Source organism: Ensifer sp. GW821-FHT05G01 (genome assembly GCF_059419585.1).
Genome location: NZ_JBWKSC010000018.1, coordinates 1 through 55,113, shown reverse-complemented (window position 1 = coordinate 55,113; position 55,113 = coordinate 1). Strand labels below are relative to the sequence as shown.

The window sequence follows — 55,113 nt, the reverse complement described above, 5'->3', positions numbered from 1 at the left end:
ATCCTGTTCGCAAATGCGGGGGTGGCGCTGGGGACGCCTTTGGCGACCGCGGATGAGAGCAGCTACAACAAGATCATGGACACGAACGTGAAGGGCGTCTTCTTCACCGTCCAGTCGTTGCTTCCACTGATACGGGACGGCGGCTCCATCATTCTCAACACGTCCTGGCTGAACCAGGTGGGAACCCCCGGACGCGCAGTGCTTTCGGCCTCCAAGGCAGCTGTGCGCTCGTTCGCGCGGACGATGTCCGCGGAGCTTCTGGATCGCAGGATAAGGGTCAACGCAGTCAGTCCCGGTTCCATCGAGACGCCGATCCATCGCGGCAACAACCAGACGGAAGAAGAGTTCCGTGCCTATGCCGAACGCGTCGGCGACCAGGTGCCTATCGGGCGCATGGGCAAACCCGAGGAGATCGCGGCCGCCGTCCTTTTCCTCGCAAGCGATGCGTCGAGCTACATGCTCGGAGCGGAGATCGTCATCGACGGCGGAAGATCGGAGCTATGACCATGCTAATAAACGAAGACCTCTCCAAACGCGCACTCGTCCACGCCGACCGGATCGATTGGCTACCCAGCCCCGCCAAGGGCGTGGATCGTCGCATGCTGTTCAGGATCGGCGGAGAAAAAGCCCGCGCGACATCGATCGTCCGCTACGCCTCCGGAAGCCGCTTCCCGCATCACGAACATCCTGGCGGGGAGGAGTTCCTCGTCCTCGACGGCGTATTTGAGGACGAGAGCGGCCATTTTCCGGCAGGAAGCTATGTCCGCAACCCGCCAGGTACAGGACACGCTCCGGGCAGTGACGATGGATGCGTAATCCTCGTCAAGCTCTGGCAGTTCAAGTCGGGCGATCGGGAGAGGATTGTCCGGTGTCCGGGTGAAGGCGCTCCAGCGGACCCTCGACCCGGTGTTTCGTCGTCTCGTATTCTGTTCGACGGCGAAGACGAGCGTGTGATGCTGGAGGATTGGCAGCCCGGCGCTGAGATCGAAGTCGCCAATCCTCACGGGCTCGAACTTCTGGTCCTGAGGGGAGAATTCACCGACGACGGCGATGTCCTCGGCCACTGGTCTTGGCTCCGGCTACCTGCGGGACGCCAGCTCCGCGCCAAGGTCGGTACGGGCGGCGCCAGGGTGTGGCTGAAATCCGGCGCGCTTCTCCACGATGATGTCGTTAAGTTCGAAGACTGCGCGACGTCAAAGGGAAGATAACATGAAGTCATGCGAAGTTGCAGTCATCGGCGCGGGCCTTGCCGGGCTGTATGCTGCCTGGACTCTGACGAGATCGGGTGTGGATGTCCTTGTGATCGAGGCGCGGGATCGTTGCGGCGGTCGCATCCTTACTGTGGACAGCTGCGGCGCACCGTCAGAAGACGGGTTCGACCTCGGCCCATCCTGGTACTGGCCGCAGATGCAACCCGCGATCGCCGACCTGATATCGCAATTAGGACTTCGGGCGTTCGCCCAACACAGTGCAGGCGAGGTCGTCTTCGAGCGGCCGTACCACCGACCTCAGCGCTTCCAACCCCTGTCGCAGGAGCCGCCGTCTATGCGGTTGGAGGGCGGAACAGGAGCTGTCGTGCGAGCCCTTGCCCATGAGCTCCCCGCCGACAGCGTCCTTCTCCGGACTAGGCTGAAGACACTGGCGCTCGCCGATGAGGCCGTCCGCTTGACAGTCGAGAATGGGAGCGGCGAGGAGGAGTTCATTTCGGCCGGCCATGTCATCGCAGCGCTTCCGCCCCGGCTCCTCGAGGCGTCTGTCGCTTTCATTCCGTCCCAGGATAGGAGAACGTCGTGGCGTTGGCGAAGTACTCCGACCTGGATGGCGCCGCACGCCAAATTCTTCGCGATTTATGATGAGCCGTTCTGGAGGACTGCGGGGCTTTCGGGTACCGCCCAGAGCATTGTGGGGCCGATGGGTGAAATCCATGATGCGAAGACGGCATCCGGAATGGCGGCCCTCTTCGGCTTCATCGGCGTAAGCGCGGAGCAGCGTGCCTCGGTCGGAGAGGACACGTTGAAGACCGCCTGTCTGGCACAGCTCGAACGACTGTTCGGTTCCGCCGCCCGCAACCCCGTGGCCACGCTGTTGAAGGACTGGGCGGCCGATCCCCTGACCGCCACTGCGACTGACCAAAGCGCCGCCGGACATCCGGTCGCAGGCGACGAAGTCTGGGTCACTGGCGAATGGCAGGAGCGTTTGAGCCTCGCAGGAAGCGAGACGAGTCCCGCAGAATCCGGATATCTGTCAGGAGCGGTCACTGCCGCGAAACATGCTGTCTCCCGGCACCTTGAGTTCCATCGCCACTTCCGGTGACAGGGGCGATCTGGTTCAGGACCCGGTAACTTTCCACCTTCAGTACTCGCATCCCCGTGATCTGTATCTCTCTTCTCCAAAAGGAGGACTGTCCGAGATACGCCTGACTTTTCCCGCCAGAGCAGGTTAGACACCGCTTTATGGCGCACCGACGGCAACTTGCGATTTTGTATCAATTGATCTAAAACTCGTCACGATGCGATCACTGGCGCAACCTCGTCAGCAGGAGCACTCAAGAGCGATGGGAAGACCAAGGGAATTCGATCAGTCGGCAGCCGTCGCGGCTGCGACGCAGGAGTTCTGGCGGCGCGGCTACGGTGCGACGTCCGTGCGCGATCTTGCAGACGCCATGTCAATAACCGGGGCTAGCCTCTATAACGCCTTCGGAGACAAGCGCTCCCTGTTCCAGCTTTGCCTGTCAGACTATTTGAACAATTACGCGCGGCGGCGCGTCGCGGAACTCGACTCCAGCGACGATCCGGTGGATGGGATAAGAGTGTTCTTCGACAATCTCGTCGAAACGTCGCTGTCGGACCCGCGTGGCTGCCTTCTTGTAAATTCCGCCATTGAGGTCGCGCCGACGGACCGGGAACTCGGCAAATCCATTCAGTCCTGCCTCATGGAAATCGAAGACGGCTTCCATCGTGCCTTCGTACGCCTCGGTCGCGGCGAAGCTATCCAGGTACGCGACCCACGCTCTGACGCCGGTTTGATGCTGTCGGCAATAATCGCCCTTCGGGTGCTGGCGCGCGCTGGCGGCGACGAGGCCCGTATCCGCGGCATCGCCCGTTCGGCGATTGCGGTCGCAGAGAGTTGGCGATCACCCTAGTGTGACCCCCAAGTCGAGTCCATCTCATCATGCGCACGCTGCGATGCGCCGCTCGTACAGTGCTAGACCCGTTCCGCGCCTCAACTTTGACGATTATCAAAGCCATGATCGCCAATTTTGGGATGATTTGGATTTAGCCAAATTTTCCATCGACTTCCCGGCTTTGTCGTGCATGCTTGCGGTTGCAAAAACCGAGGAGAACTCATACGCTTTTTACGAACTATTCTGGCGTTCGCATTTCTTGCGACGGCGACCACCGGCCTCTTTGCCCATGGCGGAGGGCTCGATAAAAACGGCTGTTATCACAATAGGAAGACAGGAGACTACCACGCGGGCGATGTTCCCGCGCCCAGGACTTGCCAGCGACACTTCCCGGAAGATGGAGGCTCCAGCGCGCAAGAAGCAGAAGCTTTGTCACCTTACACAAGGTTGACTGCTTATTGCGCGCGATGGCTCAGCTTTCTCGTTCCAACATCGGGGTCGTAGCTGCAGCACATCAAAAACACCGCAACGGGGGGCATTTCCGGCCATATCGACTGAAATCTTTAGGGAGGGCTTCAAGTCCATTGCAGCCTGTGGCAGGGTAACCATTGGCATCAACTTCCGATATACTCAGCAAAGACGGCGTCGAGATCGCGTTGAAGCAGCAGCAGTCGGTATACGGTCTCAAGACCTTCCGATGGAAGCTTGACGAGGACATCAACGTGGTGGTCGGTTACTGGAATCCCGAAAGCCCCACAAAACTCCTCGATGCACTGCAAATACGCTTCGGTCCTCCCCTCACATTCACCTTTTCGAAAGGCGCTGCAAACGAGCTCCGACTGATCACTATCTTTTGCGGCGGCCATTTCTTCCAATCTCTTCTCCCGTCTTTACTCCGCAGCTCCTTGAAGAGGTGCGACCAGGCGGCGGACATAGTAATCGCAGCAACGCGGATCAGTTAAGCATCGTGCCTCCCACGGAGAGGGGTCCCATGGGAGGCACGGTTTCCGTTAGGCCGCTTTCGCTTGCCGTTCCATGAAGCTCTCGACGATTGCCGCAAGGTATGCCGGGGTTTCGTACATCGGCAGATGTCCCGCATCGGTAATCGACGTGATTTCGTTCCGCAGGTACCACTGACCAAAGGTCGCTTGGTAGACGTCGGCCTGGAAGCCAGGCAGATCCTGATGCCCGGAGATGACCAATATCGGCGTCTCGATTTTCGCTGCTATGACTTCAGCTGAGAAATCCTCGCTGACCCACATTCTGTAATAGCCCAGCATTGCGTCAGCCGAAGATGTCGCGATGTTCTTCGATACGACTGCCCCGGAGAACGTCTCGCTTAGTCGCCCACCCGTCAAGCCGGAGACCAGTTGCGCTCCTATTTCTCGGTTGTGAACCGACGCCTTCAGAAAAGCCTTCGTGTCCTCGTCCGCGGGGAAGCCATTGGCGGTAACAGGCGTGATCGCGACCACGCTCTTGATCCGGCAATTGCCACTCGTCCAGTCGAGCAGAGCTGCACGCTGCGAAATCATCCCGCTCATGGAATGGCCCATCAGGTGGAATCTGTCCCATCCGAGAAAGTCAGCCAGGCGGAAAACGTCACCGGCGGCTTCAGTCGAGGTGTACTCCCCTTGGATCGAGATCGAACTGCCGTAACCGCGAAGGTCGGCGAATACATAGGTGAACTTGTCCGGATCGAGGTATGGTGTGACTTGATCGAAACTCGAGGAATCGTCGATCCAGCTGTGGATCATCAAAACCTTTTCGGGACCGTGCCCAAACTCGAAGTGAGCAAGAATCTTTTGATTCTGTATGTTGGCTTTCATGTTCAAAAGTACTCTTCTTGTGAGAGCCGCGGTGTACCGCACAGCTCGGTTGGATCGGAGTAGGCGAACGAAATCTCCGCCATCATTGCGATTGATTGGGCATATCCGGCGCAACCAGTCAGTTACGCCCTGCCATCACGCCGCCATCGACGTCCCAGATCGCCCCGGTCACCCAGGATGCCTCTGTCGACAGGAGAAATTCGATCGCTGTCGCCACGTCATTGGGTTGACCGATACGCCCGATGGGGTGGAACGCATCGAATCCTGAATGGAGTGTCGAGCTGACCTCTTCAGCCGGGATGAATGCTTCATATATCGTGGTCTCGACCACCGCTGGAGAGACGGCGTTTACCCGAATGCCGCTGTCGGCGAGTTCCATTGCGGCGTGTTGGGTGAACGCGTGCAGCCCCGCCTTCGCCATTGAGTAGGCGGATGATGGCGTGGCTTTGATAGCTTGGCGCGCCCACATCGACCCTACATTCACGATCGCACCGCCACCCTCCGCCTGCATACGCTTCGCGATAGCTTGCGTGATGAAGAAGAACGCTCGGTTGAACGCATGGTAGCGGTCGAAATCATCGCCCGTATGCTCCAGGAATGACTTCGGGAAGAAGTATCCTGCCGCGTTGACCAACCCACAGATTCGCGCTTCGGCCCTCAGAGCGGACATCAGCTTATCCAGGGCATCTCCCGCGGCAAGGTCGATCGGGATACCACGAACAAGATCGCTCCCGTAAGCCTCGCCAAGTTCGACGACAGCGGCTTCTATCCGCTTCCCCGGCCGAGCGACGATGTTGACGCGCCGCCCCTTCCTAAGCTGCCGGTGCGCAACCGCTAAGCCAATCCCCGCTGAACCGCCCACAATGACGGTTGCGCCACTATCACTCATGTTTTTCCTCCACTACTCTATCGATAGATAGATGAACCGGATACAGCTTGCTTCACCTGTCGTCAACCTCTATCTATCTATAGATCGAAAGGACGGTGAGACATGGGCGAAGCGTCATCCAGCGAAGACAAAATCCTCGACGTAACCGAGCGGATGATCCGTTCCCGCGGTTACAACGGCTTCAGCTTCCGCGAAATCGCGGCCGAAATCGGAGTTAAGAGCTCGACGGTCCACTACTACTTTCCAACGAAGGAAGCGCTTGGGGCAAGGATAGCCCAAAGGTACACGGCGGACTTTCTCCGGGCCCTCGGCCCGCCGGACGATCAGTCGCGCAGCGCCGAGGAGATTGCTGGGGCGATCAGACGCCTGGCCCGAAACTCGCTCGTCAATGACAGATTGATGTGTCTTTGCGGGATGCTCGGAGCCGAGGTCGCGGACCTTCCACCCGAGGTAGCCAAGCAGTCGCGGGCCTTTTTCGTTGAGGTCTCCGCATGGCTCCAGACCGCTCTGCGCGGGTCCGAATGGGGACGACATAAGTCCGAAGAGGACCTAAGAAAGGTATCCCTCACGATCCTCGCAACGATCGAGGGAGCATTGATCGTCGCCCGCGCTCTCGGTGATCCCGACGTTTTCGATGAGATCAGTCTGCCGGACTTGGCCAATTGACAGCTAAACTCGTCCCCGCCGCCATGTTGGTAGGCGCGCGCGTTCAGCGTTTGCTTGACGGGATTTCCCGCAAACCCTCAATAGTGGTCGCATGAATGGGCAGGGCACCAAGTGTCGTTTTGCAGTTAATCGTAGGACTGTGTCTGCAACGATTTCAACGGGATAGATCGGCACATTATTTGATGAGCAGTTAATTTGAGATTGGGGCTTGCGATTTTGCACTTAATTCGAGATTCACGCGACGAGGAAAGCGTCGTTCGTTGGGACGCGGATGGTGCGGATATTGCAACGCTTACAATATATTACGCCAAAATTGACCATCGAAATTTTGGATTACAATCTCAAATTAACTGCCATAAGTTGCCGCAAAGAGCGCATTCTCACGTTTAACTGCAAAACGACAGTTGACCTGATTAAAGCGCTGGCAAGAGAGGCTTCGCAGTAAGGCCGGAATCTTTTTGGGCACTCGACGTATCACGACGTCGATCGTCTCGTAGTTTTCCTAGCGGTTGGCGCTCGACTGTCGAGACATATTGGGAGCGGTCAGTTTCTATCGCCGGCCGTTGGTAAGAGGTCGGCATGTTCAATGCCGACCCAGAGACTTGAGCGCGTGATGTTTAGAACGGCCAAAAGCTTGCCAGGTACGTCGCTGCCTCGCTTACCCAAGCTATCGTCTCACGATACCAGGACATGACCGCTTCATAGGCAAATTGAACCGCAGCCAGGAAAATGACGAACAACACGATTGCGCCCATTGCCTTGCCAACCCCCTCTTCGCCTTTCGCGTCATTGGTCTGGACGACGTATTGCTGCCGGTTATTGTTCAACATTTTGCCTTAACGGTCCCGATCGTCGCGGTCGCGTTCCCTCTTTTCGATCTGTTCCTGCTCAAGCTCCTCGAGGCGAGGGATATGCTGTTGCGCGGGATCAGTCCGTGTCGTTTCGCCACTACGCTGTGCGGCTTCCCGATCCTTATTTAGCCGATCTTGCAGGCGATTTGTAGCATCGATGGTGGAGACGAGTTCGTGAGCTTCCCGCGTATCGTCATCGGGCGTCCGTTCTGCTTCCTCGGCATGCAAATCCCGCTGCTGTTCATCGACGGTCTCGGCAGACGAAATCCCCGCCTTGTCCTTTTCCTCGGACGGACGATCGACATTATTCTCCGCCTCATCGATCGCCCGTTGTAGATCGGGATCCTGTTCGGCTACTTCTCTCGCGGCTCGCTCCATCGCCTGGTCACGCCCGGCCTGCATTGGCTCCTTGCTATCGGCCGAAAACTCGCCGGCCTCGACGACAGCCTCGCCGTGTTTGGCGACCGCAGCATCCCATGCCTCGTTGACCGGATCGCGGGGCTCGTCGCGCGCCTCTTGACCGCCCTGCTCCGCCAACGCTTCCTTGCGTTGTTCGTAGAGTTCGACCAGCTCCCGCTTCTGATTGACGAAGTCTCGCGCCAGGCCCGCGACCTCATCAAAGTCGGCCCGGTCATCCGGAGCTACGGTGCGCTCCAGTTTGAACAACGCCGTTTCGACCTTCTTCTCATAGGCCTCAAACTCTGCTCGTGACGTTTCACGCAATTCTTGGCCCTCCAAAACCATTTCCTGCAATGTAACCAAATTGGCGCGGAAATTCGATCCGAAATCTGCATGAATGACGCTGGGACTTGCCTCCGCCGTTGCCGCTGAAAGCCCGGTTTCCAAGTATTCTCGGTGCTGTGTAGCATAGGCAACGGTCTGACGATCACCACTCGCCAGCGCAACCTTCTGCCACGATTCCTGCGCCTTTATGATGTACTGCCGGCTCCGGTCGCTCTTCGCAGTCGTGCGCCGGCCGCTGCGCTTGGCGTCGTACCGCGCCTGCGCCGGTTCGCTCGTTCCGACATGCTCCGTGCGACCCTCGCGGCTCACCGGCCGAACCTGCGTGCGTGTGAATGCCGGCGGACTGGCGAACTCGCGCCGATCGGTCATTTCCATCTCAATGCCGTGTTGCCGCGCCTTCTCGGCCATGACCGATCGCCATTCGCGGAACACGGCCGGCGTCGTCTCTATGCGATCGCCGGAATCCGATTTCATGGCGATGATCGCATGCGCATGGACATGCGGTCGCTTACCCCCTTCCCCCGCCTCTTTCGGGTCGCTGGCGGGATCGTGCATGGCGAAGACGTAGCGATGGCCCGCAAACTGATGGGCCAAGAAGTCGCGTGCAGCCCCCTCGAATGCCGCCACGTCCGTCCCGGCCCGCGCCGACATGATGACGTGCATCACGTCGCGGCTCTTTCGGCTGTGCAGCTCGCCGCGCCATTCCTTCTGCACCAGATCGCCGGCCGCCTTCTCGTCCGAGACCGGCCGGCCGCGGTCGTCGCGAACGTCCTGATGCTGCTCGACCAGGCCGCGCACACGGCTGGCGCCGAACTCGACGCCATTCCCGTACCCATGAAACGAGAACGTCGCGCCGGCCACGCTGGCGGCCGCACTGGCGTCATGCCGGCCCTGGACGATGCCGGCTGCTTTGGCGTCTCCTGTCAGCCGCTCCCCCTGCCCGCTTCTGAGGACCACGAGCCCCGAAACGGATATTGAACCGTCCTCTACCTTCTCTACGACATAGGCATAGCGGCGATCGCCAAAGCCGCTCGATAACGTGCTGCGCACCAACTCATGCAAGCCGTCGTCGGACGTAAGGCCAGAAACCGCTATCTCGACGCTGAAGCTCCCGATGTCGCGGCTTTCGGCGCGATTCTGGAAAAGATGTTCCCAATCACCGCGCACCCGGGCCAATTCCTCGCGGCCCTCAAGGATCCTGCCGTTTTCGTCCTCAACCTTCAGCTCCCCGGATCGGGACACGTAGTTCAGCATCGCCCCAACGCGCGCTCCGCCCCCGTAAGATGCCATTTTGACAACGGCGGGCTGGCTTCCCTTGGCGACGGCGGCAAGCCTCGCCTCCATCGGCCGGCCTGCCGCCGTCGCCGGTATGGTCTGCGTTCGAGGAGCCCCACGGCTTTTCGATCCAGCGCCCCCTCCGAGAGAAGCGCCACCAGAACCTCCTCCACCGCCAGCGCCGAGTTGCGCCAATTGTCTGAGGCGCTTGCGCATTTCTTCCTCGGCCGCGGCACTACGTCCACCCGACGCCAACTCATGCAACAGCGCTGCGCGCCGCTGCTCCCATTCGTTGGTGAATGCGCCGAAGAAGATTTCCAAGGGCTACTTCTCCCCCCGGCGCTGATATCCAGCCCGTCGAGACAAAGAGCGAAGCTCGCTCATCACCGCCGCCTGAATCCGTTGCACGTTCTCAAGGTTGATATTCAGCTCGCTTGGATGGACGCCCCGGCCACTGTTGAGCGCCCTTGCGACCTGGTTGAGGTTGATACCGATCATCCGCATGTCTTCGAGTAGCGCCGCCATCACCAGGCGGTCATCCCCCGTCAAGATCGGCCGAACGCCCGCGCCCTCCAAGAGCAAAGACCGGAAAAAGCTGGATACGGTCATTCTCGCTTCCTCGGCCGCCTTCTCGATCGCCGCGTGTTCGTCGCCCGTCACGCGAACATGCACGGTTCGATCTTTCTTCACTGGCTCCAAGGGAGCGTTGAAATTCCCATCATCCATATGGCCTTTGGCCCCCTACTGGCGCTTGCGACAGTCGATCGAGGGCTCGTCCCTCGATTGTGGAAAATGGCGTAGCACATTTTTCCGTATCCTGCCAATCTCAATAGAGGGAAATGCAACCAAATCACTTCGAGGGGACCTTCGCTCCGCTCGGCAGTTTTGTTTTTCGAACCGCGCCTGCGGCCCGGTCGTTTAACTTGGGAACGCTCACCAGGCTTCACCTCCGAAATCCGCTTCTGAAGGCCTTTGTCCGCCCCTCGTACTCAGCCTCAAGGGACGCTTCGCTCTTCGCCCTTGCGGCTTCGGTGCGAGCGTCGGTGACGGGCCTTGCGCGGCTCCGGGGTTCACTCTTCCACCGGCGGGGCTTGATTGACGCCGCACCGATCGCCGCGTCCTGTTCCAATATGGGCGTCTCGTGTTGACTATTCACACGAGTTAGCGACATGAAAAGTGCCACACGATGTGAACGTGGTTTAACATGCTAGATTGACCACATCGTATGGTGGTGACATGTTGTCCCTTCGTGTGAGCGATTGTTCGCATCGTGCTGAAATGTCATTTGAACGAGCCGCTCAAACACACGTGCTCTGGGTCAGCAAAAGGAGTTAGCACGCATGCCTTTATGTCTCTCTGCCGTAAGCGGCAAAGGCGGAGCGGGGAAGACTACTGCGGTAATATTGATTGCCGGAGAATATGCGCTTCAGGGAAAGCGCGTCCTTCTCATTGACGCGGACGGACGCCAAAACCTGCAGGAATGGTGGAAGCGCTGTGAGGCAAAGGACAACCTGCCCGACAATATCGACCTTATTACCGCAGCCCGCCAGACGACCGTTCAGCAGCTCCTGGAAAACGATGCGACCAAGTACGACGTCGTCGTGATGGACTCGCCCGGCCAGGACACTGTTCTACGGGACACCATCATTGCCGGCTCTCATCTTGTGCTGACACCGATTCAGCCGAACCAGGACGAAATCAAGGCAGCAGGCCAAGCGGCGACCGATACGGCCGACATCTCCGACAAGGTCGGGCGGGTGATACCCCACGCCAACTTTGTCACGAGGATCACCATGCCGTCGAGACTGCTGGAAGCATATCGCTTGATCAGGCCATTCGTGCAAAACCTACAAGAAGGCGGCTACGACTCCTATCTGCTCCAGACGGAGCTAATGGAGCGCAATTGTTATCGCGAAATTCGAAACGGATACGGCACGCTGCAGATGCTTGATCTCACGGACTCTGTAAAAAAGGCAAGGGCGGAAGTCGTCAGCCTCGTTCGTGACATCGAAACGCTTTTGGTGGGCGAGAAAGGGGTAGCAGCGAATGGCCAAGGGTCAAACCACAGTATCTGATTTTGCAGTCGCACCGCGTCGAAGCCGTGTGGGCCAGGCCGGCACAAAGGACGATGCCGCTACCTTGGCGGCTGAGGCCTCGGCAGAGGAACCAGGGACCGAAGATCAAAGTCAAGGGTTCGCCTCCATCGGTGTCGAGGCAGATCAGCCCGTGAGTCGGCTGATTGCGCCGACAGAAGAAGCGCGGCGCGAACGGGCTACTACCAAAGCGCTGCAGCGCGAGGAATCGAGAGTTCGGTTGCGTGACCTGAAGAGGGCACGCGACCGTGAATCCAAGCACTACGTCAACTGCCCATTGGACTACGACACGAAGAAGCGGTTGGAAAAAGCGGCTCTCGAGAACGACGTCAAAATGACGGTGATCATGAAGGCGGCAATCGATCAATTCCTCAAAGACAACGGCTATTGATCGATGATAGGCGGCGGCTTCCTGCTCGGCGTAGCTTTCGGCTGCGTCCTCGGCGTCTACATTGCGCCTCATCTAGGCCGCCCGTCGGCCGCCAGAGGAGACATTTCAGGAACCATTTTGCCTCAGGTGAACATTGCGCAGGCGGTACCCGAAAAGGGTATGTGGCCGACTGACGATGAAGCAAAGGCCCAGCTATTCGACTTATCCAAATGGGACCTAAAAAAGCATGGCATTGGTTCAAAGGTGAGCGCTAACCGCTGTATCCGGATTTCCCAGAGCGAGATGGCCTGCGAGCTGATGGCGCGGCTCACCTGGATCGAAGGTGAAATGCAAATTGAAGCGGTTTTTCAAGCGAAACCGGACGGTTGGAAGATGGTGGCCGCGAAGAATCGCTAATTGCTTTTTTTCGTTTTAGGGACAATGTTACTGGTCCGCATTGTGGGCATGACTTGAAGCATTTCGGTTCACTGCCTCTGGGAAAATCGTTTTTTAAAAATCCCCCCAAATAGGTAGGAAAAACCGCTGTGATTCAGAGGAGGGGGATGTGCCAAATTGCTTCAATTTGGTGCATAGTGGCCGCCGAGGGCGGCTTTCATAATAAAGGTAAGGATCGTGATTGATCTAAGCAGCTACAAAAGCGCACGGGGTTTAATTGAAACAAACGATCCGGAGCTGGAGAGGCCGGTCTACCGGAAGCCCGGCTTCGAAGGCATCCAAACCGTAAAAGAGATGGATGAACGGATCTCGAATTTTCTCAAGGACATTCGTGAATCCAAAAATCTCTCCCGGGCGGAGTTGGCTCAATTGCTCGGGCTTTCTGTGTCCGTTTATGGGCGGTACGAGCGCGCGGAATCGCGCATGACCGTTCCTCGCCTGATTCATCTCTGCGAGCTGATGGGCTTTATGCCCATAGACATGATCTTTGAAGCTGCTCCGCACCTTTGGGGCAAAACGCCGGAAGAGGCCGAAGAACGTCGAACGCTGACGAGGCTGATTGAACTGCTACCACCAGACACCACGCGTGACTTGATCCGGCTCCTGAAACGCATGACGCCTGGGGAACAAGCAGCAGATGCCGTTGCCACGAGCAAGAGTGAAAGCAGCTAACGCGTACAGCCAGCGGCATTACAGAGATGCAGGAAAACGCCGCGATCGCGTACGAAACTGAAACTCTATGGTACTGACGAGCGACCGGCCATCTTGCCTTTCCGAGACTAAGTCGGATTTCAGCCACGTCCTGGATAGGTTCACTGACAAGATGTAGAGCCCGCATGTCTGTGTTCTTGATCGCGAGAACATGACAATAGATTTCCCGAAGCACTTTTGTAATTCTGAGAGCGGAGATTCTCGGGGGAATCATGTATCTGCAGCGGGTCACGATTGAAAATTTCAGGATTTATGACCGCCTCCAGGTCGAGTTAAACAAGACGCTGAATGTCATCGTGGGGGAGAACAATTCCGGAAAGACGGCGCTTGTCGACGCCATCCGGTACGCACTGTCGTCGCGGTCAGGCGAATGGCTGCGGATACTAGAGAGCGACTTCCGGCGCGGAACGACGAAATTTTCGATCCAGCTTCGGTTCGCGGATCTTTCTTCCCAGCAGGCTGCGGCCTTCCTCGAGCATTTGACATTCGAAGATGTCGACGGCGGGCGACTGCCTTTCCTCTATATCAATATGGGGTCAGAACAAGAGCTGCTCGAAATCGTACGCTAAGACCGAACGGAGCGGGAACGTCATGCAGCGCGGAGGATTCTTCCAGGAAGTCGCAATGGCCTGAAGCCTTCGGGCATCTGCTGCTCGGTGTCCCAGGAATAGATGCCGGTGAGATTTATGTGCTCCCAGCTGAGTGGCGAGACATGCTTGAGCAATATGTCGGGGATAGTTCGACCACTTTGACGCAGATGGGCTACGGCACGGCTGAGATAAACGGTATTCCAGTGGACGATGGCGCTGACGACAAGGTTGAGGCCCGAGGCACGGAATGCCTGACTTTCGAACGATCGGTCGCGGATTTCGCCGCGCTCATGGAAGAAAACGGCCCGCTTGAGCTTGTGGGCGGATTCTCCTTTGTTAAGACCGGCTTGACATCGCCGGCGAAGTGCCGGGTTGGAATACCATTCGATCATAAACAGGGATCGCTCGATGCGCCCGAGCTCACGCAGGGCTTTCGCCAACTGACTCGGTTTCGAGGATGCCGCCAGCTTTTTGAGGATCATTGAGGGCGCAACAGAGCGTGTCGTGATTGATGCCGCCAGATGGAGAAGGTCATCCCAGTGTTCCAGAATGAGGGCGGTATTGATCGGCGCGCCGATATGGTTGGCCAGTGCTGGATATGAGTCGGCCTTTTCGAAAGTATGGAACTTCCGGTCCTTGAGATTGCGCAGCCGAGGCGCAAAACGCTTTCCGATCAGAGTGAAGAGGGCAAATACATGATCGCTCGCACCTCCGGTATCGGTAAAGTGCTCCTCGATCTCCAGGATGGTGTCGTGGTCGAACAGGCCGTCGAGAACATAGGCTGCCTCGCTCTCGGTCGGGCTGATCGGCAGAATGCTGAAATAGCCGTACTGATCGGAAAGGTGGCTGTAAAATTTCGAGCCTGGCTCGCTGCCATAATGCAGGTTGATATCACCGCGTTTGGCGGCACGATCACTGGCCCGGAAGAACTGACCATCAGATGATGCGGTCGTCCCTGTTCCCCAGAGCTGGGCGTGGGGATGACGCGCATGGGCGTCGGTCACACATGCCTGCGCTGCGCGATAGGTTTCCGTGCGGGCATGGAACATGCGCATCCATCCGATCTGATGGGCGCTGATCCCCTTGGAGGCTCCGGCCATACGTTTCGGGCCAAGATTGGTGGCGTCCGCGAGCGTGCCGGCGAGCATGGCCGGAATGTTTTGCGGTGAATCGCCCGTTCGAACATGGGTGAACTGGTCGGCAAAGCCGGTCCACTCATGCACGTCTCTTAAGAGATCCGGCACTTCGACAAGCGGATACATTTCGCTGAGTTCGATATTTAGTTCATCGGCTGCAGCGGGCACTTCGCTCGCCAGCGGTGTTACAATCAGGGTTCCGGCATCGAGACGGACGCCTTCAAGTTTGCCGTTGCGGGCGCGATGGGCGAGACGTTTCAGATTGAAGTCCAGCAATTGTTGCATTTCGGTGAGCCAAGCCACCCCGTCGCGCTGCACACCGAGCCCAAGCTGGTCAGTTTCCTTCAGCTTGGTAAAAGTAGGGCGGGGCATGAAATTTTCATTTATCGGCCGGAACGCCCTGCTGCCTTCGACCCAGATGTCGGCCGAACGAAGCCGCTCGCGCAACGCTGCCAGTGTTGCAATCTCATAGAGACGGCGATCGGCCTTTGCCTGCCCGAAGATCAGTTTACGCTCCGCCGCGCCGAGATGAGCGATCGGGACACGTTCGGGAAGCACGCGCCTTCCTTCCGCGTAAAGGGATCTGAGTGTTTCGATCGCTGCCAGCAAAGGATCATACCGACGACTTGAATGGAATGTGAAGGTCAGGAGGAACCGGCCTGCATAATTGCGAACATTGGCATATTGCTCAGCTGCAATAAGCAAGGGTGAGGCGTCATTGTCTTCCACCATCGCCGCAAGCGTCGGCTTTGCCTGCACCAAGCGATGCCAGCCGACGTGGCGGTCGAGCGTTTCAATTGCATCTTCATCATTGTCATTGGCGCACTGAAGAGCCGATATCGTGTCGAGAAACAGCCGTAGTGCCTTAGCCGTCTCCATCCGGGTGTTCACATGGCGCTGCTTCTTGCGGTTATTCGCCTGCGAAAACAGCCTGCCGATCAGCTTGATGAACATGGTGACTGCGGCGTCGGTGAGCTTTTGCCCAAGCTTGATGATCTGCGCGATGATCGTCGCGCGCCGCCGACTGGCGTTGAAGTCGGCGGCAAGCCATGCCGGTGTCACATCGCCCTCCCGGACCATCTGCTCCCAGCGACCGGAGTGGATGCGGGCTTGTAGTCGGGGATCGATATCGAGCGCGCGGATGAAAGCGATCCTGTCGGTCAGCGTGACCAGGTTGGTTGCTCCCGGAGCATCTGGCGCAGATCGCAGCCAATGGAATCGCGTCTGTCGTATCTCGGGATCAACCGTCAAAAGATCATCGAGGGATTGGAGCTTTTCGGCTGAAAGGCCCGATATCAGGGCAGCCTCGGCGCGACGGCGGGCTATTACGCGGCCGGCAAAGCCGATCCGCTCTATTGTGTCAGGTGCGGGAAGTAACACCTTCCGCTCCCGCAGCGTGGTGACAATAGCTTGGGCAATAGAATGGCCCTTGTCCGTTGCGGTCGCCGTTTCGACGGCGGATAGTAAGGCGGCGCGCCGGTCCTGTGCTGTTGCTGTTCGTTTTCCAAAATAGGAAAGCAAATGCGCGATATGCTCGCGGCGAGTTTCCTCCCGCCTGGCATAGGAACGGAAACTCTCCGGATCAGCATCCAATTGTTCGGCTATATAATTGAGCATCGCCCTCGGCGGAATTTCGTGCACCATGAGAGCCCGGCCCGGATGCCGCATCATGCAAAGCTGGACAGCAAAGCCGAGCTGGTTATGTTTTCGCCTGCGGACTTCGATCTCCAGCCGGTCCGATGGAGATAGAGTGTAGTGACGGATCAGACTATCCTCATCGGTCGGTACGCCGAACAGCTCCTGTTGATCCTGAATTTTGAGAAACTTCCGCCGCGCCATTTTTTACTCCATACAAACTTGCGTCGATGGTTCCGGGCATGTCCGGAAACGGTCGTTTGCGTACAGGCCTAAATCACCCTGTCCACAAATTATCTTGACTTATTTGTGGACAGGCATCACCTTTCGGACAACCTATTCGGACGAAATTGAACCTTATGCCACGCACCTTTGCCTATGTCCGTGTCTCCACGACCGGACAGACCACCGAAAACCAGATTCAGGAAATCGAAGCGGCCGGCTTCCACGTCGAGCCACGCCGTATAGTCACCGAGACCATCTCGGGCAGCGTCGCCATTGCGCAGCGCCGGGGTTTCTCGCGACTGATGGATAAACTCGAAGCCGGGGACGTGCTCATCGTCACCAAGCTCGATCGGCTCGGCCGAGATGCGATCGATGTCAGTACGACGGTCAGGAAACTGGAGGAGCTGGGCGTGCGGGTCCATTGTCTGGCCCTCGGCGGCGTCGATCTGGCGAGTTCCGCCGGGAAGATGACGATGAGCGTCATCAATGCCGTCGCTCAGTTCGAGCGTGATCTGCTGATCGAACGCACGCAGTCGGGCCTCAAACGAGCCAAGTCGGAAGGCAAGACCCTCGGCCGTCCCGCTCGGCTCAATGAGAAGCAGAAATTGGATGTTCTCTCGGATTTGGCGGGCGGGATGAGCGTTTCCGCACTCGCCAGAAAATTTGACACCAGCCGCCAGACCATCATGCGTGTCAGGATCGAGGGCGACCGCTCCGTTTAAGCCGTGACTTGAGTAGGCACCCGTTTCCCTTTCGCCTCACCCCGCGCAGCAGGACAGTTTTTTCACATCCCTGTCGAAGGTCTGAGCCGCAAGCTTCAAACCTTCGACAGTCGTCAGATATGGAAAGATCGTCTCCGAGAGATCATCGATCGTCAGGCCGCAGCGGATGGCCAAGGCTGCCGTCTGAATGCTGTCAGCACCCTCTGGTGCAAGGATGTGAGCGCCAAGGAGTTTCCGGGTTGACCCGTCGGCGACCAGCTTGATCAGGCCGCGCGTGTCGCGCGCCGCCAGCGCCCGCGGCACATTGTCGAGGGAAAGGACGGAGGTGCGAACCGAATGTCCGGCAGCCCGCGCCTGCGCTTCGGTCATGCCGACGCTCGCCACCTGCGGATCGGTAAAGACCACGGCGGGCATTGCGGTGTTGTCGTAACTCAGGCTGTTGCCGTTCAATGCGTTCTTGGCGGCGAGCTTTGCGCCATAGGCGGCCATGTAGACGAACTGATCTTTTCCGGTTACATCGCCGGCGGCATAGACGCCCGCCTTCGAGGTGCGCATGCGATCATCAACGATGATGGCCCCGGCCGGTGTCAGGTCTATACCGGTTTCAGCAAGCCCAAGGGCTTCAGTGTTCGAGCGGCGTCCCGTCGCCACAAGAATCCGCTCGGCAGTCAAGATTTCCGGACGTCCGTCCCGCGCGATGGCGAGGGCAACACCACCATCATCGGTCTTGCGGGCGGACTCGTAGGTAATGCCGCTGACGATTTTAATCCCCTCATCGGCCAGATAGGTGGCAAGCGCAGCGCCGATTTCGGGTTCAGCCTCCGGCAGAAGCCGGCTGCGGAACACGAGTGTCACTTCGACACCGGCCCGTGCGAAAGTCTGGGCAAGCTCCACGCCGATGTAGCCGCCGCCAAGCACTATCATCGAGCGTGGCAGCTCGGTCAGGGCGAGCGCTGTCGTGCTGTCGAGCGGCGATACGTCAGCGATCCCCGGAATCCCCGGCAACGCCGGACGCGCACCGGTGGTGATGATAATTCGCTCGGAGCCGATGTGCTGGCCCGCGACCTGGACACCGCCGTCAACGAGGCGGGCCGGACCTTCGTGGTAGACCACATTGTTGTACTCCGGCAGCAGATCAGCGTATTTCGCCTGTCGCAGACCGGCAACCAAAGCGTCTTTCTGGGCGATCTGAGCGGCCCAATCAACCACGCGCGCGCCGCTTTCGATCCCATCAAACCGGGCAGCCGCATCGTTGGCGTGACGTACAGCCTCCGTGGCCCGGATCAGGGCTTTCGAGGGCACGCAGCCGATGTTGACGCATGTACCGCCGATCGTGCCATGCCCGACAAGAGCCACTTGGGCGCCTAGTTCGGCGGCCGTGATCGCGGCGGAGAAACCGGCCGAGCCAGCTCCGACGACCACAAGATCATAACGGCCGTTGCCTTTGTTGGAAGTTGGAACGTCGCAAGCTTCACACATTCAATTCACCTTTGTTGTCTTGTTATTCATCGAGCAGCAATTGGCATCCGCTGATGAGGCGGAACGCCGACGCCGGTAAAGATAAAGTGCGGACGCCCCAATCGCGGCGAGAGCGATCGGGATCAGCACATAGCCGGCCGCTGCGAACCATGCGGAAAAGCCAAAAGAGCCAGCGGCGACCAAAAGAAATGGCGCGGCGCAACAGATGACGGCGAGAAACCCGACTTCGCCAAGGCCGATGAACTTTCCATCTGTCATGCTGAACCTCCTTACTGCGAAACGCCGGACGGATAGCCAGCATTGGTGGTTGCGGTGATCAGCGCGGCGACATTCGTCTGGCTGTCGTCAAAGCGCACCTTCGCGATCGCCGCGCCGGTCGCCTCCGATACATCAACATCGAGCACGCCTGGAACGTTGCTGAGCGCCCGCTTCACAATCGGGCCGCAGAGTTCGCAGGTGGCATTGGCAACATTCAAGGTTACGGTCTGCTCGGCGGCAAAAGCGTGACCACCCGTCAGCAGGGACGCAGTAAGGGCAATGAGGGGCAGGATTTTCATGAGATTCTCCTTGGGATTAAGCATCGAGGACAAGGCGGGCGGCGTAGGGAAAGCCCACGGCGATAATGATCAAGACAGTTGCGACCCAAAGGCCGATCTTGGCGTTCCGATGGGATGATGGACGCGCGCAGTAGGAACCCTCGGCGCATTCAGCCGCCTTCGGCCTGCGATAGACGAGATAGAAACCGTAGCCGAGGCAGGCGAGCGCGATCGTGATAAACACAGGCTGGTAGGGTTCGAACGCGGTCAAATTGCCGATCCACGCGCCGCTGATGCCAGCGAAGAACAAGGCAAAGGGCAGCACGCAACAGGTTGCTGCGCCCAGTGCCGCAACGATGCCGCCGACCGACAGCAATGCTGCCCGATCAAAACCCTTTTCGGCTGGCTCTGTGACTGTATTTGCCAGCGTCCGTGTTTCATCCTGCATCATCGTTCACATGCTCCCGCAATTGATCTATCGTGACCCTAGTGCCTGTAGCGACTACAGGGTCAAGCGAGAAATTTTCACGGATTTGTGCGAGCTATGTGATGACACAGAATGATGAATTTTCGATCGGCGTGCTGTCCGAGCGCAGCGGCGTCAACATAGAGACGATCCGCTATTACGAGAAAATCGGCGTCATGCCGAAGCCCGCCCGCAGCGCAGCGGGTTATCGTATCTACACAACTGAACACGCAAGGCGGCTGCATTTCGTGCGGCGCGGCCGTGAACTCGGCTTCAGCCTGGACGAGTTGCGCGGCCTGCTTCGCCTGGTCGATGGGCATACCTACACCTGCCGGGAGGTCCATGCGCTCACCATCGAACATTTGAAAGATATCCGTCAGAAAATCGCCGATCTGCGGCGTCTGGAGCGGGCCATGTCGAATATGGCGGCGCAATGCACCGGCGATCAGGTTCCAGAATGTCCGGTCATAGATGCCCTTTTTGAAATGCGGTCAATCAAGCGTTCCCGCTCCGTTCAAGCTTAGCGTACGATTTCGAGCAGCTCTTGTTCTGACCCCAATATGAATGCGGAGCTTACCGAACAGCTTGTCAGAGGCACGCGGCAAATCCGCAGCGACCTCCGGTCTGGGGCAACCGGCGATGGACCTTCGATCGAGCGGGAAGCGCGGGATTATCTATCGGCAACCTATCTTCGGCCATTGCGCGATGCCGAGGCCGAACTAAGCGGAGGGCGGGGATCGCGTCTAGCTCAGGTCCTCAATGCGGCCGAAAGCTTTCGCAACACCGTCCATGTCGACAACCTCCTGAGCGCCGTCATCGGGGCCAATGTCGCCATTCTCACAAATCCCGGCGTTGCAGACAGTCTGACGCGCATCACAGCCCAGCTCAAGGGCCTTGACTTCGCTAATAGGCCGCTCAGTCCGATCATCGAGATTGTCGGAGGCGTCGAACTCGATGCTCTCGGACCGGTCGAACGCAAGCAGATGTTGCGGGCAGTGCTTGAACGGCTCCAGCTGTTGATCGATCAGAATGATCGCATGCAAGGCCTCGGTTACAGCAACCTTCTGTTCATGGCGACGGAACTTCTCCTGCTTGAACAGGAGCAAGACGACTTCCCTATGCTGCTGATCGAAGAACCGGAAGCGCATCTGCATCCGCAGTTGCAGATGAAGTTCCTGAAGGCGATCCGCGAGGATTTCGGTGGACCGGGAAAGCCCGCGCTGCAGAGCATCCTGACGACCCATAGTCCCAATCTCGCCTCCAAGGCCGATCTGCAGAGCCTGATCCTGATGTCGGGTGGCAAGACATTTCCCTTGCGCAAGGGTCTCACCGAGCTCGAAGACGACGACTATGGCTTCCTCGAGAAGTTTCTGGACGTGACGAAGGCGAACCTCTTCTTCGCCAAGGCGGTTGTCATCGTCGAAGGCGACGGAGAGAACATCCTGCTGCCGACAATCGCCAAACTGCTTGGTAAGCCCTTCGACGACTACGGCGTCTCGATCGTCAATGTCGGCAGCACGGCGTTCGCGCGTTATGCAAACATATTCAGGCGGCGCGGTTTGAATGACGGACAACATCAACGCGACTGGCTTCCAATTCCCGTCGTTTGCGTCAGAGACATGGACCTGCGCCCCGAAGGGGCCAGAATCACTGAAGACAATCCGCTTGGTTTCATAGAATACAAGGCCAAGGGCGCGGTGTATTGGGAATCGCATTACGTAGGCAACCCTGATGGACGACAGGCTTGGATCGATCGCCGCCGATCGTTGCAAGGTCAGAATGTCCGCGTCGAGATTTCGGATCACTGGACATTCGAGTATTCGCTGCTCAGGGCTGGGCTTGCCGCGGAGGTTCACGAGGCGGCCCCCGATGGCGAGGTGCCATTCGACGAGCTTCCGGCTGACGCGGAAGAGCGGGCGCTGACAATCTATGGGCGGATTTGGCGAGACAAGTCGAAGACGGAAACCGCCTATAATCTTGGACCCATACTTGAGCGCCGCTTTACCGCTGAGCTTGTTCCGGCTGCTGACGGTGAGACCGAGGAGCAGGCGGAAGCCCGACAGCGGCACAATCTGCTCCTGATGGAACAAAAGCGGGATGAACTGCGCGCTGCTCTCCCCTCTTATCTCATGAACGCGATCGATTACGTTACCGCTGTCGATGTGGCCGGAGATTGATCCGGCCATGATCGACCTGACCAACGACGACCTCGACGAGCTTCTGGCAATTTTGAATCGGGATCGGCTCGTACCGCTGGTTCTCGATCCCACCCGACGTGCCGCCCTATGCGGCCATGACGATATCCAGGCATGTCCTGGAAGCGGCAAGACTACGCTCGTCGGGCTGAAGCTGTTGTGCCTGGCTCGCAAATGGACTGCCTCCCGGCGGGGCATATGCGTCCTTACCCACACGAATGTGGCCAGGGACGAAATTATCAAATGCCTTTCCCTGCATCCCGCCGGTCATGCATTGCGTGGCTATCCGCATTTCGTGGGCACGATACAGGAGTTCGTCAACACCTTCCTCGCCCTCCCCTCTCTACGATCAAAAGGTATGGTCGTTTCGCAGATCGACGATGACCACTGCACTGCGCGCCTGGAGCGAATAGCCGCCTTCGGGACCAAGGCCTATCTGAGAAACAGGTTCGCATCGATATCCGACCTTCGGTATCGATGGCAAAATAATGCCCTGGTCCTTGTGACGCCGGGTTTTCCGGCGCCATCGCAGTCGCCGTCATATCAGGATCTGATCGCGATCAAGGCCCGGCTCCAACTGGAGGGGGCATTTTTCTATTCCGAAATGTATGCCTACGCGCAGGAAACGCTATTTCGCAGTCCTCAGCTCGCGGCGTCGCTGCGCCACCGCTTTCCCGTAGTTCTGATTGACGAGATGCAAGACGTTCAGGGCTTTCAGGACGATCTGATCACCTCCATATTCGGGGACCCAAGCGTCCAGTATCAGCGGTTCGGAGATCCGGATCAGTCGATTTTCGACGGCGTGGGCGGAGAGTTGCCCAATGCCAGCTATAATGCCGCCGCAATGCAACCAATTGCGGAGAGTCATCGCTATTGTCCTGCCATCGCACTGCATCTACGCGGATTGAGCAGCCGAAAGCTGGACCTGACGACCAGTTGTGCCGTGATCGCGACAGATCCCGTGAGCACCATGATCCTTTTCAGCGACGCGACGCGTGACCAGGTGCTTGAGCGGTTCGGCCAGACTGTGCGGGCCCTACCGGAAGAACGCCGCCGTGTCGTCAAAGCCGTGGGTGGTGTTGCGGAAAATAACGCCGAAGCGGCCGCCCCGCTCAACATCACCAGTTATTGGCCAGACTTTGACCGCAGCCTTCAGCCTCAGAGCTTCAGGCCTGCCACCCTTTGTCAGGCCTTGCGCCACGCCACGTCGTTTGGACCGAGCGCAACCCGCATCCCCCTGCTCCTCGATACGGTCGTGAATGTGTACCGACTGGCGGGGACCCGCTTTGTGAACCGGGCGGGCGCCGAGAAACCTCCCTCACGGGCCGGTTTGTCCGATCACTTGCGGTCCATCCAGACATACGGTCCCGTCCGGCGGCTGATGGCGGAATGGATGCTCGGCGCCGAGCCGATGGAACCTGATTGGGCTGATAGGATCCAGACATTGCTCGGGCTCTTGCGCCTGCCGGCGAATGTCGGGAACGCGGCCGAATTTCTGGCTTATGATCCCACGCCAGTCTCCGCGGACGTGGAACAGCAGACGCCGGCCAACGTCTTTATCTCTGCCGGCGGCGTAAAGATCCAGGTGGCGACGATCCATAGCGTCAAGGGCGAAACCCACGACGCCACGTTGCTGCTGGAAACCAGGCACCGCAGATTGTACGACGTCGAAGAAATGCTGCCACATTTGCTGGATCCAGCACTTGCAGCCCCGGTCTATGACGCCGCGCGTCCCACAACCAACGCTTCCGTTCGCGCGGCTTTCATGAAAAAGGCATATGTCGCAGCAAGCAGACCTAAACACATCCTGGGCATTGCCATGGGGCGCGAGCGGATCACTGATGCGCAACGTCAGGCTTTGACGGCCATGCGTTGGGACATCGTCGACCTGGGATAGGCAGGACACCCTGTCAAGCAAAGGCACCTCGCTAGCGTGCGTTTGATGCTGACGCTTGGCATTTCCTGGAAATCTCACGCGGGCGATCCTACGCGGCCGGAAGAGCTTAACGGAGTCTTGGTCTTGGCGGGTTGGCGTAGTGCGTCAGCGTGGCATTTTTGCTAGGACTTCATAGATTTTGTGATCCACTATTTCAGCTGGATCTTGTTCTATCCATTCCTCGCTGTCGGTATTGCGCTTCAGTTGGGAGGCGCGCAGTGTAAGCATTGTTTCAAGATCGTTATCGTCGAGAAAGACAATCAGTTTACCGGAGTCACGCATCGCAGCTTGCGCGGCAGTAAACGCATTGGGTTTAGGCTTATCGCGAGTGAGGATCACGCAAACCGATCTCAGAGCCCTTAGGCTCATGTAGCGCTCGGTGGTGTAGACCTGCATCGGCCCGATCGCGTCCGTGTAATTCTTGCATTCGAACACGATGGTTCGTGCGCGGAAATCTCGCGAAATCGTCTGCCAAAACACGCTCTTGCCTGCCGGGCTCACTCGGTACACGATATCGAGGATGCTTAGATCGTCGTCTGTCCAGCATTGCGGAATGGGGTTAACAAGGGTGTCCCCAAAGAGAAAATCGATGATCTCGGTGCACAGCCCTTCGTAGCGTTTTGCATACTCCACGCCACGGGGCATTTGCCGTAGCCTACCTATGAGTTTCTCTCCGGGCGGCTTTTCCGAAGCACTGAGGTCCCGCTCGGCGAGGCAGGCATGCAAAATCCTCCCTCGAGCCAGTTGCTCGGGGTCTGTGCTCGCACGCACCGTCCAGTCATCAGATAACAAGAAGAACTCAGTCAAGGCCTTGCGAGTGTCTTCACCTACCGCGCGGCTGAGCAGATCTCGACGATCCCATATCTCGATACCGAATTCGCGTTCCGCCCAGGAACGGCTCTCTGGGCTCACCGTGCCCGACACGAGAACGAGGATTCGAGTGCCTGGCGCTGCTTGGAGTTTTGCAGCAGTCGGAACCCAGTTCCGCAAAAGACGACCGTAAACCGTGGGGCGATGCGTCCACTTCACTTCTGCCAGGATATTTTCGCCGGCGCTCGTCGCGTAAATATCTGCGCCCCAGGATGCCGCGGAATCCGGCGCAATTTGATACCCGCTATCCAGGAAAAGTGCTTTGCACAGGAGTTCGAATTGGGTCGCTAAATCCAGCATTTTTAAACGTTCCTGAGGTTCGTATCGCAGTGTTGTATCTCCGCGCCGTAAATTTTCGGTTGGTCTATCCAGATCAGCGAGCTGGGTCCTGCTCGCCGAAAGACGATCTGAATCGCATCCTCATCAGCATCCTTGTCCGGGCTCGACTACGCGGCGAGCATGCAACGCGAGCGACAAAGTCGCACGAAAGCCTGCAGACAAATGTGCTCGCGCACTATTCACCGTCAAACTGATCCACCTAGCTCGAAAGGCGACCCTAGGCGCTACGAAACCTTGCGGCCTGGGGTACCATTCGCTCGCATCAATGCCATTAGCATCGGTCCAATCGAAAACTCGCCGCGCTCGGCTTTTCGCGTAAGGTTCCGCAAGTAGCCACCGGCCGAGTTGATGTGCCCTGCCCTTTCGAGGATGCAGGCCATAATCGCGGCGGCGTTCTCCGGACCGAGGGCGTCGCAGGCGTCCTGGTAGGCGCTCGGGCTGACGCCAAGCATCGATCGCACGACGACGGCGGCCGACATCAGGTCGCGCCAGCTTTCGACGGCGCCGTTCGGCCCGTAGTCGCGGATCTCTGGGCAAGCCTGCAGCACCATACCGAGGGGAAACGCCCTCACGGCCCGCTCCGCCGGCCGACTTTTGGCCGTCGGCCTCGCCCCCAGCTCGTTTCCAGAGCAAGGTTCAAGTTCATGGCTAGATTCGGTATTTGAATTCTGTATGTGGCGCTCAGTTTGATCAGCATTGCTGGTCAAATTTTCGAAATTTTCCTTAATTTCCAGCCGGTTGATGATTTCTTCGCGCAACATCTCCATTTCATCGAGGATCCCCTCTATATCGGCGATCGTCGGTGTGCGGGGGATGCGGCCGGTCAGCTCGAGGAAAAGCCCCTCGATGCGCCCCCAGTCGCCGGCAGCCCCCTCCTCGATCGCAGCGCTGAGTAGCTTGCGGACGTCGCGTCGGCAGATCGACAAGGCCTCCCTGATGACGCGGAAGCGCTTGCGCTCCGCCGCTACCTGTTGCGCGGCGTGCGCGAGCTCCTCGGCGCGCGCAAGCAGCGGTGCAAGGCTGAAGCCGAACGCCTCCTCGATTGCACCGGTCTCGTTCTTGCGAGCGTAGCGCTTGCCGTTGGCGCTGTCCTTGCGCTGGATCAGCCCGGCCTCGACGAGCGCCGTCAGATGGCGGCGCAACGTCGCGCCGGCGATGCCATGCGCACGCACGGAGAGCTGGTCGTTCGAGGGGAAGACGACAAGGCCGCGGTCCTCGCAAAGTTCGTTGTCCGGATAGAACGTCAGCAGCGCATCGAGCACCGCAAGCGCGCGGTCCTGAACGCCAAGCACCGCCCTCGCCTCGCAGGCGTCGCGGAACACCTTCCATTTGTCGGCGGACTTGCCGGATTTGATCTCGGCCGTCCGCATCTGCCCTCTCACTTGGGCGAGCGAAATCATCCGCTGCCCGAAGGGCGTCGTCACACTTCCACCTTGCATCTTCCTTCACCTCTCGCGAAGGCAAAAGAAATCAGCTCACCAAAAACGGTGCCAAAGACTCTTGACGGAGATTCGTGGAAATGCGATTCTCAGATTGCTAGATAAGAGAGAGGCTTCCACGACGGAAACGTTTGGGGGCCTTTTTCTTTTGCGGTTATCCTCCTGGTTTAAAGTCTCACACCCTAGCGGGCATTTCTCTGCATGAATTGGTCGTGCAGGCTTTCAATCTGCTCGGCAACGAAGTCGACGAACCCACTCGGAACCGACTTGTTGAAAGCAAGCTTTGAGCCTGATTTTCCGTGGGTCATCTGTCCAAGAACCAGACCGTGCGAAACGAGCTGAGCCGTATCAACGGACAAAAGCTCCACCTGTCGCTCGGTCGACAGGGCGTCGAAGACGCCTGCGAAGCGGGTGTTGCTGTCGCTATTGCGAATTTCATCCAGCCCTAGCGCTATCTTCGCCGCCGCGAGTGGCGTGCCATGGGCCGACCACTTCGCTTCGAAATCGATCCACCGCCGGCGGCCAACATCGGGTGCGGCGCCAATCTCCTGCAGGATCTCGTGCGGCAAAACGCTGGCGAGCCGGATCATCTCCGAGACATGGGATTTGCCCGTGTTCAGCGACTTGCAGATCACCTCGCGACTAAAACCGGCCGCCTCCTGCGAATGCGCAAACAGGCAACGCTCGATGAAGGAGAGGTCGTTGCGGTTGCTGTTTTCTTCGCCTTGAAGAACAACCGCGTCCTCGTCGCTCAAGTCCCGGGCGATCGCTTTGAACTTGATGCCGAGAAGCTTGGCGGCTGCAAGGCGACGTCGCCCAAACACGATCTGAAACGGCTTCGATGCCCCCTGCACCGAGCGTACCAGGCCCGGTATGCTCTGCCCGTGCTCGCCCATAGACTCCATGAGTTCGGTGAGATTGGGCGCATCATAGGCCGACGCGAAGCGATCTGGGATTGCGGATTCAAGGACGTCGTCCGGGTCAATCTCGATGATCTGACCGCCGTCCTTCAGGAGCCGCTCAGCAAGCTCGCTGCGCTCCTGGATTTGCCTGACACCCGCTGCCACTTTAAGCAGATGCGGGGACGTCGTCCTCTGAACCCCTCCCCTCTCAGGCGTGCTTTCGAGTTGACCGAGGACGTTTGCAAAAAGGCCTTTGGAATCCTTGCGGCTCATTCTCTCCCCCATGCCTTCCAGAAGAGGCTTTCCAGTTCGGCATTGGCCGCATTGATGGACTCAATCGCGCGATCGTAGGTCTTTGGTGCCGAAAAGCGCGCCCGCTGCACCTCATAGAGGCTTTGCTTCCACGTGAGCGCGTCAGCGACCGCGGTCGACTTGATGACGGAGTTCAATAGCAGGTCTTCACCGAACACCTGACGCATCAGCGCGGACATGTTAGCCTGCGGATGGTCATTTGGTTCAAACTTGGTGACGAGGAACTTCGCAAAATCCCATTGGGCGGATGTCCCGACCTCATCGAGGATCTGCATGTAGGACGCCGCGAGCTCTAGGAACTTGGCGGTGGAATCGACGTCCAGCATATGGGCTGGAACCGGGATGACTACTCCGGTTGCCGCCGTCAGTGAAGACAGCGTCAGGAAGTTCAGCGATGGTGCGGAGTCCATCAGGATGAAATCGTAGTCGTCGGCGACTTGCTCGAGAGCCTGGGAGACGCGAAGCAGGAACCCGGTTCCGCCTGCGCGTCGCATTTCCAGCGCCACGGCTGTTTCGAACTCAGTCAGCTCAAGGCCGGCGCAGATGACGTCGAACCCGACTATATGCGTCTGATGGATGACTGACCTGGTCGCGACCGGATCGTCGAAGCGGATCGCGGAATAGAGCGTGTCCCCTCCCCTGTAGTCGAAGTTCGGCAGGTTGCCGTGGAGGGCCGTCAAGGACGCCTGCGGGTCAAGGTCGACGGCAAGCACGCGGTATCCCCGCAGAGCCAGATAATGACCGAGGTGGATAGTGGTCGACGTTTTGCTTGACCCGCCCTTGAAATTGGTGACGGCGATGATCTGGCACTGCTCGTTGCCCATGCGCCGAGGGTTCATCCACTTCTTACGACCGTTGGCGGCGAGCGCCATGCGCAATTCAAGAACCTGCTCCAATGTGTAGAGCCGGCGACCATTGGAGATTTCGGGAGAAGGGCCCTGCTCCTTTGCCGCAACCTGCCGGATATAGGCTTCGGTTACATCGAGGAGCTGAGCGACTTCAGTAGAAGTGAACTTGCGCATCGTGCGCCGCGCATCCGGCGGAAACTGCGCCATGCTGAGATTGCTCAGCGCCAACTCAAGCTTGCTGGAGAAATTCTCCATGAAAGAAAGGCTGCTGAGGTGTCGTGTCATAAAAGAATCCCCGGTGGTCACTCTTACCACTTAACCGCTATTGTGGTTAACGATCCGCTAACAACCACGTAACTACTCAAAAATCCGCAATTTCGAATTTTCATCGCAACTAACGGGTACTCCGATTCGGGCAAGCACATCAATTATGGCACGCGGATTCATGATGGGTGTGAATGGGCTTTGTGCAAAGTTCCCCGCGGGGAACTTCTTTCCATCAAAGGACAATACTCACTTGTCGCCCCTGACCATGCATCCCTCCTCGCTCTCTAGAATGGTCTTCGATCCGTCGGCGCGCGGCTCCATGGACAGTTCCCCGCGGGGAACTTTTGCACCAGTTCGCGCGCGGGACGCCAGCCTCTCGAAGTCCGCTCCGATTGGGGCAGCAACAATTATGGCACGCGATTCAGAGCACTCTTCGTGCCTGGTGTCCGATCAGTCGTTGCGCGGGGCTCTAATAGTTCCCCGCGGGGAACTTCTGCTCGGGATCAGACTGGCGGATTGCCAGCCTTTTGAAGTTCGTGAAGGTAGTCGGCCGCGGCTTGAGCCTTAGCTGCGGCCGTGATGATCGCCCGCTTATCGTTCTTCAACACCTTGAGCCAGCTTTCCAGGTAAGTCGCGGTATTGTCGCGGGGATCGTGCGCTACACCGAGATCTGCGCAGAGGAAGGAAGCTGAGAGTTCGGCAACCAGCTCCTCCATGGCGTAGCTTTCACTGCCGAAGCGGCCACTCAGGTCACGGTCCAGGCGATGCTTTGCACCTGACCAGTGCGACATTTCGTGCAGCAGGGTCGAGTAAAGGTGAGCTTCGCCTGCGAAACGTGCCCGGTCCGGCATGAGGATGTCGCCGACGGCGGGACGGTAGCAGGCCGTGGTTCCGCCGTATGTGACTGAGGCGCCGGTATTGCGGACGAAGGTTTCGACGGTTTCCAGATGCGGGACCGGCGTCGCCGGCAGTTCCTCGGCCGGGCGATAGAACTGCTCCGGCAGGTTCTCGATCTGCTCAGCGTTAAAGACCGTGTAGCCTTTGAGGTAGGGGATTGCGCGCTCGTCATCGACTTCGCGCTCCTTCGGGGTAAAGGTGCCGTATTTGACGACGAGGGCGCCTTTCTCACCCTTTCGGACCTGGCCGCCGAGATCCTGGGCTTGGCGATAGGTCATCCAGGTGTTTTCCTCGTAGCCTGCAAGCTCGCTCGCGAGCCACAGCATCAGGACATTGATCCCGCAATAGGCTTCACCGGTAGCGCGGCGCGGTACAAGGGAACCGCGGCTGTTGCCCCGCCAGGGCCGGATCCACGGCTTGGTGCCGGCTTCAAGCTGCTCAATGATGGCGTCCGTGATGCGCTGGTAGGTGTCCTTGATGTTCTGCATTGCCGTCTCCTTTCGTGGTTGACGGCAAAAAACGGAGATAGCCGAAGCGAGCCCATGCACCTGCAGGGCCGCAACGAAGTGGAGGACCGCGCTAGCGGTTGCATGGGGGAGGGGCTATCGTAGCTTGTTCGTCAATCATCCGACGGAAGGAGAGGGCGCAGAACATTGGCGCTTCCCGAACAGATAGCATCTTGCAGCTTGTTGCCGCCGGCGCTGATTACCGATCGCGCTCGTCGTCATCGCGTTCCCGGTTTCGCTGCGTAGCCATCTGCGCCTCGATCGCCTTCAGTTCCGGATTCTGATCCTGCTGTGTTTGGCGGGCAGGCTGAGCCTGCGAGTGCGCCTCTTGCGCCGGCTGCTCGCGCCCCAGGCGGGAAAAGTCCGACCGGGCATTGAAGGTGATTTCCTCGTCGCCAGGCAACCTCTCTGGAAGGTCCGCGCGATCGGCAACGACAATCCCCTGAACCGTCACGAGGCTCGCAACTCGATCGTCGTGGCCGAGAACAGTGCCGGTGATTTCCTCGCCAGCGCGGGCGGTGCGGACGTTGTGTTGCAACGGCTCCTCGCCGAGTTCCCGCAAATCCTCAAATGCGGCTCGGATCGCTTCCCGTCGGTTCGGGTCCATCGCGTCCTCGATGACGTGCTTCATCGCAGGGCTGGACGGGTCGTTCGTTGTCTCGATCGATGCCTCGATCATTCGCGGCTTGCTGATGGTGGTGAAATCGACCTCATGCCCGTAATGGCGGCCTAGCTCGGAAATGAACGCCTCCTGCGTGCGCCCGTTGCCTTCTCGAAAAGGATGCACGTAATTGAGCTCCGAGAGCACTTTTCCGGCCCGCTCAGCGAATTCCTCAGACGAAGCATTGCGAAGGGCCTGCGTATCCCGGAGCGGCTTCATCGCCTCGTCCAGTCCCATTTCAATGCGGGACCCGTGCAGGAACGCTGTGCCGCCCTTCGACAAGCCGCCAATCGGCTCCACCCGCTCACCGTCGACCACAGGGCTTTCGTTGCGGCTGTGACCGGCCCACTCATACACGTCCTGAAAAATGTAGCCTTGAATTGCCTTCAGATGCTCCTTGTCGAAATTGCCGCTTGGGCCGCGGCCCTCGGCGATCTCCACTTGCCGAATGTTCGTCAGTGCGTACTCGGCTGTCCGTAATGCCGAATGTGTCGTCAGTCCTAGCTTGTTGCGCAAGACGCCGGTGCGATCTGGATCGCCGGGAACGTCAGGGTAGGTATAAGAGCCTTTTGGTTGCTCGTTTGCCAATCGATTCCTCATGAAAAAAGCCGCCCGGTAAAGCCAGGCGGCTTGCTAAAATAGAAGTTTGCAAATCAGGCGCGCTTGAAGCGCGCCAGCATCTCCTCGCGAAACTCTTCTGTGGTGATGTCGCCGGCAATGTAGCGAGCATTTGCCGCCTCGAGCACTGGATCGTGGGTGTAGCCCTGGCGAGTGTTGGCGGCACGCGCCTGTTCGACGGCATTCTGACGCTTCGCGACGGCTTCCGGGGACCGATCCGGACGGCGGGAATGAACGTTCATCGACAAATCTCCAGTTGCGCGCAACCCTAGCAGAAAAAATGCTGTAAATCCAGCATTTTGCCTGATTTTTCGGCCTTTCGGGGGTGAGCGCCCGGCTGGTCGCCGGGCGCTGTTCGCGGATCAATCGCGGGGTTCCCATTCGATGATCGCCTGCAGGGAGGCATCGTCCTGGCCGGGGAACCGGCCGAGATTGGCGTTGTAGCGAAGCTTGCGGATCGAAAGAGTGTAGTAGGGCTTGCCCTCCTGGTTCTCCTTCTTCCATATGCCGCCGACCTCGATGTCATGGCCGCGGGGCGATTTGGCATAGACGCGGTGCGTCGGGGCTTTGTCGTTGTCCGAGTCGAACGGCACAACCTTGATGTCCATGTCCCGGTCGATGGTGGAGATGAGGCCGGCACCCTTTGCGGTTTCTAGATCGTCGCCATCGAACTGGATGTAGTTGGTGATGTTCATGTCTTTCACTCCTCTTTGGTGGCTGCGATGATCGTTCAATCGGCACGGCGGTAAGCGATGGGCACCGTAGGCCGGAGCGGAGCGGAGGAAGCGGGAGGACGCGAATATTTGCTTCGCGAGGAAGCCGAAGGCGGGGAAATTTTTGTGCCCTCCCGATTTGCGCAAATCGCGACGACGTGCGAACGAGCGTCACAAGCAACCGCTCTGGAGGAGTATGGCTTGAACCTTTTTGGCAACGTTCCCCCGTTCCTCAGCGACATATACACCGCAACTTCTGCGCCAATATTAATCAGGAAACCGGCCTGATCAACAGCTATTGCCGTGATTCGACGGGCAACTTGAAGCAATATGGCTATAGAAACCGCTTTCGCCACTGCGCCACATTGGCTATCGCTTCGGTCACTGCATGTCGGATGTTTTGGAACGGCGGTAGACGTGCGGGCTTTCGATCTCGGCCGACCACATGCCAAAGCCGTTATCGCGGGCTCGGTTCTCGGCCTGGCCGTACTCGACCTCGTTGATGGAGTGGGTCGCCGGTAGATAGCGCAACATGGCCTCCGCCAGTCCGGCCTTCACCATCGCAAGGCCAATATCGGTTTCGCCTATGAAGCACTGTCCCACCAGGCGCCGATACTGGTCCCGATCGATGATGTCGCAGCGGACATGCCGGCCGTCGATCATTTTTCCGAGATAGCTTCGAGCTGCGACGCCGCACCGCCACACCTTTCCGTCCTTCAAACCGGTCTGATCGCGCTCGCACGCGTCGATGGCCGCGATCCTGATGCGCTCGTTGCGGATGCTGATGGTGTCGCCATCGATGACACGGGCGCGCCCCGAATAATCGGCTGCCACGGCCGAACCACAAATGATGGAAAGAGCGGCGAAAAGCGCCGGTAGGGCATGATGTCTCAATGTGTGATCTCCATGGAATTGCGGGCGGCGAGCCCGAAGATGGAGCGGGCGAGATGCAATTCGCCCGTTCTTGCGCGGTCCGTCATGGCCCGCAAATAGCCTCCCGGTGAGCTGACTTCCTGCCGCTCGTATTTCTCGAGCGTCACGGCGACCGCGACGGCGGCTTGCTGCTCGCCCATCTCATCGACGGCGCGGCGGCGGGCATCCTCGGAGATCCCGGCAAACCGGCATATCAACGGCACGGCCCGCGCCAGATCGGCCCAACTTGTGGGGGCAAAGCCGTAGGCCTTCAACGCTGGCACCGCCCTCAGCACATCCTGCAGGGCCACCATTGCCTTCGGCAGGCACTGCTGGTTGATTTCGCTCGGGCGTCGCCTCAGGCTTTCTTCAAAAGCCCCTTTGCTGGCGGAGCCAGCCCTTAGCGAATTGAGCTGTTCGGCGTTAACCGAACGCCGTTCATCATTACTCTCTGCAAGAGGTTCAGGGGTTGTAATCTGTGTGTGCATGTCGTTTTCGACATACGGGCATGTCATATTTTGCGGTTGAGCCGCTTTCTCCGATCGGCGCGGAAGCTGCATCAAGCGCTCCACGAACCACTCCAGGAGGGCTGTTGCCCGGCGCAAAACCCCGCTCGAAGCCTTGCCGGCAATCCCGACAAGATCGCTCACGCGATCAATGCGGACGGCAAGGCGGGCCACGGCGCTTTGGGAATGCTCCGCGGCGGCGGCGAGGGCCTGCCGCGCATTGCGAAGGGCCCCACGATAGCGCCGCAATGCCGCGTCGGCGGATTTCTTTTCGGCACGAACCCGTCTTACGAGCTCGTCGAGCTCGGCGTATCGAACTATCAAGATTCGAAGATCGATCCCGCAACCGTCAGTGATCTCGCCATCGCGGTTGCGGATGGGGTAGCGCTTGTAATTGCCGCTGTCTTGCATGGTAATCACTCCGGCGTCGAACAACCGCGACAGCAAACGGCTGACGCGACCAACCGACCGTCCAATTTCAAATGCCAGGTGCTGGTTGGACTTGAATACGATCGGGCGTCCCGATCTATCGAACGCGTCGTTCGGAGCGGTGTTTATGAGCGCCAGCAATAGATGGCTTTCCGTCCCATTGATCAAGCCAGTGCATGGAAGCTTTTGTGCAAGAACAGCCAATTGGGCGCGGGTTATTGTCCCGAATTCCGCCGAATCCGCTAGTCGTCGGTAATGGGCACGCTGCGGCGTTATCCTGCGGCCGATGGGCCGCTGATTTATATGGGTGTTCCCCATTCTTCGTCTCCGTTTAGAGACCAGGCAAAGCTTCGCCGCCCACCGAAAAGGTGTTTTTAGAATTGACAGGGAAGGGAGGGTCTGCGAGAAAGGATTTGGCTTATTTTTTCACTGTAGACCCACCGCTTCCGGATTTTTCTCGGGAGCGGTTTTTCTTTTTCTGGTCGGGTGTGTCTTCTCCGTTAAGTTGGTCAGAATGCGTGAGCGCCGGAATCAGCTCTGACTCCGCCGATTTGAAACCATAGCGCGGTAAAGCATAATGGCGCAATAACGTGCTACACATCGAAACCTTCGAGGCGCATGTTGCCGCGTGAAACACTGATTTTTCAGGATTTATGGTCTGGAGATGACGCCGAATAGGTCGCGCTGCATGGGTCGTGTTGCAGCAATTTGATGTGGATCGGACTGGAAATCGAACGCCAAGGCCCTTGCGAGTGATTCTACCAGCCTAGATCGGTTTGGCCAAAATCATCGCCCTTGTAGGCGATCCGCATTCGATATGCCTTGGCGCAGGCATAGGTGAAACAGTCGCCCATGTTCAACTTGGCCGGATGATTCACAACCTTTCCAAACTGCTGAGCAGCATCGAGGGCCTTGGTGCCTACGTCGCCTGAAATCATCGCTTCGCGCGCTTCCAGATCGGCAATGAATTGATCTACCAGGCGGCGGGCGATCTCCATCATCTCAGCAGTGGCGGGCTTGTCCTTGCCTTTCGCTTCCGCGAGCCTGCGCGTCAGCGACAACGTGGCCTCCATGCGGACCACGGCTGAGACGTAATAGGGGCCGCCGTCCCGCTCCAACCGGCCCATGAGTTCGGTGGCGTCTTGCTCCTGGGCGAGGATGGCGACGACGACAGACGCATCAACAAACAGCATTCAGTCTTCGCCCCACATTTCATCGGTTTCGCGCTTGTGGTCGCCCGGAGCGAAAGGGCCAGCCTCGCGCGCCATGGTGAGGGACTTGGCAAGCCGCTCGCGCATCGGCAAACTGCCCCTGCGGCTGGCGATCTCATGCTTGAGCGCGGTTTTGACCGCCTCAACCTTGCTGGATTTGGTGAGACCGATAAGCTCGTCGGTGAGCCTGTCCACCTCGGGGTCTTTGATGTAGAGCGGCATGGCAGCATATCCTTTCGAGGATATTATCATATCCTCTTTTTCATATCCTCACCAACACAAATACGAAATCGCGCGGCCCGAATCCGGGTGGGAAGGGGAGTGTTGAGGGGAGGGGGATCGGGCCTCCCCTCAAACATGATTTCGGGCCAGGTCGATCCTGCCCGCAATCATCGGTGCGCTCCAATAGCGGGAGGGCCGATCACGCGGGAGGGAAGCGTGACCGGCGCGCGACTGATGTTACTCAGCCGCTTGGGGGAACTGCTCGTCTTCGGCGGCGCTTTCGCCGTCGTCGGCTTGTTCGGGGGAGGATATGCGAACAGGGGCCGGTAGCCAGCCGCTTCCGGCAACGAGGCGATCCGCGATCGTCACCGCCTCGGATTTCTTGGTGGCAGCTCTCACGGACAATTCCGCTTCACCGCCCTTCGCCTCGGCCACTGCAAGTTCAATGGTCGTCCGGTTGACGTGCTTGAAATAGCTGTCACCGGTCGTCTCGAACCAATCCGGCATATGCACCTTGAGCGCTCGGCCAAGCTGGTTCGCCTGTTCGATGCCCTTACGATCCGTGAACTTCTTCTCTACCGCATTGACCGAGTGCGCCGCGCCGAATGCCAGCAGGGAAAGCACGGTGTCTTGCGGCTGTTCCAACAACCAGTCGAACAGATCGGCAGGATTGCCGGGCAGGTGATGGCCGTAGTTGTCCGCAAGGTCGTTAAAGGCGGCAAGCCCCTTGCAGCTTTCGGCGTCCTTGATCGATGGCTCCAAACGCTCGTGCGTCAGCGACAATTGAAGGGCGCTCTGCTCCGTATGATACGGGTAGGCCACACGCAACAGCATCGCGTGAACCACGGCGACAAGCGCCACGTCAGGATTGTTCGCCAGTTCGATGCGCAGCGCGGCGGTCTTGTGAGCCGTCAGGTCCTCGATCAGGGCAGCCGAATGACTGATGGTCGGGACCTTGGGTTCTACCGTGCCCTTGCCGCTCGGCAGGCCCTCGCCGTTATCGTCCTCGTCCTCGGCGGTTTCGTCTGCCTTTACGAAACCTCGCTCGATGGCAAGACGACCGTAATAATCGAGGAAAACGAAGGCTCCCGCCTGTTCCAAAGCCTCGGGGCTATAGGCTTCCGTGCGGGCATTGAGCGCGTCGATCCGATTTTCGGCGTCAGCCAACTTTTCCTCTGCCTCGTCGTCGGCCACGCCGTTTTCGATCAGTCCGGCGAGCTCGTCATATTCTGCCTGCGCGGCATCAAGCGCGGCCTGATCTTCCTCGGAAAGAGCAATCGCCTCCGGATAGTGGCGCTTCATGGCATGATAGCCAGCGGGGGCCGTTGCGGAGCACTCCACCCATTTCCAGCCTTCGGCGCGAACACTGGCGGCGGTCGCCTCGAGCTTATCCGCCACCAGCTTTTCGACCAAGGTGGCGTCCGTCGCATATCCGGCGTTACGGTCATCGAACAGGTCGCGTTTGACCGCTCCCCCGGCTTCCTCGTAAGCCACCAGCCCACCGATGAACTGCACGCGCTTATCCGTCGCGGCAATCATTTCCTCGGTGAGCGCTCGCCGTATCGCATAAGGCTCGCGGTTCCAAGAGGAGAGTGCGTTCCATACCGTCACCTGCCTTTCGTGGTCGTCGCTGACAGTGAAGGCCGATAGCTGCGCAAGGCTCATGTCCTCGTCGCGGTAAATCTGCAAAAGGACCGGCGACACGCGAGCGAGCGCCAGCCGTTTGCGGACAACGGTTTCGGTGGTGCCGAAACGGACCGCAATGTCGGCAACGTCCTTCCTCTGCTTGGCGAGCGCATCGAATGCCTCGTACTGGTCGAGCGGGTGCATGTCCTCGCGCATGATGTTCTCAGCAAGGCTGATTTCCGTGGCAATCTCGCCTTCGCGCTCCTTGCACTCGACGGCAAAATCCTTGGCGATCTCCCCTGCCTCCGCCAGCAGATTAAGCGCGGCAAGGCGTCTTCCGCCCGCCGTCACGAAATAGCGTCCCTTTTTGTCGCCCCTGCGAACCACAAGGTTTTGCAAAAGCCGGTAGCCGTCTTTTCTGATGTTGGCGGCGAGCGCTTCGATACCCTCGACGCTGTAGGTCTTGCGGACGTTCTTCGGATCGGCGTCCAGCTTGTTCAATGCAATGGTGATGATCTCGGTCATGATGTTTTCCCTTGCCTTTTTCCCGCGAAGCGGTCTCGTGCCCGAAGGGGCAGGAGCCCGGCTCCTGCTCCCCGAGCTCGTGCGGAACAGCGGGGGGGGAGGGGGGCAAGGGGACAAATCGGAGGGGGATCACCCGCCCGAAGGGGCGACGTAAAATCCGCGGATGCGGATCCGCGTCGATCCTGCACGAAGCGAGCCAAACGAGCGGAGGAAGGACGGGGAAACCGATTTTCCCCTTGCAGGGGAGAGGGGGCAGAGCGCCCTTTCCCCACTAAATGAGACAATGAGCGTACCAGGCAAAGGCGGCGCAGCGGCCGAAGCCAGTTCGCGCACCGCTTGACCGGTTAAGAGGGCAGCCGCAGGAGGTTTAGCATTAGCGCCGCCCGCAGGGCGGAAACCGGGACCGACTGCCCCCGGCAAGCGGTTCCATATAGTATCGGCCGGAGACAGTCCGTTCGCCGTCACCGCTCCGAGTATGGAGCGCTCCGCGTCGCCGGCGAACTCCGCTGGCAATCATGGCCTACCGTTGGAACTTGGAGGATCCGCATGAGCATAGTCGATCAGTATGAGGCACCGCCAATGACAGAGCCTCAACGCCGCGATGCCTTAGCCGACATGGCCGCGATCGTGCGTGGCGAAGAGCTCGACATACCGTGCTCGATCATAAGCTTGCGATGGTCCAGCATCCCGTGTTGACGCAAGGAAGCTTGACGTCTCTGGGCCTAACGGACAAGGGCTTGCGCTTCATGGCCGAGACTGATGCCAGCTTGAATTAACGCTCGCCAGCCTAAAGCGACGTCGTTTGTGTCGGACACCGGTTTCCAGCCGACTGTAGCGTTGCGAGCCCTGTAGGATTCTACAGTAGCCATCTTTGGTTCCGCGATATCTAGTCGGAGGACTGCCAACCATCGATGGAGAGAGTTATGCCGATCCCACACATGTCGCCAGAATTCCTGCCGGACGATCATCCCGACCTACTCGAAAACACGGATCTGCCGGCAAAGGTCATACGGGTGCTGCGCAACGCCTGCTTCACCCGGCTTAGCGATTTCGACAATATGACCGACATCGACTTGCTTCGCGAACCAGGGATGGGTTTGCGTGACGTCCGGGCGGTCCGGGAAGCTCGCGCGCGGCAAAAGCTCCGCAATGGCGACAAGCCTGTCGGCTAGCCTTATCGTCCTGCATTGTCCACACTCAGACCTAATCGAAACGGTTCATAGGAAAAAATTCCTCTTGACGGGGAACTGTGCACGGGTGTTCTGCTTTTGTTCATACAGACAGGAACAAACATGCGCAAGCCGGAGACGATCGAACGCCTCTATCTGGATTTCGACGGCTTCTTCGCATCGGTCGAACAGCAGTGCGACCGGCGTTTGAGAGGCCGGCCGGTCGGCGTCGTGCCGTTTGCGGGAACGACCAGGACGGCTGTCATCGCGTGCTCGCGCGAAGCGAAAGCCTTCGGCGTCAAGAACGTGATGCCGATTGAGGAGGCCAAGCGGCTCTGTCCGGATTTAGTGCTGGTGCCACAAAAGCCGGACCTCTATCGCCGGGCGCACAATGCGCTTTTGTCGGAAATCGAAACCGTCATTCCGATCGACACGGCCAAGTCGATCGACGAGCTGACGTGCCGCCTCGATGAGGCCGGCCGGGCGGACCCGCACGGCTTGGCGGCGGCGATCAAGGCGACGATCGCGGAGAATGTCGGCCCGTGGATTACTTGCTCGATCGGTTTTGCCGCAAATCGCCAGCTCGCGAAAATCGCCTGCAAGGAAGGCAAACGGAACGGCGGCCGATACGGCGACGGGCTCGCCATTTGGCGGCCGGAAGACATGCCGGCGCCGCTGCTTGCGGTGGCGATGGAAGATATTCCGGGCGTCGGCGGCAATATGGCGAAGCGGCTTTACCGGTCGGCGATCTACACGACCGAACAACTCTATAACCTTCAGCCGAAACACATGCGCAAGCTGTGGGGCAATGTCACAGGAGAACGGCTCTGGTATGCGCTGCACGGTTACGACATTCAGGCCCCGGCCTCGAGCCGGGGCATGTTCGGACATGGCCGCGTCCTTCCGCCGGAAGCACGGACGCTCGCCGGCGCACGCGAGATTTCGCGCCTGCTGCTGATCAAGGCGGCGCGGCGGCTGCGCCGGGAAAACTTCTATGCAGGCGGTTTATGGTTATGGCTGTCGATCCGCGACGGCTCGTGGATGGGCAAGCGCCATCTGCCGGTCGTCAATGACGACCAGGCCATCCTTTCCGGACTGGCAGAACTGTGGGACCAGGTTCGCCGTGATCACCCGCGCGGAATCACGATATTCCGGATCGGGGTCACTCTTTACGATCTGTCGCCGTCGCACGAGCGCCAGCTTGACTTGCTCCTCAATGACGATCGCACGCGCCGGCGCTGGGAGAGCGCCAGCAATGCGATCGACAATCTGAACACGCGCTATGCCGGCACGGTCGTCAGCCTCGGTCCGTGGCGGCCGCCGGCCGGCGGGAACGTCGGCGGCAAGATCAGCTACACGCGCATTCCATCCGCGGAGGATTTCTGGTGATGAAGATTTGGAAGAAAAATATCCGTGTCGGCGATCTGGCCGACCACCAAAAGCTGGAAGTGCGCTGCAAGAAATGCGGCCACGTCCATTACCTGACGCGGGCCATTGTGTGCGTCTCGCCAGAGCGCGAATTTCTCTACATCGACGAGCTGGAACGCGAGACGATCTGCAAGGCGCGCGGCTGCCGTGGTGGCGTGCGGCTGTCGATGGTCAGGCTTGACGAGGTGAGCGGGTTTGTCGGCGGTCTAGCCTGACGTCGCGGATCACATCCCGAACAGGGTTGCATTTCCTTCCTGGGGTAAGCGGTCATTCCTTTACCGACATTGGCGGCGTCCATGCTTCGATCGCTGTCTCGGGGTAAATCTGCACTGAGCCCGGCTCAAAGTAACTCTCAATCGCGTACCCGAGCTTGGTTATATCTGTGCGATACCAGCCGACGATTTTACCGCGCCATGATGCTCGCCCTTTTTTTGCGGCATAATCACCATTTGGAACGTGGCATCTGACGGCCATTGATCAACCATTTCACCTCCAACCGAACTACGTTAAGCGGACGTCTAAGTGGGCGGCTTATGCCTAGCGGCGTATCTCTGCTTCCGCCGATGATGTATTTGCCTCGTTTCGTCGGCGAAATCCAGACAGATTCGTTCCTTGCAAGGGTCCAGGCCAGACTCAGGAAGCTACAGGCTCATCAACAATCTGTAGCCTTTTCTGAAGGATAGCATCATGCAACCAATAGACATCAACGCCGGCATAGTCGCGATGGTCATCACCTTCCTGCTCGGGACGTTGCATTTCGAAGTCCATCCGCTCGCGGCCGCAATCGTGGCCGTTCTGTGCTTCGGGTACTACTGGATGGGCGTGAAGACCGTCAACGCGATTCAGACCTGGTAGGACTGCCTCTGGCGGTAGAAGGCGGGCGGCTTTGCCGTAGGCTCGGCGGGGATGGCGGTCCGGCTTCCTTGATCATTGCCAGCATCATCTCGCGCGTGAGGCCGTGAACCTCGTAGCCTTGCCCCCGCGCGGTTTCGATGATCGATTCCAGGCTGGGGTATTCTCCAAGGAACGCGCCTAGCCACAGGGCGCATTCGTCGGTTTCCGGGTCGGGGAACGCTTGTAGAAAAAAGGTCCTTAGCGGCCGGTCATAGCCGATCGCGGCTTCCGGGTCGGCCTTGGTGGCGGATTTCACTTCAGCGGTGTAGCGGCTCAATGTCGGCTCCTCTTGGTCGGTTCGGGGGAAGGCCGCGCCATGGCGCGGCCTCGATCTATTTGAAAAGCGGCATTGTCCGCTGGTTGGTGAGGGCGGCTCGCTCCGTCTCGAAACCGTAGCCGTCCCAATCCTTCCAAGCCTCCCAACCCTTCGCGGTTGCGCGTCCGTACCAGACGCGCACCCGCACTTTATCGGCGGCAAGCTCTTCGACAATGGAAACCGTGAGGCTTCCGCCCATGCCTGACGGCGTATCGAAAACCTCGACGTTGCGGCGCTGGTGTCGCATGTCCGCTCCCTACAGGTTGAAGTGAGCGACAAGCGACTGATTGGCGCGGTGGCAGGCAAGGGCATAGGCGACGATCTGCGCCACCATGTCCGGATCGGTCGCGCCCGCCCGTTTCGCCCTGTCAGCCATATCCTCGGCGAGCTCGCTATCGTTCTCACCGACATGCTTGTTGCCAACAATCCAAGAAATCTGCCCGGTCGGCACCTCCGGCCGGAGCTTGGCCGGAAGGGCGGAAATCCGCCCTTTCCTTGTGCTGGCTGCGTTTCCGGCATGTTCCGCCTCCGTCGTGGTCGGATAATAGGCCATGATCAATTTCCGGCGCTGCGCGTCGGCGGCGCTGATGAACGCCTGTCCGCCGTCCTCGGTCTTGTAGAGCGCCCAATCGGCGGCTGTGCCGCCGAAATAGGGATCGCCCGTGCCGTGAAACTCCATGACGAAATAAATTGCCTGGGTCATCGGAATGTCCTTCCTTCGAATTTGGGGGCGGTTGATCAGGCGGCGCCGGCGCCGCTGATGTTTTTCAGGACGGATTGCGCCGCGTAGCGCCCGGCCTCGTTCAAATGCCGTTGCCACGCGCCTTGCGACGGCGACCAGCGAAAGCCATTGGCCTTAAGGACGCGCCGCGTCGGATCATCGGGCTTGCCGGGAAAGATCAACTGGATACGCGCGATGTCGGCGTTTTCCTTGATCTCGACGGCTCCGGCGCTCGTCTCGACCTCTTGGCTTTGAGTGCCGCGCTCCTTCATCCTTGCGAGGACCGCAAGGCGCTGTTGCAGGCGGCGAAGCTCGGCGCGGCTGTTGGTCGTGGTGAAACCGCGCCGGGACTGCCACGGCGCTAGTTTGATGCCGTTGGCTGCGGCTTCCGGGGAAAGGCCGGTGTTCGCCACGACGGCGGCAATCATGTCCTCTTCATTGACGAGGTCCTTTTCCATGCGCCGGATGATCGCGTTCGCGGCCTTCATCCGGTCGATGGCAAGTGCCGTCTCCTCGATGCGCGTCATGATCTTCTGCAGGGCGACCGGATCGCCGGAACGGATCGGCTCATCATCCGTGCCATGCGGGAACGCCTTCCGCTTCACCGCCTTGCGGGCCATCGCCTCGTGCGCTTTGAGGTCGGCGCGGCGCGCGTCGGCAATCCTCATGCGCTTTTCATTGCGGGCGACGGGAAAGCGGGCGGGGCCGGTGATAAACCAGTTCATGCAACGGCCTTCCGCCGCCCAATAGCGCCGCGTCAATTCGACGTGGCGGCGGGCGAAGGCTTCAATTTCCGGTTCCGGAATAGGTGCGCAGGCCTTGTCCCAAAGCTCGGCCACGTAAGCGGCGAACTGGTTCAACCGCTCCGCAAGCTCGGAAAGCTCGGCCTTCGTGCGCCGGTCGGGGAAGTGGGTGAGGGCGTGAAACTCCGCCTCGATGTCCTCCGCCGCAATGGTTGCGGCGAAGGTTCCTGCGACGATGGCGAGGATGTTGTTTTCAAAGGCTGCGATTTTCATCATGCCTCTCCTTCCACAAGGGTAGGGGCGCGGCGCTCGATGCGGCATTGCAAGCCTGCGAGCGCTCCGGCGATGATGATCCCGCCCGGTGAAATCTCGTCGGCCTTGGCAAACACCGGGTCCAGGACCGGGCGGCAGCACTTGAAATGCTTTGCCGCATCCTCAAGGCTGATGAGGGGGGACGTGTAAGGTGTGCTGCCATCGCCACCGATAAGCACGATCTTGCCGGCGATCGGCTGCGGGAAGCCTTCAAAGATGGTGAAGGCGGTCAGGCCGTCCTGCAATCCTTCCTCGTCGACGTAAAGCGTGTGCTTCTCATCGAAGCGCACGGCTTCGAGCAAGCGGCAACCGATCACGTCATAAATCGGCCGGATGCCCATCGAAACGAGAAGCTCGACAGGCTTAAAAATCGTGGATTCCGGGTCCAACAGGTAAGCAATGTTCACGCGCATCATGGTTCTAGCCCTTTCCTTTCCGCGAAGCGGTCTAGCTCTTGCCCGAGGGGCAGGAGCCCCGCTCCTGCTCCCCGAGCTCGCGCGGAGCAGCGGGAGAGAGGGAGGCAAGGGAACAAAACGGAGGGGGTTCGCCCGCCCGAGGCAGAGCCGAAGGGGCGACGCATGATCTGCGCATGCGGATCCGCGTCGATCCTGCACGGAGTGAGATGAAGGCGAGCGGAGGAAGGACGGGGAGACCGTTTTTTCCCTTGTGAGGGAGAGAGGGCGGCGCCCTCTTTCCCTCCTACGGAAGAACAAAGCCGGCCGCCAGGCGGCCGCCATTTCAGATACGGAAAGGGCCGCCCTGCCTCGTTAGATCAGGGCGGCCCCCAGGTGGATGACAAGAAGGGCTAGCGACTTGCCATCACCAACTCTTGATTGGTTTTTCCGGCGAGCAATATGCTGATTTTCAAGCGCGCTGTAAACGGCATTTGGAGGCAATTTGGTGCAGTCAAGGCGAGGCGGCCGCGCAGTGGCGCTTGCGCAACCGATCGTTACCCTATGGGCGAAGACCTTTTTCAGCGGGCTTCGTGCCGAAGGCATAGAGCGGGGTCGCGTCAGCGATGCGCCAAATTGATTCGAGACAAGACGTTTTAGGGGGTCCAAAGATACAACCATTTGCGTTAGAAAGGTCTGGGCCACAAACAACCTATGGGCAGGATCACTCTTGGCAGGACCGTCTCTCGAGCAATGGATTTCAGACCTCGGTTTACAGCAAGTTGAAGACCCCCAAAACGGTAAACCTATCTATCGCAAGCCCGTCGACGGTCGGGTTATTCTTAGTGCGGAACTTGAAGGCAAAATCAGCTCAAGCCTGAGGGAAGCGCGGGATCGTCGAAGACTGGCGCGGAAAAAGGTGGCGACCTTGCTTGGTCTTAGCGAGCGGGTCTATGAGCGTTACGAAAACAACGTTTCCCGTCTGACGGTCGGCCGTCTGGTGCACCTCTGCGAGGTCCTGGGGGCGAGTCCGGAAGAGATTCTATCGTCGCCGGCACGCCACCTTTGGGGGGAAACGGAAACCTGCGCGGAACTGCTGTTGGCCTCGATCGAAAAGCTCCGGAGCTTCGACGAGGAAACCTTGCGCGACGTTCTGAGCCTGCTCAATCACATTGCCTCTCAAACGACCATCGATAGCAACGGAGGCGGAAGAGATGGCGCGGCGCTAGCCGCGCAATCTCTTCCGCCCGTTGTTGATCCTTTGCAGGGAGGTGCCGAACATGGCAATCGGACTGAACGGGTCATGCTGGAGAGCGAGATTCCAACGTCAAGCTCATGTTCGCCGGGCCGATTTGTCAGCACGCGACAGAAACCGCTTCAAGCTCAAGCCGGCCAACAAAATGTAAGGCGGCATGGCGAGCGAATAGTGACCGCAGTTTAATTGCAGAATATTTGGCCTGGCTCCGGCGCCCTTCAGCCTCCGCATGAAGCTTTCCGATAGCTCTGGCAAAACAACCTTGTCCCTCCTAGCCAACACAACGTGAAGTTCGAGGTCGGACCGAGCCAAATTATGCGCGTAGTTCTCCAGGTTCAGTGGACCCCAGGCCCTTCTTAGATCGCTCAGCTCAATCTCAGGCTCAAGGCTTGCACGTATCGATCGTGTCGCGCGCCCCGTCCAAACCATGTCCGCGAGACTTCCCGCCGTCAGAAATAACGAGGCTTTCGACACAGCCGGGTCGTGCGCCGCGATTATGCCTGCGACCCAGGAACCCAAGCTCATACCGAGAACCGAAATCTCTCGATAGCCTTCGCTTTTCAGCCAACGTATGAGTTTTTGCCCGTCCCAGACTGCCTGCCTTACAGACTGGATCGTTCGACCGAGATTAGAGCTAAGCATGTAATCGGCGTACAGGGAACCGGAACGGCTGCGCTCGAAGTGATAGGGCATAGCCATTTCGACAACCGTGATGCCACGCTGCGAGAAAAAGTTGGCTATCTGACGATTCCGACCGCTTGCATTCCAATGGTGAAAAATCACCATCGCCCTAGCGAACGACCCGCTTTCCGTGATTTTTGCCCGGACGACGTTGTTCTCTTCAATGTCAGTAGCAATATCCGATGGAAATTTGAGCCATCCGTCTTGCCTTTGAAAACCTTGATCGCTCCCACGCAACTGAGTGAAAAAGGTTGGATCAGCCACGGCCTGGTCCGCAAGGACACAAAACTCCTCGATAGTCGCTACGTTCTTCGCGCCTGGAAAGGCGCGGTCGGCGTCAAGGATGAAATCGGTTGGTTTCTTCCATTCCTCACCGCGCCGCGCCCGCCGCTCATCCCACCGATCAAGCCAGCTATGATACACTCTGATTGTTTCCTAACTCGCTCGCACGCCATCGGCCAAACCCTGGATCAATTAGACCGTATATTGCGAGCAGCACTCCAATGCCCAGGAGGATCGAAAAGCCTGCAAACGCATCGATTAGCAGGTAGCCAGCCAAGAGTAATGCTACAACCGTCGACATCTTCCACAAGGGCAGATGAAATCGGCTTTCGGCGCCTAAACGGATGGAGCCATACAGAAAAACAACGCAGGTCGAAATAGCAATTAGCAGGCTGGTGTAATGCGTCGGCATTCTATAGCGAAACCCGTTGCTCACATCCTTAGGCTCGGACAGGGCTGAAGACATATCGCTGACCAACCAAGCCGCAATATTCTCGCCAGTCGATGTCAGGTAGGAGCTTTGGGCCTTCATGCATATGGCGATCAGAATCCCCAAAACAGTGCACCGAAAAATTCCGCGCATCACCCGTAGGCTGACTTCATAGACCTCGTATTGATAATCCACTCCCGGCCGATTCTTCGATGCCTCTCCAATTTTCCAAAGATCATGGACCAATGTATGAAGCAAAATGAGACCTACGAAGAACAGATAGAAGCATAGGCACATGTATAGGTAAGCGAGCCCCGTGAATACAATCTGCATCGGCAGAGATATAACTTCAGGGCGCACAATTGCTAACTTGCCCCAATCTATCGCGTAGTTGCCTCCACCCTTGATCAACGGAATCAAGGACACGCCGATCCACTGAAACAGACCGGCGAACAACACACAGATTAAAAAAACCGCCCAATATGTATACGAAGAAGCTTCAACGTTGCGCGCCCAAGCATCGTCGCTTTCCATCCGGTCGCCCTGCGCTACAAGCTTTATGCGCGCTTCATATTTCCAGAAGACCAGCAGCTCTATTACGAACGCAAAAAACAGCGGTAGAAGCACCATGAAGACGAATGTCCAATTCGGCGCCCAAAGGAATCCAACCTGCTTAACCAGGCCATCTGCCCGGCTGTAAGTAGCGTTGTGAATCCCCGTGATATAAGACAAAAACCCAAGAGCGGTGGCACCCGCAAACACCGATGCCGGTAAATTCAAGGGAGATCCGCGACTAAAAAGCGCCTCCGATCTACTCGCCAAACTGATACGCCGACTCGGCCCCTGGCGGTCTGTATCCTGCGTTAGCTCTGCCGGGGACTCTGGCTCATCATCGGCGGTCGCAGTACGTTCCAGATCTGGAGCCCCTGGCGCAACGATGCTTCCCGCTTTCTTCGAATCTCGCCTCTTGGCGGTTAACCGAGATTGCGCCGCACTAAGCTCTATCTGCCATTCGCTGGTTGCCGCCGGATCATCGCACCCAAAAACCCTTGCCAGCCAACGAATGTTGGCCGTGCTAATTCCTTTATCGTTCTCTTGAAACCAGAGCTGCACTGTTCGCAGATCGACCCCGATCCGGTTGGAATCGATCTGGGAAATCGCCTCTGCAAGAAGCTCGGGCGTCCATGGGCCTGCGGGAAATCCATCACTGCCCAACGGCCGACCCGCTCCTGCCGCGGCTGATTGTCTAAAGAGTTCTTTGAAATCACTCCCTTCTTTCGGCGGAGGGAGAAATAACTTTCCATTCTTTAACAATGGCTTACGGGCTCTGGTTTCGTTTCGTTTCGTATCCTATCGTGCCTTTGTTCTCAATCAAGGTTTTATCACTCGTGCAACTTGGTAGCGCTTCGAAGATGAAGCGTACAACTGTGGGGCGGAGGGGTTCATTTGCCATCGGTGAGGCATTCAACCATGCCATTGTCGTCATCAGCGTCGCAGCACGCGATAGAGACCGACAGCTCATCAAGCTCGTTTCGGTCCCATAGTCGCGGATTCATGGAAACTGCGGTTTCCCTTGGTGACTTGATTGATCGGCATATTGCGGCGCGTCTGGCGACTGCGAATGCCGTTCGTGCGTGGGATCAACGCACGGCGGCGGAAGGGGTTACGAGCGTCGCCTATCCAAATGGACTTTTGGATGTTGCGCGGGATGAAGAAGCCGCCCGACTGGCGATCGTCAATTACAGGCCGCGGGGTTCTCGGGAATCAAGGCAGAAGCTGATCTATTTGGCGGCTTACCTGTTCGCGACACGGGGTACCCTAAACGCCAATGAAATGAATTCCGTCTTGGAAGCTCCTCGCGATCGGCCAAGCGCATCGGTTTGTTGAGTTTCTTGTTATTTCGCGTACTACCGAATCCGCCCCCTAACACGGTTTGGGGACGGTGCATTTTCGCTGATCTGTGCGTAAATGCGGAATGGCTAAAACAAAATCAACCGAGACCGCCTCTCAAGCTGATCCAATGCCAGGTCTTGTGGGTCCCTGCGTGGCAACGCTCGCCGGCAAGCCACCAGAGGGGCCGGTTTGGGCATACGAAGTAAAGTGGGACGGCTATCGCATCGAGGTCCACATCGAGCGCGAGAAGGTTCGGATCCTCACGCGGGGCGGAAATGACTGGACCAAGAAATTTCCGACGATCGCAGACGAAGCGGGCCGGCTCGGGCTAGGGACTGCGATCCTCGACGGGGAGGCCGTCGTGCTCGACGAACGGGGCCGGTCCGACTTCGGTATGCTGCAACGGGCGCTCGGGCGCCGACCGGCGTCTCATGAAGCCGGGGAAATCATCTGCTTCGCATTCGATCTCCTCTATTTGAATGGCCGGGATCTTCGCCGACTGCCACAGCGCGAGCGCCGCTCGATGCTCGAGCCGATTCTCGCCAGCAAGGCCGGCGCAATCCGGCTTTCAGAGGAGGTCGACGCCACAGGCGAACAATTCTTCCGAGTGGCCTGCGAACATGGGCTCGAGGGTATTATTGCGAAGCATCGGGACAAACCATACCGTTCGGGCCGACGCCCTGAGTGGCTGAAGATCAAATGCGCGCAGCGCGACAGCTTTGTGATCGTCGGATTTGAACCGTCAACCGTGCGCGGAGCAATCGGGCGGCTTCTGCTCGCGGCAAGGAAGGGCGATGACCTGGTGTACGTCGGCGGGGTCGGAACCGGTTGGTCCCACGAGATGTCACGGGAACTGCGCAAGCTGCTTGAAGGGATCATCGTGACTAAGCCGCCGGTGAACCTTAAACGGAAAAACGCCGTTTTCACGGAGCCGCATCTTGTTGCCGATATCGAGTACCGCGCCTGGACCGGCGATCAGAGGCTTCGCCACGCTTCGTTCAAGGGGGTGCGACCGCGCGCGGACGACGCGACTGTATACTCTTTGGATGAGCGGCCGTCAGAAGGAGGGGACATGTAAAGATTCGACGCCCGAAACGTCCGACCACGCATCCTGACCGATATCTCGATTGCGAGGAGGCGATTGAGGATATGTTTCATGCCGTGGCTGCGGCGGCGGAAGCCGTCGACTGGACACGGCATGAGACGGCCGCCGCATTGATCAGCCCTTGCAGAAAACCACGTAATGTCGATCGAAGCCAATGAGGCGATGGCTGAGTTCAGCGCGGGGGTCTTCCTTAAGGCGCCAAGACTGCACTAAGCGTACACAGGAGGGAGGTCGCCATGGCGTTCGATAGCTGGCAGGAAAGCACCAACCAGAACGTCTACGAGATGTTCGTCGAAAACGGGGGTCCGGGGTTTTGGATCCGCCGAACCACGTGGGGTGGCACCTGTGCACGCGTGATCCGGATCGGCGAAATGACGAAGCCTGCCCCGTATTTCGGCAGCCCTTCCGCCCTTATGGATGTCTATAGTTTGGACGGCGCCTTAAAAGAGGGGCTGGCGCCAGTGCGAGTTCCGGGCACCTATAAAACCTGGCGGAAGATCGAGGTTCCTTCTTGGGCCAATCGTATAACCCTGCGCTTGCTGGACGACCCCGAAATAGATGCGGCATTGGCAGCCCTGGATCGAAAGCGGGGAAAGGGAAAGCCGCCCAAGCCTGTCAAGAAAACGGAAGAAGTGGCCCGTGTGCGTCTCATGGTGCCCTTCGAAAGGAAGGAAGAAGCAAAACGGATCGGCGCTCGGTGGTCGCCGGCAGAAAAAGTGTGGTGGCTGCCGGAGACGGCTGACGCCGCTCTGTCCATAGCGCGCGAATTAGGCTTCCTGCCTTGACGCCCAGGGGGAAAGCCCGGTCACAAACCCTGCCGGGCCAGTTCGTTGAGCATCTCGTGGCCGAACTCATCGATCGTCATGTAGTCAGCGATCAGTTGTGGGTGAAAGACGGCCCGCGGCGATTTCTCAGTGACCGAATGCGTCATCCATGGTCGCCAAATTCCTAGGGCTTTCTGAGCCACTTGCAGTTTCTCATATGCTTCGACGTCTAGATTGCGCAAGGCCTCGGCCGACTCCGCCTCGAGCTTGTTGTAGTTGTCGATTGTCTCAGGCGTGACGATGTATGGTGGTATGTACAAAGGGATCCGATGAGCAAGGCTATCTCGAAAACCCTTAAGGTGTTGGTCGACCCAATCCTGACGGCTTTCAAGGTGCGCGATGAATTCCGGACTAAATGACGCGCGCACCTCCTTGCTTTTTGGCCCGAGGCCGACCTTCATCGGGTCCAGTTCCTTTCCGTCCTTCAATACTGGCTTCTCGCAAACCCAGATCCAAGCGAGGTTATCCAGGCATCCGAAGGCATTCATTACGAACGACTGGATTGCTATTGTCGCGTCGGCAATAGTCTCTTTTGCCGGAATCTGATCAAGCTCGGGAGGAAGCTTCTCAAAGATTAAATCAACCGCACGAACCATCGTTCCGAGGCGACGGGAAAATCCGTGATAAGCAAACTCCCGACCACGATCGGACTTGTAGTTGCGGGTGAGGAACTGTTCGCGCAGAGAAGCGAACCGCCGCCGCATATTTTTCTGGCCGGCATAAATTTTGTCGATTGCCTTTTTGCTGAAGTATGCCGTCATTAATCAAGCGCCCTTCGTAGTGGCCATTCGCATCTCAATCAGACTCTCCATCAATCTCGGCTGAGGTGTCTTCCCGAAACGATTCTGCACGAAGCGGATTTGTTTCTCGTCGACGCCATAGACAAACCTCGCGGCCCCCTCGGCTACCTGCCGGTTCACTTCCTTGGTCAGCCCTACCCGGTCTGCCTTAAGTACCTGTTTAAGGAAGTCGGCGTCTGGGGATGCAATGAAGAGAAGCCTAGGGCCTATGGGCAGGGCGATATGAGTCTCCGGCCCTTTGATGCTGTTCGTCCGCAGGATCGGGCGGTCTGAGGTCAGAAGCCTTGGGGCTCCGATCGGCGTCTGCAATACTCGCCAATGCATCTCGTTCATTTCGCCGCCGATGCTTCCGTGGTCAATCAGTGAGAAAAGAACTTGGTACTGGTACCGCTCCTTGAGACTTAGTGGCTGGCCCGACAGGAACTCCGCGAATGTCGCCGGGTCGCCTGAGTCCCGCGCAGCGCGATACCTAGCCTCGGCAGCATCGTCGGTTCGGCCGAAATCTGCGTGCCACCATTCTCGGAAGAGAGTAATGTCCTCGGGGCAGCGCAGCAGCAGCGACAGGATAAAGCGCGTCCAGGCGGATCGACTGTGCGAATCCCACGGTGCCTCGTGTCCATAGCGTTCGAGCATGTCGAGCGCATCGGACGCCCAAGTGTCGATTGGTTTAAAGAATTTCTCCTCGATCTGCTGCGCAAGTTCTGGCTCATAGCCCTTCAATTCGTAGAGCCGCTCCTGGTAACCGGTTCTCTCGGGCATGATCCGCTTTACGACAATATCCCGATACGGCTTGGTGAATTCGGTGACCTTTCCATCGGGACCGGCCCAACGCTTCAGGTAGAAGGCCGGGATGTAGTGATGCTTCGTTGGAGGATTCGCGCTGTTCATGCGCGCAATATAGCAAGCTGCCGAGTTTGCGGAATAACGACATTGACCGGCGGCGCCGATGAGAACATTTTAGGAACAGATTGACACATACGACGGCATGGAAGCACCAATGAGTGATGAAGCGGGCTCGAGCATTCGAAAGGAAACGGTGCTCCACGAGCACTGGTGCGAGCATCTTGGCTGCAGGAAGTGGGGCAGCTTCGGCTTTGCGGCGGGGACGGCTGAACCGAGATGGTTCTGCATGGAGCATCGGCCGGAGTGGAAACCGAGACATGCCTAGAGGCATTGTTGCTGTCGGAGCGACTGTACTGGAAGAAGGTCCGCGCCCCATGCGAGTGCGGCGTGAAAACCGGGACGGCAATACCATCTTCGTAGGGAAGCCCCGGCGATGAGGAGTTGCGGAGCATGCGCCACCGACGCGGTATTGATTTTGTTCCCGATCGGAGCGCGATCAATCCCGATCGCGGTATCGGGCATATGCGTCTAGCCGATTTCGCCGAAGATCAAATCTTGGGTGCCCGTTGTGCCGCCTGCGATTACAACAACTGGGTAAACCGCTGGGAGCTCGCGGCAAAGTTTGGGAGCGACGCTACCCTTGACGAACTGCGGCCGATGCTGCGTTGTACGCGCTGCGACAACACAAGCAACAATGGCTGGCGGGTCGGTAGAATCGACCGCGATTCGGAGTGGGTGGATGTGCAATCGATACCGGATCACCGTCGAATTTGATGAGCTATGGCGGGCGGCGAGACCGCACAGCGACATGACCAATCGGGCGAACCCGACGACTGAAGTATTCCCCGACAAGCCCGGGCCGGTCATCCGCAATAACGCTGACGACGAACGTGAGTTGGTGAACCTCACCTGGGGCATGCCGTCGCCGCCGTTCGTAACCAAGGGCAAACCCGATTACGGCGTCACTAACATTCGCAATGTCGATTCCCCGCACTGGCGCAAGTGGTTAGCACCGCAATATCGCTGCATCGTGCCTTGGACTGCATTTTGCGAATACGAGGACACGAAGCCGAAGAAAACTGCGCGATGGTTCGCGCTCGATAAGAACGAACCACTCGCGTTCTTCGCCGGAATCTGGACGCCCTGGAACGGCCAGCGTGGCTCGATGAAGAATCCCCGCAATGGCGATCACGAGCTTTTCGGATTCTTGACCTGCGATGCCAACGAGATTGTGAAACCGATCCATCCGAAGGCAATGCCGGTCATTTTGACCGAATCTGCAGAAATCGAGCTCTGGCTCACTGCGGAGTGGAAAGACGCGAAGCGACTGCAACGACCATACCCCTCGGACGGGATGATGCTGCTGCCGCTCGAGCACGCCGAAGAACCGACGCTCTTATGACAATCTTTGGGAGCCGCCACGCGTAGGATTCGAGCATGGTATCAACCAATCTGTGGCACACAGAGAATAACTCCGAGCTGCTTCAAGAAGTCGGCAGGGTTACGATAAGATGGGCCGAAGTCGACCTTATGTTGGTCGACCTAGCGTTCGTGATCCTCAACGGGAATTATGAAGCGGCTCATCAGCACGTTTTTCAAACGTCTGGAGCGGGCAGTGAGCGCCTTCGTCGATTTGACCGGATTGTTGGCTCCTCTCATCTAAGCGCAGACGAGCGGCGTGCGATCATGGTGCTAACCGAGCGTTTGCGCAGCCTGTACAGCACGCGAAACGAAATCGTGCACTCTCCGATTGTAACGGCTTTCACGGTGGAGGGGCGTCGCATTAGCGCGCGGCTCACAAGGATTTCCCGTGAAGGTCAGCAGAGGAAAGTTTCCATCGCCACCATTCGCAAGCACGCAGATGAAGTCGGCAGATGCATCGGAAAGCTGGAGGAGTTAGCGACGGAATTGACAGAGAAGTACCTTGAGGATCAGTCCCCCCCAGAAACTTGAGGCCTTCGTCCAGTCAAATTTTGGCGGGGATGGTCGTCGCTCTTGGCAAATGATACAATTCTCAAGGTATTGGTTTCGAAATATCGGGAAGTTTTTGCCCAAGATCCGATGCGAAAAAAAAACAAGCCATCGCGATCTCATCGAACTCAGGCGCCGAAAAAGTGACCCGCTCACCGAGCCTGAAAAAGCGCTCTCGTGTACTGCGGCGCATGAGAATCGCCGTCCCTTCCGGCACAAAGTGCGGAGGTTTCAGCTCCACGTCACACCCATCCTGTTTGATAAATACCATGAGGCGCGGAAGTGCTAGCCGCATACCATTGTCGTGATCGACATCCTGGGGTCCGACAATGCCGTGGCGATGTTCAAGGCAATTGCGGACCTTCTGCAACGACAAAAACTCGTCGTCGAAACTAAGCGGTGTCGAGAGACCGATGTTCACGGTCGCCAGGAGTTGCACGAAGTTCATCCGGTTGCCCGCTTTGCGAATTCCCTCAATTCGCTCCTGCAGCTCGCCCCAGGTCGTGTGTTGGGGAGGATCGCGCGCTATGTCGTTATACAGATATGCCTCTTCCAATGACGCACGAATGCCGTTCGCCAGGTCGCGAAAGCCGCGCTCCAACACCCAGTCCGTGAAGTCCGTCTTGCGATCATAACCTTCCGGATCTTCGTCAAATTGAAGCGCAATACCCCCTTCGGCTCTCGGTCTCGGTGACATGCTCAAATCCTGCTCCGCGAGATTGTTGAGAACAAAGGCAACAATCTCGCTCGCGCGTCGCATCGTCCGAAGCGCAGGCGCGATCACGCCATCACGGTTGAGCGTAAGCATGAGGGGGACGGGATCGGAGGACATCACGGCACTCTCGACGATTTGCAGTTGCTGCCATTAGCTGTAGCTGGCGCGTAGTCGGATACAAAGCTACAAATCGCTGTGCTCGGTAAATTGGGGAGCCTTATGAAGTACGTCGATCCTACAGATGCCCGCATCGCGCGGGACCATGAAGAGCGCAAAAACATGCGAGAAACACAGGAGCCAAACGGCATTGAGCGGTTTGCGAAATCAAGGATCACGAGCTCGTCGCCTATGAAGGCGAACCGGAGCCTCTGGAGGAGGCCGAAGAGTACGGTCTCGTGACCTGCTACTCTCCGAGCTTCACACAGTTCGTCCGAGATCTTCGGATTGAGGAAGACTAAGAAAAAGCTTGAGGTAAATTGTAAAAAATTCTTTTTAAATCAATAACTTAGTTCCATAATAAGTCTTATGCGATTTTTTAGTGCGCTAGGATTTTTCGCGCGAGACCAACGGTTCGCCGACCATCTGCGCCGGTACCTTCCACTACATGACTT

General features: G+C 58.4%; 62 protein-coding genes (1 of these 62 only partly in view). 27 read left to right on the top strand and 35 right to left on the bottom strand.

Going from position 1 to position 55,113, the window contains the following annotated elements:
* From AC07UR_RS31755 to AC07UR_RS31735, 5 genes are all read left to right on the top strand, one after another.
* Positions 1–504 carry the 3' portion of an SDR family oxidoreductase gene (locus AC07UR_RS31755; protein WP_494700475.1) on the top strand. 240 nt of this gene lie to the left of the window's left edge, so 504 of the gene's 744 nt are visible here — the last part of the coding sequence; its start codon lies off the left edge, out of view; its stop codon occupies positions 502–504.
* Positions 505–506: 2 nt separating this feature from the next.
* Positions 507–1,208, top strand: a complete 702-nt coding sequence (locus AC07UR_RS31750; RefSeq protein ID WP_494700474.1) for a cupin domain-containing protein — start codon at positions 507–509, stop codon at positions 1,206–1,208.
* A gap of 1 nt (position 1,209) precedes the next feature.
* Positions 1,210–2,313: a flavin monoamine oxidase family protein gene (locus AC07UR_RS31745; RefSeq protein ID WP_494700362.1), complete on the top strand. Its 1,104-nt coding sequence runs from the start codon at positions 1,210–1,212 to the stop codon at positions 2,311–2,313.
* 241 nt (positions 2,314–2,554) lie between these two features.
* Positions 2,555–3,142, top strand: coding sequence for a TetR/AcrR family transcriptional regulator (locus AC07UR_RS31740; protein ID WP_494700361.1), 588 nt, complete (start codon positions 2,555–2,557; stop codon positions 3,140–3,142).
* Positions 3,143–3,310: 168 nt separating this feature from the next.
* Positions 3,311–3,628 (top strand): YHYH domain-containing protein, encoded by a 318-nt coding sequence (locus AC07UR_RS31735; RefSeq protein WP_494700360.1) that lies wholly within the window; start codon positions 3,311–3,313, stop codon positions 3,626–3,628.
* Positions 3,629–3,738: 110 nt separating this feature from the next.
* Here the strand turns inward: AC07UR_RS31735 and AC07UR_RS31730 are convergent, their stop codons facing one another.
* The 3 genes from AC07UR_RS31730 to AC07UR_RS31720 all read right to left on the bottom strand — a co-directional run bounded on the left by AC07UR_RS31730 (position 3,739) and on the right by AC07UR_RS31720 (position 5,839).
* On the bottom strand, positions 3,739–3,999 hold the full coding sequence (locus tag AC07UR_RS31730; protein WP_494700359.1) for a hypothetical protein: 261 nt from the start codon (positions 3,997–3,999) through the stop codon (positions 3,739–3,741).
* Between the two features lie 135 nt (positions 4,000–4,134).
* Complete coding sequence (locus AC07UR_RS31725; RefSeq protein ID WP_494700473.1) at positions 4,135–4,950, bottom strand: alpha/beta fold hydrolase; 816 nt, start codon at positions 4,948–4,950, stop codon at positions 4,135–4,137.
* Between the two features lie 118 nt (positions 4,951–5,068).
* Positions 5,069–5,839: an SDR family NAD(P)-dependent oxidoreductase gene (locus AC07UR_RS31720; protein ID WP_494700358.1), complete on the bottom strand. Its 771-nt coding sequence runs from the start codon at positions 5,837–5,839 to the stop codon at positions 5,069–5,071.
* A gap of 102 nt (positions 5,840–5,941) precedes the next feature.
* Here AC07UR_RS31720 and AC07UR_RS31715 point away from each other — a divergent pair, with 102 nt between their 5' ends.
* Complete coding sequence (locus AC07UR_RS31715; protein ID WP_494700472.1) at positions 5,942–6,505, top strand: TetR/AcrR family transcriptional regulator; 564 nt, start codon at positions 5,942–5,944, stop codon at positions 6,503–6,505.
* 617 nt (positions 6,506–7,122) lie between these two features.
* Here the strand turns inward: AC07UR_RS31715 and AC07UR_RS31710 are convergent.
* The 3 genes from AC07UR_RS31710 to AC07UR_RS31700 are packed head-to-tail and all read right to left on the bottom strand — an operon-like array spanning position 7,123 to position 10,101.
* A complete protein-coding gene (locus AC07UR_RS31710) occupies positions 7,123–7,335 on the bottom strand; it encodes a hypothetical protein (RefSeq protein ID WP_494700471.1) in 213 nt (70 codons plus the stop codon).
* Positions 7,336–7,341: 6 nt separating this feature from the next.
* A complete protein-coding gene (locus tag AC07UR_RS31705) occupies positions 7,342–9,696 on the bottom strand; it encodes a conjugal transfer protein TraA (RefSeq protein ID WP_494700470.1) in 2,355 nt (784 codons plus the stop codon).
* A gap of 3 nt (positions 9,697–9,699) precedes the next feature.
* On the bottom strand, positions 9,700–10,101 hold the full coding sequence (locus AC07UR_RS31700; protein WP_494700469.1) for a MobC family plasmid mobilization relaxosome protein: 402 nt from the start codon (positions 10,099–10,101) through the stop codon (positions 9,700–9,702).
* A 614-nt stretch (positions 10,102–10,715) separates the two neighbouring features.
* Here AC07UR_RS31700 and AC07UR_RS31695 point away from each other — a divergent pair.
* The 5 genes from AC07UR_RS31695 to AC07UR_RS31675 all read left to right on the top strand — a co-directional run bounded on the left by AC07UR_RS31695 (position 10,716) and on the right by AC07UR_RS31675 (position 13,574).
* On the top strand, positions 10,716–11,450 hold the full coding sequence (locus tag AC07UR_RS31695; RefSeq protein WP_494700468.1) for a ParA family protein: 735 nt from the start codon (positions 10,716–10,718) through the stop codon (positions 11,448–11,450).
* Positions 11,422–11,859: a hypothetical protein gene (locus AC07UR_RS31690; protein ID WP_494700467.1), complete on the top strand. Its 438-nt coding sequence runs from the start codon at positions 11,422–11,424 to the stop codon at positions 11,857–11,859. Before AC07UR_RS31695 ends, AC07UR_RS31690 begins: the two co-directional genes overlap by 29 nt.
* 3 nt (positions 11,860–11,862) lie before the next feature.
* On the top strand, positions 11,863–12,255 hold the full coding sequence (locus AC07UR_RS31685; protein WP_494700466.1) for a hypothetical protein: 393 nt from the start codon (positions 11,863–11,865) through the stop codon (positions 12,253–12,255).
* Positions 12,256–12,471: 216 nt separating this feature from the next.
* Positions 12,472–12,966: a helix-turn-helix transcriptional regulator gene (locus AC07UR_RS31680; RefSeq protein WP_494700465.1), complete on the top strand. Its 495-nt coding sequence runs from the start codon at positions 12,472–12,474 to the stop codon at positions 12,964–12,966.
* A gap of 251 nt (positions 12,967–13,217) precedes the next feature.
* Entirely contained in the window at positions 13,218–13,574 is a 357-nt protein-coding gene (locus AC07UR_RS31675; RefSeq protein ID WP_494700464.1) for an AAA family ATPase, read from the top strand.
* A gap of 20 nt (positions 13,575–13,594) precedes the next feature.
* Here the strand turns inward: AC07UR_RS31675 and AC07UR_RS31670 are convergent, their stop codons facing one another.
* On the bottom strand, positions 13,595–16,570 hold the full coding sequence (locus tag AC07UR_RS31670) for a Tn3 family transposase (RefSeq protein WP_003501082.1): 2,976 nt from the start codon (positions 16,568–16,570) through the stop codon (positions 13,595–13,597).
* Between the two features lie 155 nt (positions 16,571–16,725).
* On the opposite strand from AC07UR_RS31670, the gene AC07UR_RS31665 reads away from it, so the two are divergent.
* Positions 16,726–17,313 (top strand): recombinase family protein, encoded by a 588-nt coding sequence (locus AC07UR_RS31665; protein WP_003501080.1) that lies wholly within the window; start codon positions 16,726–16,728, stop codon positions 17,311–17,313.
* 36 nt (positions 17,314–17,349) lie between these two features.
* Here the strand turns inward: AC07UR_RS31665 and merA are convergent, their stop codons facing one another.
* The 4 genes from merA to AC07UR_RS31645 are packed head-to-tail and all read right to left on the bottom strand — an operon-like array spanning position 17,350 to position 19,779.
* Positions 17,350–18,792 (bottom strand): mercury(II) reductase, encoded by a 1,443-nt coding sequence (gene merA / locus AC07UR_RS31660; protein ID WP_003501078.1) that lies wholly within the window; start codon positions 18,790–18,792, stop codon positions 17,350–17,352.
* Positions 18,793–19,050 (bottom strand): mercuric ion transporter MerT, encoded by a 258-nt coding sequence (gene merT / locus AC07UR_RS31655; RefSeq protein WP_023517539.1) that lies wholly within the window; start codon positions 19,048–19,050, stop codon positions 18,793–18,795.
* Between the two features lie 11 nt (positions 19,051–19,061).
* A complete protein-coding gene (locus AC07UR_RS31650) occupies positions 19,062–19,349 on the bottom strand; it encodes a cation transporter (protein WP_010661778.1) in 288 nt (95 codons plus the stop codon).
* Positions 19,350–19,365: 16 nt separating this feature from the next.
* The gene (locus AC07UR_RS31645; protein WP_003501072.1) at positions 19,366–19,779 is read right to left on the bottom strand and encodes a mercuric transporter MerT family protein; all 414 of its coding nucleotides are present in this window, start codon (positions 19,777–19,779) and stop codon (positions 19,366–19,368) included.
* A 98-nt stretch (positions 19,780–19,877) separates the two neighbouring features.
* On the opposite strand from AC07UR_RS31645, the gene AC07UR_RS31640 reads away from it, so the two are divergent.
* The 3 genes from AC07UR_RS31640 to AC07UR_RS31630 are packed head-to-tail and all read left to right on the top strand — an operon-like array spanning position 19,878 to position 23,886.
* Positions 19,878–20,318, top strand: a complete 441-nt coding sequence (locus tag AC07UR_RS31640) for a MerR family transcriptional regulator (RefSeq protein WP_023517540.1) — start codon at positions 19,878–19,880, stop codon at positions 20,316–20,318.
* Between the two features lie 36 nt (positions 20,319–20,354).
* Complete coding sequence (locus AC07UR_RS31635; protein WP_494700463.1) at positions 20,355–21,971, top strand: ATP-dependent nuclease; 1,617 nt, start codon at positions 20,355–20,357, stop codon at positions 21,969–21,971.
* Positions 21,972–21,978: 7 nt separating this feature from the next.
* On the top strand, positions 21,979–23,886 hold the full coding sequence (locus AC07UR_RS31630) for a UvrD-helicase domain-containing protein (RefSeq protein WP_494700462.1): 1,908 nt from the start codon (positions 21,979–21,981) through the stop codon (positions 23,884–23,886).
* 144 nt (positions 23,887–24,030) lie between these two features.
* Here AC07UR_RS31630 and AC07UR_RS31625 read toward each other — a convergent pair whose 3' ends face one another.
* The 13 genes from AC07UR_RS31625 to AC07UR_RS31565 form a co-directional block, all read right to left on the bottom strand.
* Positions 24,031–25,095, bottom strand: coding sequence for a restriction endonuclease (locus AC07UR_RS31625; protein WP_494700461.1), 1,065 nt, complete (start codon positions 25,093–25,095; stop codon positions 24,031–24,033).
* A gap of 263 nt (positions 25,096–25,358) precedes the next feature.
* On the bottom strand, positions 25,359–26,573 hold the full coding sequence (gene repC, locus AC07UR_RS31620) for a plasmid replication protein RepC (protein WP_494700460.1): 1,215 nt from the start codon (positions 26,571–26,573) through the stop codon (positions 25,359–25,361).
* A 182-nt stretch (positions 26,574–26,755) separates the two neighbouring features.
* A complete protein-coding gene (gene repB / locus AC07UR_RS31615; RefSeq protein WP_494700459.1) occupies positions 26,756–27,748 on the bottom strand; it encodes a plasmid partitioning protein RepB in 993 nt (330 codons plus the stop codon).
* Positions 27,745–28,920, bottom strand: coding sequence for a plasmid partitioning protein RepA (gene repA, locus AC07UR_RS31610; RefSeq protein WP_494700458.1), 1,176 nt, complete (start codon positions 28,918–28,920; stop codon positions 27,745–27,747). The genes repB and repA overlap by 4 nt, the downstream gene beginning before the upstream one ends.
* 485 nt (positions 28,921–29,405) lie before the next feature.
* A complete protein-coding gene (locus AC07UR_RS31605) occupies positions 29,406–30,287 on the bottom strand; it encodes an ArdC family protein (protein WP_494700457.1) in 882 nt (293 codons plus the stop codon).
* Positions 30,288–30,504: 217 nt separating this feature from the next.
* Complete coding sequence (locus tag AC07UR_RS31600; RefSeq protein ID WP_494700456.1) at positions 30,505–31,554, bottom strand: Fic/DOC family protein; 1,050 nt, start codon at positions 31,552–31,554, stop codon at positions 30,505–30,507.
* A gap of 65 nt (positions 31,555–31,619) precedes the next feature.
* Positions 31,620–31,826 carry an antitoxin VbhA family protein gene (locus AC07UR_RS31595; RefSeq protein WP_494700455.1) on the bottom strand — a complete coding sequence of 69 codons (207 nt, stop codon included), beginning with the start codon at positions 31,824–31,826 and terminating at the stop codon, positions 31,620–31,622.
* A 120-nt stretch (positions 31,827–31,946) separates the two neighbouring features.
* Positions 31,947–32,279, bottom strand: a complete 333-nt coding sequence (locus AC07UR_RS31590) for a DUF736 family protein (RefSeq protein ID WP_494700454.1) — start codon at positions 32,277–32,279, stop codon at positions 31,947–31,949.
* Positions 32,280–32,678: 399 nt separating this feature from the next.
* On the bottom strand, positions 32,679–33,191 hold the full coding sequence (locus tag AC07UR_RS31585; RefSeq protein WP_494700453.1) for a thermonuclease family protein: 513 nt from the start codon (positions 33,189–33,191) through the stop codon (positions 32,679–32,681).
* Positions 33,188–34,462: a plasmid replication protein RepC gene (gene repC, locus AC07UR_RS31580; protein ID WP_494700452.1), complete on the bottom strand. Its 1,275-nt coding sequence runs from the start codon at positions 34,460–34,462 to the stop codon at positions 33,188–33,190. Before repC (AC07UR_RS31580) ends, AC07UR_RS31585 begins: the two co-directional genes overlap by 4 nt.
* A gap of 440 nt (positions 34,463–34,902) precedes the next feature.
* Positions 34,903–35,337, bottom strand: coding sequence for a type II toxin-antitoxin system VapC family toxin (locus tag AC07UR_RS31575; RefSeq protein ID WP_494700451.1), 435 nt, complete (start codon positions 35,335–35,337; stop codon positions 34,903–34,905).
* Positions 35,338–35,577: a type II toxin-antitoxin system VapB family antitoxin gene (locus AC07UR_RS31570; RefSeq protein ID WP_494700450.1), complete on the bottom strand. Its 240-nt coding sequence runs from the start codon at positions 35,575–35,577 to the stop codon at positions 35,338–35,340.
* 237 nt (positions 35,578–35,814) lie between these two features.
* Complete coding sequence (locus AC07UR_RS31565; RefSeq protein WP_494700449.1) at positions 35,815–37,728, bottom strand: ParB/RepB/Spo0J family partition protein; 1,914 nt, start codon at positions 37,726–37,728, stop codon at positions 35,815–35,817.
* Positions 37,729–38,651: 923 nt separating this feature from the next.
* Between AC07UR_RS31565 and AC07UR_RS31560 the strand changes: the two genes are divergently transcribed.
* The 3 genes from AC07UR_RS31560 (at position 38,652) to AC07UR_RS31550 (ending at position 40,540) form a co-directional block, all read left to right on the top strand.
* On the top strand, positions 38,652–38,900 hold the full coding sequence (locus AC07UR_RS31560; RefSeq protein WP_494700448.1) for a hypothetical protein: 249 nt from the start codon (positions 38,652–38,654) through the stop codon (positions 38,898–38,900).
* A 120-nt stretch (positions 38,901–39,020) separates the two neighbouring features.
* Positions 39,021–40,286, top strand: coding sequence for a Y-family DNA polymerase (locus tag AC07UR_RS31555; RefSeq protein WP_494700447.1), 1,266 nt, complete (start codon positions 39,021–39,023; stop codon positions 40,284–40,286).
* On the top strand, positions 40,286–40,540 hold the full coding sequence (locus AC07UR_RS31550) for a hypothetical protein (RefSeq protein WP_494700446.1): 255 nt from the start codon (positions 40,286–40,288) through the stop codon (positions 40,538–40,540). Before AC07UR_RS31555 ends, AC07UR_RS31550 begins: the two co-directional genes overlap by 1 nt.
* Before the next feature lie 52 nt (positions 40,541–40,592).
* Here the strand turns inward: AC07UR_RS31550 and AC07UR_RS31545 are convergent, their stop codons facing one another.
* A complete protein-coding gene (locus AC07UR_RS31545; RefSeq protein WP_494700445.1) occupies positions 40,593–40,799 on the bottom strand; it encodes a hypothetical protein in 207 nt (68 codons plus the stop codon).
* Between the two features lie 213 nt (positions 40,800–41,012).
* On the opposite strand from AC07UR_RS31545, the gene AC07UR_RS31540 reads away from it, so the two are divergent.
* Entirely contained in the window at positions 41,013–41,180 is a 168-nt protein-coding gene (locus AC07UR_RS31540) for a hypothetical protein (protein WP_494700444.1), read from the top strand.
* Here AC07UR_RS31540 and AC07UR_RS31535 read toward each other — a convergent pair.
* Genes AC07UR_RS31535 through AC07UR_RS31515 form a run of 5 tightly spaced genes read right to left on the bottom strand, consistent with a single transcriptional unit; the run spans position 41,158 to position 43,727 of the window.
* Positions 41,158–41,496, bottom strand: a complete 339-nt coding sequence (locus AC07UR_RS31535; protein ID WP_494700443.1) for a hypothetical protein — start codon at positions 41,494–41,496, stop codon at positions 41,158–41,160. The two genes, AC07UR_RS31540 and AC07UR_RS31535, sit on opposite strands and share 23 nt — an antisense overlap.
* A 55-nt stretch (positions 41,497–41,551) precedes the next feature.
* On the bottom strand, positions 41,552–41,782 hold the full coding sequence (locus AC07UR_RS31530) for a hypothetical protein (protein ID WP_494700442.1): 231 nt from the start codon (positions 41,780–41,782) through the stop codon (positions 41,552–41,554).
* Between the two features lie 9 nt (positions 41,783–41,791).
* On the bottom strand, positions 41,792–42,238 hold the full coding sequence (locus tag AC07UR_RS31525; protein ID WP_494700441.1) for a hypothetical protein: 447 nt from the start codon (positions 42,236–42,238) through the stop codon (positions 41,792–41,794).
* 35 nt (positions 42,239–42,273) lie between these two features.
* The gene (locus AC07UR_RS31520) at positions 42,274–43,272 is read right to left on the bottom strand and encodes a DUF8626 domain-containing protein (protein ID WP_494700440.1); all 999 of its coding nucleotides are present in this window, start codon (positions 43,270–43,272) and stop codon (positions 42,274–42,276) included.
* A complete protein-coding gene (locus tag AC07UR_RS31515) occupies positions 43,272–43,727 on the bottom strand; it encodes a DUF3846 domain-containing protein (protein ID WP_494700439.1) in 456 nt (151 codons plus the stop codon). Before AC07UR_RS31515 ends, AC07UR_RS31520 begins: the two co-directional genes overlap by 1 nt.
* A 706-nt stretch (positions 43,728–44,433) precedes the next feature.
* On the opposite strand from AC07UR_RS31515, the gene AC07UR_RS31510 reads away from it, so the two are divergent.
* On the top strand, positions 44,434–45,144 hold the full coding sequence (locus AC07UR_RS31510) for a helix-turn-helix domain-containing protein (protein WP_494700438.1): 711 nt from the start codon (positions 44,434–44,436) through the stop codon (positions 45,142–45,144).
* Here AC07UR_RS31510 and AC07UR_RS31505 read toward each other — a convergent pair.
* Both AC07UR_RS31505 and AC07UR_RS31500 read right to left on the bottom strand, forming a co-directional pair.
* Entirely contained in the window at positions 45,037–46,062 is a 1,026-nt protein-coding gene (locus tag AC07UR_RS31505; protein WP_494700437.1) for an RcgR family putative quorum lactone hydrolase, read from the bottom strand. The two genes, AC07UR_RS31510 and AC07UR_RS31505, sit on opposite strands and share 108 nt — an antisense overlap.
* On the bottom strand, positions 46,052–47,665 hold the full coding sequence (locus AC07UR_RS31500) for an RcgA family putative transporter (protein WP_494700436.1): 1,614 nt from the start codon (positions 47,663–47,665) through the stop codon (positions 46,052–46,054). Before AC07UR_RS31500 ends, AC07UR_RS31505 begins: the two co-directional genes overlap by 11 nt.
* Positions 47,666–47,905: 240 nt before the next feature.
* On the opposite strand from AC07UR_RS31500, the gene AC07UR_RS31495 reads away from it, so the two are divergent.
* The 3 genes from AC07UR_RS31495 (at position 47,906) to AC07UR_RS31485 (ending at position 50,134) form a co-directional block, all read left to right on the top strand.
* A complete protein-coding gene (locus AC07UR_RS31495) occupies positions 47,906–48,238 on the top strand; it encodes a hypothetical protein (protein WP_494700435.1) in 333 nt (110 codons plus the stop codon).
* A 157-nt stretch (positions 48,239–48,395) separates the two neighbouring features.
* Entirely contained in the window at positions 48,396–49,322 is a 927-nt protein-coding gene (gene ligD / locus AC07UR_RS31490; protein ID WP_494700434.1) for a non-homologous end-joining DNA ligase, read from the top strand.
* A gap of 263 nt (positions 49,323–49,585) precedes the next feature.
* Positions 49,586–50,134 carry a DUF5710 domain-containing protein gene (locus AC07UR_RS31485; RefSeq protein WP_494700433.1) on the top strand — a complete coding sequence of 183 codons (549 nt, stop codon included), beginning with the start codon at positions 49,586–49,588 and terminating at the stop codon, positions 50,132–50,134.
* Positions 50,135–50,154: 20 nt separating this feature from the next.
* Here AC07UR_RS31485 and AC07UR_RS31480 read toward each other — a convergent pair whose 3' ends face one another.
* Complete coding sequence (locus AC07UR_RS31480) at positions 50,155–50,934, bottom strand: hypothetical protein (protein ID WP_494700432.1); 780 nt, start codon at positions 50,932–50,934, stop codon at positions 50,155–50,157.
* A gap of 3 nt (positions 50,935–50,937) precedes the next feature.
* Positions 50,938–51,861, bottom strand: coding sequence for a DUF4238 domain-containing protein (locus AC07UR_RS31475; protein WP_494700431.1), 924 nt, complete (start codon positions 51,859–51,861; stop codon positions 50,938–50,940).
* Between the two features lie 109 nt (positions 51,862–51,970).
* Between AC07UR_RS31475 and AC07UR_RS31470 the strand changes: the two genes are divergently transcribed.
* The 4 genes from AC07UR_RS31470 to AC07UR_RS31455 all read left to right on the top strand — a co-directional run bounded on the left by AC07UR_RS31470 (position 51,971) and on the right by AC07UR_RS31455 (position 53,769).
* Complete coding sequence (locus tag AC07UR_RS31470) at positions 51,971–52,141, top strand: hypothetical protein (protein WP_494700430.1); 171 nt, start codon at positions 51,971–51,973, stop codon at positions 52,139–52,141.
* 125 nt (positions 52,142–52,266) lie between these two features.
* On the top strand, positions 52,267–52,590 hold the full coding sequence (locus AC07UR_RS31465) for a hypothetical protein (protein ID WP_494700429.1): 324 nt from the start codon (positions 52,267–52,269) through the stop codon (positions 52,588–52,590).
* A complete protein-coding gene (locus AC07UR_RS31460; protein ID WP_494700428.1) occupies positions 52,556–53,218 on the top strand; it encodes an SOS response-associated peptidase in 663 nt (220 codons plus the stop codon). Before AC07UR_RS31465 ends, AC07UR_RS31460 begins: the two co-directional genes overlap by 35 nt.
* Positions 53,219–53,253: 35 nt before the next feature.
* The gene (locus AC07UR_RS31455; protein ID WP_494700427.1) at positions 53,254–53,769 is read left to right on the top strand and encodes a hypothetical protein; all 516 of its coding nucleotides are present in this window, start codon (positions 53,254–53,256) and stop codon (positions 53,767–53,769) included.
* 61 nt (positions 53,770–53,830) lie between these two features.
* On the opposite strand, the gene AC07UR_RS31450 is transcribed toward AC07UR_RS31455, so the two are convergent.
* A complete protein-coding gene (locus AC07UR_RS31450) occupies positions 53,831–54,619 on the bottom strand; it encodes a hypothetical protein (protein ID WP_494700426.1) in 789 nt (262 codons plus the stop codon).
* Positions 54,620–55,113 lie beyond the last annotated feature (494 nt).

Excerpts from the sequence above, each read along its gene's own strand:
- AC07UR_RS31675 (WP_494700464.1), top strand. The coding sequence starts at position 13,218 with ATGTATCTGCAGCGGGTCACGATTGAAAATTTCAGGATTTATGACCGC.
- repB (WP_494700459.1), bottom strand. The coding sequence starts at position 27,748 with ATGAGCCGCAAGGATTCCAAAGGCCTTTTTGCAAACGTCCTCGGTCAA.
- repA (WP_494700458.1), bottom strand. The coding sequence starts at position 28,920 with ATGACACGACACCTCAGCAGCCTTTCTTTCATGGAGAATTTCTCCAGC.
- merA (WP_003501078.1), bottom strand. The coding sequence starts at position 18,792 with ATGTGTGAAGCTTGCGACGTTCCAACTTCCAACAAAGGCAACGGCCGT.
- AC07UR_RS31670 (WP_003501082.1), bottom strand. The coding sequence starts at position 16,570 with ATGGCGCGGCGGAAGTTTCTCAAAATTCAGGATCAACAGGAGCTGTTC.
- AC07UR_RS31485 (WP_494700433.1), top strand. The coding sequence starts at position 49,586 with ATGGCGTTCGATAGCTGGCAGGAAAGCACCAACCAGAACGTCTACGAG.
- AC07UR_RS31545 (WP_494700445.1), bottom strand. The coding sequence starts at position 40,799 with ATGGCCGTCAGATGCCACGTTCCAAATGGTGATTATGCCGCAAAAAAA.
- AC07UR_RS31470 (WP_494700430.1), top strand. The coding sequence starts at position 51,971 with ATGAGTGATGAAGCGGGCTCGAGCATTCGAAAGGAAACGGTGCTCCAC.
- AC07UR_RS31520 (WP_494700440.1), bottom strand. The coding sequence starts at position 43,272 with ATGAAAATCGCAGCCTTTGAAAACAACATCCTCGCCATCGTCGCAGGA.
- AC07UR_RS31515 (WP_494700439.1), bottom strand. The coding sequence starts at position 43,727 with ATGATGCGCGTGAACATTGCTTACCTGTTGGACCCGGAATCCACGATT.
- AC07UR_RS31575 (WP_494700451.1), bottom strand. The coding sequence starts at position 35,337 with ATGCTGTTTGTTGATGCGTCTGTCGTCGTCGCCATCCTCGCCCAGGAG.
- AC07UR_RS31650 (WP_010661778.1), bottom strand. The coding sequence starts at position 19,349 with ATGAAAATCCTGCCCCTCATTGCCCTTACTGCGTCCCTGCTGACGGGT.
- AC07UR_RS31750 (WP_494700474.1), top strand. The coding sequence starts at position 507 with ATGCTAATAAACGAAGACCTCTCCAAACGCGCACTCGTCCACGCCGAC.
- AC07UR_RS31590 (WP_494700454.1), bottom strand. The coding sequence starts at position 32,279 with ATGAACATCACCAACTACATCCAGTTCGATGGCGACGATCTAGAAACC.
- AC07UR_RS31625 (WP_494700461.1), bottom strand. The coding sequence starts at position 25,095 with ATGCTGGATTTAGCGACCCAATTCGAACTCCTGTGCAAAGCACTTTTC.
- AC07UR_RS31475 (WP_494700431.1), bottom strand. The coding sequence starts at position 51,861 with ATGAACAGCGCGAATCCTCCAACGAAGCATCACTACATCCCGGCCTTC.
- AC07UR_RS31530 (WP_494700442.1), bottom strand. The coding sequence starts at position 41,782 with ATGCGACACCAGCGCCGCAACGTCGAGGTTTTCGATACGCCGTCAGGC.
- AC07UR_RS31550 (WP_494700446.1), top strand. The coding sequence starts at position 40,286 with ATGAAGATTTGGAAGAAAAATATCCGTGTCGGCGATCTGGCCGACCAC.
- repC (WP_494700452.1), bottom strand. The coding sequence starts at position 34,462 with ATGGGGAACACCCATATAAATCAGCGGCCCATCGGCCGCAGGATAACG.
- AC07UR_RS31645 (WP_003501072.1), bottom strand. The coding sequence starts at position 19,779 with ATGATGCAGGATGAAACACGGACGCTGGCAAATACAGTCACAGAGCCA.
- AC07UR_RS31665 (WP_003501080.1), top strand. The coding sequence starts at position 16,726 with ATGCCACGCACCTTTGCCTATGTCCGTGTCTCCACGACCGGACAGACC.
- AC07UR_RS31495 (WP_494700435.1), top strand. The coding sequence starts at position 47,906 with ATGGAAACTGCGGTTTCCCTTGGTGACTTGATTGATCGGCATATTGCG.
- AC07UR_RS31720 (WP_494700358.1), bottom strand. The coding sequence starts at position 5,839 with ATGAGTGATAGTGGCGCAACCGTCATTGTGGGCGGTTCAGCGGGGATT.
- AC07UR_RS31700 (WP_494700469.1), bottom strand. The coding sequence starts at position 10,101 with ATGGATGATGGGAATTTCAACGCTCCCTTGGAGCCAGTGAAGAAAGAT.
- AC07UR_RS31480 (WP_494700432.1), bottom strand. The coding sequence starts at position 50,934 with ATGACGGCATACTTCAGCAAAAAGGCAATCGACAAAATTTATGCCGGC.
- AC07UR_RS31560 (WP_494700448.1), top strand. The coding sequence starts at position 38,652 with ATGCCGATCCCACACATGTCGCCAGAATTCCTGCCGGACGATCATCCC.
- AC07UR_RS31595 (WP_494700455.1), bottom strand. The coding sequence starts at position 31,826 with ATGAACGTTCATTCCCGCCGTCCGGATCGGTCCCCGGAAGCCGTCGCG.
- repC (WP_494700460.1), bottom strand. The coding sequence starts at position 26,573 with ATGCAAGGTGGAAGTGTGACGACGCCCTTCGGGCAGCGGATGATTTCG.
- AC07UR_RS31695 (WP_494700468.1), top strand. The coding sequence starts at position 10,716 with ATGCCTTTATGTCTCTCTGCCGTAAGCGGCAAAGGCGGAGCGGGGAAG.
- AC07UR_RS31460 (WP_494700428.1), top strand. The coding sequence starts at position 52,556 with ATGTGCAATCGATACCGGATCACCGTCGAATTTGATGAGCTATGGCGG.
- AC07UR_RS31455 (WP_494700427.1), top strand. The coding sequence starts at position 53,254 with ATGGTATCAACCAATCTGTGGCACACAGAGAATAACTCCGAGCTGCTT.
- AC07UR_RS31745 (WP_494700362.1), top strand. The coding sequence starts at position 1,210 with ATGAAGTCATGCGAAGTTGCAGTCATCGGCGCGGGCCTTGCCGGGCTG.
- AC07UR_RS31710 (WP_494700471.1), bottom strand. The coding sequence starts at position 7,335 with ATGTTGAACAATAACCGGCAGCAATACGTCGTCCAGACCAATGACGCG.
- AC07UR_RS31725 (WP_494700473.1), bottom strand. The coding sequence starts at position 4,950 with ATGAAAGCCAACATACAGAATCAAAAGATTCTTGCTCACTTCGAGTTT.
- AC07UR_RS31630 (WP_494700462.1), top strand. The coding sequence starts at position 21,979 with ATGATCGACCTGACCAACGACGACCTCGACGAGCTTCTGGCAATTTTG.
- AC07UR_RS31690 (WP_494700467.1), top strand. The coding sequence starts at position 11,422 with ATGGCCAAGGGTCAAACCACAGTATCTGATTTTGCAGTCGCACCGCGT.
- AC07UR_RS31605 (WP_494700457.1), bottom strand. The coding sequence starts at position 30,287 with ATGCAGAACATCAAGGACACCTACCAGCGCATCACGGACGCCATCATT.
- merT (WP_023517539.1), bottom strand. The coding sequence starts at position 19,050 with ATGACAGATGGAAAGTTCATCGGCCTTGGCGAAGTCGGGTTTCTCGCC.
- AC07UR_RS31450 (WP_494700426.1), bottom strand. The coding sequence starts at position 54,619 with ATGTCCTCCGATCCCGTCCCCCTCATGCTTACGCTCAACCGTGATGGC.
- AC07UR_RS31525 (WP_494700441.1), bottom strand. The coding sequence starts at position 42,238 with ATGACCCAGGCAATTTATTTCGTCATGGAGTTTCACGGCACGGGCGAT.
- AC07UR_RS31740 (WP_494700361.1), top strand. The coding sequence starts at position 2,555 with ATGGGAAGACCAAGGGAATTCGATCAGTCGGCAGCCGTCGCGGCTGCG.
- AC07UR_RS31635 (WP_494700463.1), top strand. The coding sequence starts at position 20,355 with ATGAATGCGGAGCTTACCGAACAGCTTGTCAGAGGCACGCGGCAAATC.
- AC07UR_RS31555 (WP_494700447.1), top strand. The coding sequence starts at position 39,021 with ATGCGCAAGCCGGAGACGATCGAACGCCTCTATCTGGATTTCGACGGC.
- AC07UR_RS31565 (WP_494700449.1), bottom strand. The coding sequence starts at position 37,728 with ATGACCGAGATCATCACCATTGCATTGAACAAGCTGGACGCCGATCCG.
- AC07UR_RS31640 (WP_023517540.1), top strand. The coding sequence starts at position 19,878 with ATGACACAGAATGATGAATTTTCGATCGGCGTGCTGTCCGAGCGCAGC.
- AC07UR_RS31685 (WP_494700466.1), top strand. The coding sequence starts at position 11,863 with ATGATAGGCGGCGGCTTCCTGCTCGGCGTAGCTTTCGGCTGCGTCCTC.
- AC07UR_RS31540 (WP_494700444.1), top strand. The coding sequence starts at position 41,013 with ATGCAACCAATAGACATCAACGCCGGCATAGTCGCGATGGTCATCACC.
- AC07UR_RS31465 (WP_494700429.1), top strand. The coding sequence starts at position 52,267 with ATGCGCCACCGACGCGGTATTGATTTTGTTCCCGATCGGAGCGCGATC.
- AC07UR_RS31570 (WP_494700450.1), bottom strand. The coding sequence starts at position 35,577 with ATGCCGCTCTACATCAAAGACCCCGAGGTGGACAGGCTCACCGACGAG.
- AC07UR_RS31715 (WP_494700472.1), top strand. The coding sequence starts at position 5,942 with ATGGGCGAAGCGTCATCCAGCGAAGACAAAATCCTCGACGTAACCGAG.